The sequence below is a fragment of the Clostridium celatum genome (assembly GCF_021412605.1).
Lineage (GTDB): Bacteria > Bacillota > Clostridia > Clostridiales > Clostridiaceae > Clostridium > Clostridium celatum.
Map to the genome: position 1 here is coordinate 57,672 of NZ_JAJKGM010000005.1, position 57,671 is coordinate 115,342.

The 57,671-nt window shown below is 26.4% G+C and carries 53 protein-coding genes (2 of these 53 cut by a window edge); 47 read left to right on the plus strand and 6 right to left on the minus strand.

Features of this window, described 5'->3' with window-relative positions; translation table 11 throughout:
* The 10 genes in view from LPC13_RS03690 to LPC13_RS03735 are tightly spaced (at most 53 nt apart) and all read left to right on the plus strand, a layout consistent with a single transcriptional unit that may run on beyond the window.
* Positions 1-675: the 3' portion of a glycosyltransferase gene (locus LPC13_RS03690; protein ID WP_005210485.1), read on the plus strand. 243 nt of this gene lie to the left of the window's left edge; the window shows 675 of its 918 coding nt (coding positions 244-918); its start codon lies beyond the left edge, outside the window; the stop codon is at positions 673-675.
* A gap of 30 nt (positions 676-705) precedes the next feature.
* Entirely contained in the window at positions 706-1,845 is a 1,140-nt protein-coding gene (locus LPC13_RS03695) for a DegT/DnrJ/EryC1/StrS family aminotransferase (protein WP_005210483.1), read from the plus strand.
* Positions 1,846-1,898: 53 nt separating this feature from the next.
* On the plus strand, positions 1,899-2,879 hold the full coding sequence (locus LPC13_RS03700) for a glycosyltransferase (RefSeq protein ID WP_005210482.1): 981 nt from the start codon (positions 1,899-1,901) through the stop codon (positions 2,877-2,879).
* 34 nt (positions 2,880-2,913) lie between these two features.
* A complete protein-coding gene (locus LPC13_RS03705) occupies positions 2,914-3,978 on the plus strand; it encodes a polysaccharide pyruvyl transferase family protein (protein WP_234088598.1) in 1,065 nt (354 codons plus the stop codon).
* Between the two features lie 32 nt (positions 3,979-4,010).
* Positions 4,011-5,078, plus strand: a complete 1,068-nt coding sequence (locus LPC13_RS03710) for a polysaccharide pyruvyl transferase family protein (RefSeq protein ID WP_005210480.1) — start codon at positions 4,011-4,013, stop codon at positions 5,076-5,078.
* 23 nt (positions 5,079-5,101) lie between these two features.
* Entirely contained in the window at positions 5,102-6,649 is a 1,548-nt protein-coding gene (locus tag LPC13_RS03715) for an oligosaccharide flippase family protein (protein WP_005210479.1), read from the plus strand.
* A gap of 33 nt (positions 6,650-6,682) precedes the next feature.
* Entirely contained in the window at positions 6,683-7,303 is a 621-nt protein-coding gene (locus tag LPC13_RS03720) for a sugar transferase (RefSeq protein ID WP_005210474.1), read from the plus strand.
* Entirely contained in the window at positions 7,290-8,066 is a 777-nt protein-coding gene (locus tag LPC13_RS03725) for a GNAT family N-acetyltransferase (protein WP_040418522.1), read from the plus strand. The genes LPC13_RS03720 and LPC13_RS03725 overlap by 14 nt, the downstream gene beginning before the upstream one ends.
* Positions 8,067-8,112: 46 nt before the next feature.
* On the plus strand, positions 8,113-9,192 hold the full coding sequence (locus LPC13_RS03730) for a GNAT family N-acetyltransferase (RefSeq protein ID WP_005210471.1): 1,080 nt from the start codon (positions 8,113-8,115) through the stop codon (positions 9,190-9,192).
* A gap of 21 nt (positions 9,193-9,213) precedes the next feature.
* On the plus strand, positions 9,214-10,332 hold the full coding sequence (locus tag LPC13_RS03735) for a right-handed parallel beta-helix repeat-containing protein (RefSeq protein WP_234088599.1): 1,119 nt from the start codon (positions 9,214-9,216) through the stop codon (positions 10,330-10,332).
* 136 nt (positions 10,333-10,468) lie between these two features.
* Here the strand turns inward: LPC13_RS03735 and LPC13_RS03740 are convergent, their stop codons facing one another.
* On the minus strand, positions 10,469-11,506 hold the full coding sequence (locus LPC13_RS03740; RefSeq protein ID WP_195244539.1) for an acyltransferase family protein: 1,038 nt from the start codon (positions 11,504-11,506) through the stop codon (positions 10,469-10,471).
* 104 nt (positions 11,507-11,610) lie between these two features.
* Here LPC13_RS03740 and LPC13_RS03745 point away from each other — a divergent pair, with 104 nt between their 5' ends.
* Positions 11,611-12,699, plus strand: coding sequence for an acyltransferase (locus tag LPC13_RS03745; protein ID WP_040418521.1), 1,089 nt, complete (start codon positions 11,611-11,613; stop codon positions 12,697-12,699).
* 164 nt (positions 12,700-12,863) lie between these two features.
* Here LPC13_RS03745 and LPC13_RS03750 read toward each other — a convergent pair whose 3' ends face one another.
* Positions 12,864-13,028, minus strand: a complete 165-nt coding sequence (locus tag LPC13_RS03750; protein ID WP_005210462.1) for a hypothetical protein — start codon at positions 13,026-13,028, stop codon at positions 12,864-12,866.
* A 64-nt stretch (positions 13,029-13,092) separates the two neighbouring features.
* On the minus strand, positions 13,093-13,287 hold the full coding sequence (locus LPC13_RS03755; protein ID WP_005210461.1) for a hypothetical protein: 195 nt from the start codon (positions 13,285-13,287) through the stop codon (positions 13,093-13,095).
* 827 nt (positions 13,288-14,114) lie between these two features.
* Here LPC13_RS03755 and LPC13_RS03760 point away from each other — a divergent pair.
* From LPC13_RS03760 to LPC13_RS03790, 7 genes are all read left to right on the plus strand, one after another.
* Positions 14,115-14,720 carry an AAA family ATPase gene (locus LPC13_RS03760; RefSeq protein WP_005210458.1) on the plus strand — a complete coding sequence of 202 codons (606 nt, stop codon included), beginning with the start codon at positions 14,115-14,117 and terminating at the stop codon, positions 14,718-14,720.
* Positions 14,721-14,853: 133 nt separating this feature from the next.
* Positions 14,854-19,464 (plus strand): type VII secretion protein EssC, encoded by a 4,611-nt coding sequence (gene essC / locus LPC13_RS03765; protein ID WP_005210451.1) that lies wholly within the window; start codon positions 14,854-14,856, stop codon positions 19,462-19,464.
* A gap of 181 nt (positions 19,465-19,645) precedes the next feature.
* The gene (locus LPC13_RS03770; RefSeq protein WP_040418520.1) at positions 19,646-19,945 is read left to right on the plus strand and encodes a WXG100 family type VII secretion target; all 300 of its coding nucleotides are present in this window, start codon (positions 19,646-19,648) and stop codon (positions 19,943-19,945) included.
* Between the two features lie 18 nt (positions 19,946-19,963).
* Entirely contained in the window at positions 19,964-20,266 is a 303-nt protein-coding gene (locus LPC13_RS03775; protein ID WP_005210448.1) for a pore-forming ESAT-6 family protein, read from the plus strand.
* 144 nt (positions 20,267-20,410) lie between these two features.
* Positions 20,411-20,662: a DUF4176 domain-containing protein gene (locus LPC13_RS03780; RefSeq protein WP_005210446.1), complete on the plus strand. Its 252-nt coding sequence runs from the start codon at positions 20,411-20,413 to the stop codon at positions 20,660-20,662.
* 120 nt (positions 20,663-20,782) lie between these two features.
* Positions 20,783-21,061, plus strand: a complete 279-nt coding sequence (locus tag LPC13_RS03785; RefSeq protein ID WP_005210444.1) for a hypothetical protein — start codon at positions 20,783-20,785, stop codon at positions 21,059-21,061.
* A gap of 8 nt (positions 21,062-21,069) precedes the next feature.
* Positions 21,070-22,215 carry a hypothetical protein gene (locus LPC13_RS03790; protein ID WP_005210442.1) on the plus strand — a complete coding sequence of 382 codons (1,146 nt, stop codon included), beginning with the start codon at positions 21,070-21,072 and terminating at the stop codon, positions 22,213-22,215.
* Between the two features lie 256 nt (positions 22,216-22,471).
* On the opposite strand, the gene LPC13_RS17155 is transcribed toward LPC13_RS03790, so the two are convergent.
* Together LPC13_RS17155 and LPC13_RS03795 are read right to left on the minus strand one after the other, a co-directional pair.
* Positions 22,472-22,843 carry a YARHG domain-containing protein gene (locus LPC13_RS17155; RefSeq protein WP_083875360.1) on the minus strand — a complete coding sequence of 124 codons (372 nt, stop codon included), beginning with the start codon at positions 22,841-22,843 and terminating at the stop codon, positions 22,472-22,474.
* Between the two features lie 72 nt (positions 22,844-22,915).
* Positions 22,916-23,581, minus strand: a complete 666-nt coding sequence (locus LPC13_RS03795; RefSeq protein ID WP_234088600.1) for a zinc-ribbon domain-containing protein — start codon at positions 23,579-23,581, stop codon at positions 22,916-22,918.
* Positions 23,582-23,734: 153 nt separating this feature from the next.
* On the opposite strand from LPC13_RS03795, the gene LPC13_RS03800 reads away from it, so the two are divergent.
* The 6 genes from LPC13_RS03800 (at position 23,735) to LPC13_RS03825 (ending at position 29,576) form a co-directional block, all read left to right on the plus strand.
* Positions 23,735-23,986, plus strand: coding sequence for a hypothetical protein (locus LPC13_RS03800; protein WP_005210439.1), 252 nt, complete (start codon positions 23,735-23,737; stop codon positions 23,984-23,986).
* Between the two features lie 90 nt (positions 23,987-24,076).
* Positions 24,077-24,901, plus strand: a complete 825-nt coding sequence (locus LPC13_RS03805) for a zinc-ribbon domain-containing protein (RefSeq protein ID WP_005210438.1) — start codon at positions 24,077-24,079, stop codon at positions 24,899-24,901.
* Positions 24,902-25,037: 136 nt separating this feature from the next.
* The gene (locus tag LPC13_RS03810; RefSeq protein ID WP_169317565.1) at positions 25,038-25,709 is read left to right on the plus strand and encodes a transposase; all 672 of its coding nucleotides are present in this window, start codon (positions 25,038-25,040) and stop codon (positions 25,707-25,709) included.
* Between the two features lie 231 nt (positions 25,710-25,940).
* Positions 25,941-27,536: a peptide chain release factor 3 gene (locus LPC13_RS03815; RefSeq protein WP_005210434.1), complete on the plus strand. Its 1,596-nt coding sequence runs from the start codon at positions 25,941-25,943 to the stop codon at positions 27,534-27,536.
* A 480-nt stretch (positions 27,537-28,016) separates the two neighbouring features.
* On the plus strand, positions 28,017-28,586 hold the full coding sequence (locus tag LPC13_RS03820; RefSeq protein ID WP_005210431.1) for a thioester domain-containing protein: 570 nt from the start codon (positions 28,017-28,019) through the stop codon (positions 28,584-28,586).
* A 225-nt stretch (positions 28,587-28,811) separates the two neighbouring features.
* Positions 28,812-29,576 carry a tyrosine-protein phosphatase gene (locus LPC13_RS03825; protein WP_005210424.1) on the plus strand — a complete coding sequence of 255 codons (765 nt, stop codon included), beginning with the start codon at positions 28,812-28,814 and terminating at the stop codon, positions 29,574-29,576.
* 175 nt (positions 29,577-29,751) lie between these two features.
* On the opposite strand, the gene LPC13_RS03830 is transcribed toward LPC13_RS03825, so the two are convergent.
* On the minus strand, positions 29,752-30,342 hold the full coding sequence (locus tag LPC13_RS03830; protein WP_005210423.1) for a sigma-70 family RNA polymerase sigma factor: 591 nt from the start codon (positions 30,340-30,342) through the stop codon (positions 29,752-29,754).
* Between the two features lie 1,124 nt (positions 30,343-31,466).
* Between LPC13_RS03830 and LPC13_RS03835 the strand changes: the two genes are divergently transcribed.
* The 23 genes from LPC13_RS03835 to LPC13_RS03945 form a co-directional block, all read left to right on the plus strand.
* Positions 31,467-33,356 (plus strand): polysaccharide biosynthesis protein, encoded by a 1,890-nt coding sequence (locus tag LPC13_RS03835; protein ID WP_005210420.1) that lies wholly within the window; start codon positions 31,467-31,469, stop codon positions 33,354-33,356.
* 213 nt (positions 33,357-33,569) lie between these two features.
* On the plus strand, positions 33,570-34,676 hold the full coding sequence (locus LPC13_RS03840; protein WP_234088618.1) for a DegT/DnrJ/EryC1/StrS family aminotransferase: 1,107 nt from the start codon (positions 33,570-33,572) through the stop codon (positions 34,674-34,676).
* Between the two features lie 33 nt (positions 34,677-34,709).
* On the plus strand, positions 34,710-35,321 hold the full coding sequence (locus LPC13_RS03845; RefSeq protein ID WP_005210418.1) for a sugar transferase: 612 nt from the start codon (positions 34,710-34,712) through the stop codon (positions 35,319-35,321).
* 69 nt (positions 35,322-35,390) lie between these two features.
* Positions 35,391-36,107 carry a YveK family protein gene (locus tag LPC13_RS03850; protein WP_005210416.1) on the plus strand — a complete coding sequence of 239 codons (717 nt, stop codon included), beginning with the start codon at positions 35,391-35,393 and terminating at the stop codon, positions 36,105-36,107.
* An 11-nt stretch (positions 36,108-36,118) separates the two neighbouring features.
* Complete coding sequence (locus LPC13_RS03855) at positions 36,119-36,772, plus strand: CpsD/CapB family tyrosine-protein kinase (protein WP_005210413.1); 654 nt, start codon at positions 36,119-36,121, stop codon at positions 36,770-36,772.
* Between the two features lie 110 nt (positions 36,773-36,882).
* On the plus strand, positions 36,883-38,748 hold the full coding sequence (locus tag LPC13_RS03860; RefSeq protein WP_234088601.1) for a NeuD/PglB/VioB family sugar acetyltransferase: 1,866 nt from the start codon (positions 36,883-36,885) through the stop codon (positions 38,746-38,748).
* A gap of 9 nt (positions 38,749-38,757) precedes the next feature.
* Positions 38,758-39,582, plus strand: coding sequence for a glycosyltransferase family 2 protein (locus LPC13_RS03865; RefSeq protein ID WP_005210411.1), 825 nt, complete (start codon positions 38,758-38,760; stop codon positions 39,580-39,582).
* A gap of 5 nt (positions 39,583-39,587) precedes the next feature.
* The gene (locus LPC13_RS03870) at positions 39,588-40,649 is read left to right on the plus strand and encodes an EpsG family protein (protein WP_005210409.1); all 1,062 of its coding nucleotides are present in this window, start codon (positions 39,588-39,590) and stop codon (positions 40,647-40,649) included.
* Between the two features lie 21 nt (positions 40,650-40,670).
* Entirely contained in the window at positions 40,671-41,795 is a 1,125-nt protein-coding gene (locus tag LPC13_RS03875) for a glycosyltransferase family 1 protein (protein ID WP_234088602.1), read from the plus strand.
* Positions 41,796-41,805: 10 nt separating this feature from the next.
* Complete coding sequence (locus LPC13_RS03880; protein WP_040418511.1) at positions 41,806-42,996, plus strand: glycosyltransferase; 1,191 nt, start codon at positions 41,806-41,808, stop codon at positions 42,994-42,996.
* 26 nt (positions 42,997-43,022) lie between these two features.
* Positions 43,023-44,039 carry a glycosyltransferase family 2 protein gene (locus LPC13_RS03885; RefSeq protein WP_234088603.1) on the plus strand — a complete coding sequence of 339 codons (1,017 nt, stop codon included), beginning with the start codon at positions 43,023-43,025 and terminating at the stop codon, positions 44,037-44,039.
* A 21-nt stretch (positions 44,040-44,060) separates the two neighbouring features.
* Positions 44,061-45,053, plus strand: coding sequence for a glycosyltransferase (locus LPC13_RS03890; protein ID WP_005210400.1), 993 nt, complete (start codon positions 44,061-44,063; stop codon positions 45,051-45,053).
* A complete protein-coding gene (locus tag LPC13_RS03895; protein ID WP_005210398.1) occupies positions 45,054-46,094 on the plus strand; it encodes a glycosyltransferase family 2 protein in 1,041 nt (346 codons plus the stop codon).
* 1 nt (position 46,095) lies between these two features.
* Entirely contained in the window at positions 46,096-47,001 is a 906-nt protein-coding gene (locus LPC13_RS03900) for a glycosyltransferase family 2 protein (RefSeq protein WP_005210396.1), read from the plus strand.
* A gap of 10 nt (positions 47,002-47,011) precedes the next feature.
* Entirely contained in the window at positions 47,012-47,992 is a 981-nt protein-coding gene (locus tag LPC13_RS03905; protein ID WP_234088604.1) for a glycosyltransferase family 2 protein, read from the plus strand.
* A gap of 16 nt (positions 47,993-48,008) precedes the next feature.
* Entirely contained in the window at positions 48,009-49,193 is a 1,185-nt protein-coding gene (locus LPC13_RS03910; RefSeq protein WP_040418509.1) for a polysaccharide pyruvyl transferase family protein, read from the plus strand.
* A 15-nt stretch (positions 49,194-49,208) separates the two neighbouring features.
* Entirely contained in the window at positions 49,209-50,729 is a 1,521-nt protein-coding gene (locus LPC13_RS03915; protein WP_234088605.1) for a lipopolysaccharide biosynthesis protein, read from the plus strand.
* A gap of 179 nt (positions 50,730-50,908) precedes the next feature.
* Positions 50,909-51,892 (plus strand): glycosyltransferase family A protein, encoded by a 984-nt coding sequence (locus tag LPC13_RS03920; protein ID WP_005210390.1) that lies wholly within the window; start codon positions 50,909-50,911, stop codon positions 51,890-51,892.
* Entirely contained in the window at positions 51,885-53,024 is a 1,140-nt protein-coding gene (locus LPC13_RS03925) for a Coenzyme F420 hydrogenase/dehydrogenase, beta subunit C-terminal domain (protein WP_005210388.1), read from the plus strand. The genes LPC13_RS03920 and LPC13_RS03925 overlap by 8 nt, the downstream gene beginning before the upstream one ends.
* A gap of 329 nt (positions 53,025-53,353) precedes the next feature.
* Positions 53,354-54,430, plus strand: a complete 1,077-nt coding sequence (locus tag LPC13_RS03930) for an acyltransferase family protein (RefSeq protein WP_005210386.1) — start codon at positions 53,354-53,356, stop codon at positions 54,428-54,430.
* Positions 54,431-54,531: 101 nt separating this feature from the next.
* Positions 54,532-55,404 (plus strand): phosphodiester glycosidase family protein, encoded by an 873-nt coding sequence (locus LPC13_RS03935; RefSeq protein ID WP_051040646.1) that lies wholly within the window; start codon positions 54,532-54,534, stop codon positions 55,402-55,404.
* Between the two features lie 227 nt (positions 55,405-55,631).
* Complete coding sequence (srtB, locus tag LPC13_RS03940; protein ID WP_169317564.1) at positions 55,632-56,399, plus strand: class B sortase; 768 nt, start codon at positions 55,632-55,634, stop codon at positions 56,397-56,399.
* A gap of 469 nt (positions 56,400-56,868) precedes the next feature.
* Positions 56,869-57,671, plus strand: the 5' portion of a protein-coding gene (locus LPC13_RS03945; protein ID WP_234088606.1) for a YdcF family protein. The gene runs 553 nt beyond the window's last position; 803 of the gene's 1,356 nt are visible here — the first part of the coding sequence; its start codon is at positions 56,869-56,871; its stop codon lies beyond the right edge, outside the window.

Below are 57,671 nucleotides of genomic sequence, written 5' to 3' on the forward strand. Positions count from 1 at the left end.
AATAAGGGATTATCACTTTCAAATGGGAAATATATAAAATTTATAGATGGTGATGATGTATTCTTTAATAATAAATCGCTATCTGAATTGGTTAATTTCATGAAGGAAAATGACAGCCTAATAGTAACAGGAAATATGCTATTTTGTGATGAAAATATGAATCAGTTACCTATAGCTAATAAAAAAATAAAATATTTTAGAAGATATTTACCATTGGGAAAAAATCCAGAAATATTTTTTAAAAAATTAGCAATAGAAGATGTTATACCAAATCCAGCAGTTTTATTTAATAGAAAGGTTTTTGAGTTATATGGTGTATATGATGAAGATTATATGCATTTAGATGATTGGACTATGTTTTTAAAAGTAGTTAGATTAGGATGTAAAATAGATTATTTAGATACTATAACTATTAAATATAGATTTGGAAGGGGAGTAAGCATAAATAAGAAGCAAAATAATATATTCTTTAATGACACAATAAAATGTTATAAAAAAGAAATTATTCCTTATAAAAAGCAATTAGGATATTGGGCATATAAAAATGCAATGTGGAGATATGAAAGAGGATATAGGTTTGAAGAGTATTCATTAGTAGAGAAGCTTATATTTTTTATAAAAAATTTAGATACAATTATAATGAAAGTTCCTAAGAGGATGTTTGGGGTATTTTAAAAGATAGAATTAAAATTTAGGGGGGCTAATATGTATTATTTTAAAGAGCCAATTCAAGTTACAAAGGCATTTTTACCACCATTTAAAGAATATATAGAAAAGATACAAAGTATGTGGTCAACTAATTGGATAACTAATAATGGATGTCTACACAATGAACTAGAGAATAAAATAGCTAATTATTTAGGAGTAAATAATGCAACATTATTTACTAATGGACATCTATCATTAGATATAGCAATAAAAGCGCTAAATATTAAAGGTGAAGTAATAACAACACCATTTACATTTCCATCAACAACTCATGCAATTGTGTTGAACAACTTAAAACCTGTCTTTTGCGATATAAATAAAGAAGATTTCACTATTGATGTTGATAAAATTGAAGAATTAATCACAGATAAGACTTCGGCTATAATACCAGTTCATGTATTTGGATATCCTTGTGATGTAGAAAAAATAGAAAAAATAGCTAAGGATCATAACTTAAAAGTAATATATGATGCAGCTCATGTATTTGGAGTGGAAATAGGTGGAATAGGAATTGGTAACTTTGGGGACATTTCAATGTTTTCATTACATGCAACAAAAGTATATAACTCAATTGAGGGCGGAATATTAGCGTACAATAATAGTGATTTAGAAGAAAGGCTTAGAAGCTTGAAAAATTTTGGCTATATAAGCAATGATGAAGTAGAAGTAGTTGGATTAAATGCAAAAATGAATGAGTTTCAAGCTGCAATGGGATTATGTAATTTAAAGTATGTTGATGAGCAAATAAAAAATAGAAAAGAGGTAGCTAGAATATATAGAGAACAACTAGAAGAGGTTGAAGGGGTTTATTATTTGAATGACAAGGAAGGAATAAAGCATAATTATTCATACTTTCCTATATTAGTTGATGAGGAATGTACAGGAATAACAAGAGATGAATTACATGAATCTTTGAAAGAATATAATATTTATACTAGAAAGTATTTTTATCCAATGATACCGGAATTAGAATGTTATAAAGGAAAATATAATAGTAATAATTTAAATGTTGCTAAATATGTATCTGATAGAGTTTTAACTTTACCTATTTATGGTCAGTTAAATTTACAAGATGCTTACAATATTGCTAATAATATTAAGGAGATAATATTATCTAAAAAGAATAAAACTAAGTAAAAAAATTTTTAAAGATTAATGTAAAAAAAGTATTAAATTCAAAAAGGAGTAAAATGATAAAGCTAAGTTTTATAGTTCCAGTTTATGATGTTGAAGATTACGTAGAGCAATGTGTTAAATCTTTATGTAATCAAACTATTAATGATATAGAAATAATTATTGTAAATGATGGAACACAAGATAATAGTATAGAAAAAATTGAAAAAATAAATGATGATAGAATTAAGATTATTAATCAAGAAAATTCTGGATTATCATCAGCTAGAAATAATGGATTAAAAGTAGCTCAAGGAGACTATGTAGCATTTGTTGATAGTGATGATTATATAGCATTTGATACTGCCTATGAAGAAATGTATGATATGGCCATTAAAAATAATAGTGATATTGTTGAGGGAAATTGTATTTGGTATTACTCAGATGATAATAAATATCCTATGAAAAGAGAAAGCAGTGCATTAAATGGTAGCTCTATAGATGCAAGAGAATTTTTATTAAAATCATTACGGGAATTTAGAATGTACTCACCAGTATGGTTATATATTTTTAAAAGAAATTTATTAATAGATAATAAATTGTTTTTTAAAAAAGGTATATATCATGAAGATCAAGAATTTACCCCAAGAGTATTATTAAAAGCAAATAATGTATCAATTTATAAAAAAGATTTTTATGTATATAGACAAAGAAGTGGTTCAATAATGAATTCAGGGTTAAACACTAAAAGGGGTAATGATTTAATTAATATTTGTTTAGACTTGGATAAGGTTGCTAGTAAGATAGAAAATAAAGAGTTACAAGAAGAGTTAAAAAAATATATATCTAGAATGGCTATAAATACTATATATGATTATAAATTTACTAATATTGATAATGAGGTAAAAGAAATAATTAATGAAAATTCACTTTCAAAGGGATTAAAAATTAGAAGTAAATTAATTGATATTAATATACCTTTATATATAAAAATAGAATCAATATATAGAAAATTTAAGAGTATTGGTAGTATCTCTAATAATGTAAGTGAGGTTTAATATATATAAATATTTGATGAGGAGATATTTTATTTTGATAAAAATTAAGATTTTTATAGCAAATTTAATAGGTGGAGATAAAGTAAATGCAATAAAGTATCTTTTTAGTTTCAGACATTATAATAAATTTAAAAAATATAAGGACACTAAAAAAATAATATATGCATTAACACCATTGCATGGAAATATAGGAGATCAGGCCATTGCAGTTGCAACGATAAAGTTTTTAAAAGAAAATTTTATAGATTATGAAGTTATAGAAGTTAATAGTAACGATATATATACTTATGGAAAGGCAATAAATAAGGTATTAAACAAAGATGATTTAATAGTACTACATGGTGGTGGCAATATGGGAAATCTTTATATTGAGGAAGAAAAATCAAGAAGATTTATAATAAAAAATTTCCCTAAAAATAAAATTATATCAATGACACAAACTATGAGTTTTACTAATGATGATGAAGGGATAATGGAGTTAGAAAAAACAAAAAAAATATATAATTCACATCAAGATTTAACAATTATAGCGAGAGAAGAAACTTCATATAAAATTATGAAAGAGGAGCTACGGAATAATAAAATTTTATTAAACCCAGACATTGTCTTATATCTACATGATATATATAAGAATAATTGTCATAAGAGAAAAAATATAATGACATGCTTAAGAAAAGATAAAGAAAGCCTAATAGCACATAAGAGATATGAACTTATTGAAATGATTGATAAAAAATATAAACATACATTTCATTATGATACAGTTGTAAATAAATTAGTTACCAAAGAAATAAGAGAAAACGAGGTTAAGGACATGCTCAATAAATTTTTAAGTGCTAAGGTTGTTATAACAGACAGATTACATGGAATGGTTTTTGCTGTTATTACAAAAACTCCATGTATAATTACTAAATCATTAGATCATAAAGTTCCAGGAACTTATAAATGGATTAAAAATTTAAATTATATAAAGATGATTGATGATTTAGAATTTGAAAAAATAGAGAATATAATTGATAATTTTCTTAACCTAGAAAAAGTTAATGAAATAAATTTTAAAGAGATTTATTTTGAAAAATTAAAAGAGAATGTTATTTAAACTTTAATAAATGAAATACGAGGCGATTACTTATGCCAATGCTTTCAAAAAATATAATAGTTAATTTATGTGGAGAGAAATTTATTAATAGGATTAAGTATACTTTTAGCTTTATATATTATAAAAAATTTAAAAAATATAAAAATGAAAAAAAAATTATTCATGCTATTACACCTGTATATGGAAATATGGGAGATCAAGCTATTATATATGCAACTAATAAGCTGCTAAGAAAATATTTTAGTGAATATAAATTAATAGAAGTAAATAGCAATGAGTTTTATAAGTATGCAAAAGCATTGAAATATGAAATAAATGATGATGATTTAATAGTACTTATTGGTGGCGGGAATATGGGGAATATCTGGGTAAGTGAAGAGGTTGGAAGGCGTCTAGTAATAAAAACCTTTCATAATAATAAGATTATATCTATGCCACAAACAATAGATTTTACTAAGGATAAAAATGGAATACATGAATTGAAAAAGAGTAAAAGGATATATAACAATCATAAAAATTTAACCTTAATAGCGAGAGAAGAAAATTCTTATAAAATAATGAAAAAAGAATTTAACAATTGTAGAGTTTTAATAAATCCAGATATAGTTCTTTCTTTATATAACAATATAAAATTTAATGATTATGAAAGAACTAAGGTTATGTTGTGCTTAAGAAATGATAAAGAAAGTATTATAGATGTGGATAAAAGCAGATTATTTAATGAATTAGACAGAGCTTTTGAAAATGTATTTGCTTATGATACTGTAATAAACATAAGTATTACTGCTGACAATAGAGAAAATGAATTAAGAAAAATGCTTAATGAGTTTTTAAGGTGTAAGGTAGTTATAACAGATAGATTACATGGAATGTTATTTGCTGCAATAACCAAAACACCATGCATTGTTACAAAATCATTGGATTATAAAATTACAGGTACTTATGAATGGATTAAAGATTTAAATTATATTAAATTTGTTGAAAAATTAGATACTAACTTAATTAAGCAATTAGGTATGGAACTTATAAATTTAAATGAAAAGACAAATATAGACTTTGAAAGTATTTATTTTAAAAAGTTAATAAATAGTCTGTCTTAAGGAATGTATGAGTAGGTGAAGTTATGAAAAATAACATTAAATTGGCAACCATAATATCGTATATAACATTGATAGCTGGAAATGTTATATCACTTTTATATACTCCATTTATGCTAACTACATTAGGTACAGGAGAATATGGATTATTTACATTAGTAAATACAATAATTTCTTATATATATCTACTTGATATGGGAATAGGCAATGCAGTTATTAGATATAATTCTAAGTTTATAGCTAATAATGATGAAGAGAGCTTAGAAAAAATAAATGGAATGTTTTTGATTCTATATACAATAATTTCAGTGATTGGTTTAATAATTGGATTAATAGTTTACCTGAACCTAGGAAGTATCTTTGGTAAGGGATTAACATTAGAAGAAATAGCAAGGATAAAAGTAATGTTTTTTATGGCTTTGATAAATTTAGTTTTAGCATTTCCTTTAAATGTATTTAACGGAATAATAATGGCATATGAAAGATTTGTATATGTGAAATGTTTAGCATTTATAAGAACTATATTAAATCCAATAATAATGATATCAGTTTTACTATTAGGATATAAAGCTATAGGAATGATAATGGCATCAACAATTTTCAATGTAATTTTAGGTATTATTAATGTAATTTATTGTTTTAAAGTATTAAAAATAAAAATTAAATTTAGTGGATTTAATAAGGAGTTATATAAGGAAATATTTAAATATTCATTTTATGTATTTTTAGCTGTAGTTGCATATAGGATTTATTGGAGTACGGATCAATTTATTTTAGGTATGGTTGCAGGTTCAATTCCTATAGCAATATATTCTATAGGAATACAGTTTAATGATTATTTTACTTCATTTTCAGGAGTAATAAGTAATATGTTTTTACCTAAATTAACAAAGCTTACTGTTAATGAAGATAATAAAGAAGAGTTAATGAATATATTAATTAAGGTATCGAGAATACAATCGTATATAGCATTTTTTATTCTTTCTGGATTCATTCTTGTAGGACAAGAGTTTATTATGAGATGGGCTGGATATGAATATAAGGAATCATATTATATTGCTTTAATCGTTATGATTCCTCAAATTATATCAATAATACAAACATTATTTGCTACTATGCTAGAAGCAATGAATAAGCATAAAATTAAATCACTTATATATTTAGGAGTAGCTATAGTAAACTTAGTATTAACTTTAATTTTGGTAAAATATCTAGGGGTAATTGGATGTGCCTTAGGCACTGCAATTGGTATGATTATAAATGCTATATTAAATAATCTATATTATATGTTAAATATTAAGCTAGATATGAAGAGATATTGGAGAGAAATTATAAATGTAATGATACCTATTACTTTATCATTTATACTTGGATATTTAGTTAAAATAATTATAGTACCAAAATCATATTTTAAAATAGGATTATTTGTATGTATATTTACTAGTATTTATTTTATAACATGCTATAAAATTTCTTTTAACAAATATGAAAAAGAAGTTGCAAGTACAATAATAAAAAAGATAATTAACATTTTTAATAGAAAATATATAAGAAGAGTTAAGGTTGAAGATTAATTTGAAATTTTAGTATATAGGAGATTTTAAAATATGAGTTTAAAGAGATGCTTTGATCTTATTTTATCATTATTAGGAATTGTTATTTTAAGTCCTATTTTTATAATAATATATATTTTAATTTTAGTTACAATGAGAGAATCACCTATATTCACTCAAGTTAGAACTGGATATAAGGAAAAGCTATTTAAAATATATAAGTTTAAAACTATGGTAGATAAGTATGATGAGGAAGGAAAGCAATTACCAGATTCAGAACGCTTAACTAAAGTAGGAAGGGTATTAAGATTATTAAGCTTAGATGAAATTCCACAATTATTTAATGTATTAAAAGGTGATATGAGCTTAGTAGGACCTAGACCATTACTAGAAAGGTATTTACCTTATTATAAAGCTGAAGAAAGAAAGAGGTTTAATGTGAAACCAGGAATAACTGGATTATCACAAATTAACGGTAGAAACAGCATATCTTGGGAAGAAAGATTTTCATATGATATTTATTATGTTGATAATTATAGTTTTTTATTAGATATGAAAATTATATTAAAAACATTTATTAAGGTATTTAAGTTTAGTGATATAAAGGTTGCAACTAACTTAACATTAAATGATTTAGATGTTGAAAGAAGAGTTACCAATTATGAATATAATTAGAGAAGCCGAAAATAATGATATAAGCAGAATAATAGAAATAATGACACAACAAATTAATAATACGATATTAGAAAAAACTATATATGGAGCAAAAGGAATAGATAAATACTTAATTGATAATTTAAATAAAAAAGAAGAATATCAAGAGAAGATTAATATGGTTTATGAAATAGATGGATTAGTTGTTGGATATGTTGAGTTGCTATTGGAATCAGAAAATTTATTTATAAATTATATTGTTATTGATAAGAGGTACACAGGAAAAGGGATTGGGAAGGAGTTACTTAATAGTGCAATTGATAAATGCAGTTTAAATAGAAAGTTTAAATATATCTTTATTGATGTTTTTAATAAAAATATAAGAGCTAAAGAGTGGTATAAAAAGATTGGATTTAAAGAAGTTAGCAGGACTAAGTGGATAGAAATAAATATACAAAGTAACTATAAGTTTACTGATTACGATAATATAAAAATAACTAATTATGAAAAAGCTAAAAAGCAACATGATGAACTTGGATTTGCTATATATTTCATAGAGGATAATAAAAAGATATATAAAATAGGATTTATTAATGAAATACTAAAGCTTTATGATTATTCAATTATTGATAATGATAAATTAATTGCATTTATAAAAAGGGAGTTTAATTACAAGAAGGTTTGGGGAGCATTTAATAATTATTTAGGCAAGTGCGAAAGTAATTTGATTGATGAGTTAATACGCATGAGGATAAGTTATAGAGATTATTTAAAATATACTTAATATGATAATAGGTGTAGTTTGGTATATGGGGGATGAGTAAGAGAGTATGTATAGAGAGGTAAATTTTTCACAAAAAGATATATGGGATGAAATAGTAAATAGTTTTAATAATGTAGACATATATTTTAGGTGGGGATATATAAAACCATTTAGTGATAATAGAGATGGTGAGCCAATATTATTTTATTATGAAGATGATAATGGAAGAGTAGCAAACATATTTTTAAAAAGAGATATAGCTGATTGTAGGTATTTTAAAAATATTATAGATAAGGAAAAATATTTTGATATTACTTCTCCATACGGATATGGAGGGGTATTACATGAAGGAACAAACGAAAAGTTATTAGCAAAGGCATATGTTGAAGAATTTGAAAGATATTGTGCTGATAATAATATAATAAGCGAATTTATAAGATTTAATCCAATGATAAATAATTATAAATTTTTAGATGAATATTATGATATAACTTTTAATCGAAAAACTGTCTATATGAAGATAGATGAGAGTGAAGAAAAGATTTTAAGTGATATGGATGGGAAGTGTAGAGGGCGTGTACGAAAAGCTATAAAGAATGGGGTTATAGTTAAAAATGGAAATACTGATGATATGATTTGTAAATTTTCTGATTTATATCTTGGTACTATGGATAGAGATAATGCAGAAGAGTACTATTATTTTAATAAAGAGTTTTTCTTTGAAGTAATAAATGAATTAAAAGATAATTCAAAGATATTCACTGCAAATATTGACGAAAGGGTAATTTCAGCAGCATTAGTATTGTTTAATGAAAATTATGTTCATTGTCATTTCTTGGGCAATGATAAAGAGTATTTAAAGTTAGCGCCTAATAATTTATTATTTTTTGAAATTGCTAAATGGGGACATGAAAATGGAAAAAGTATATTCCATATAGGAGGAGGATATCAATCAGAGAATGATAACCTATTTAAATTCAAGAGTACTTTTTCTAAGAGTAATAGATTTGATTTTTATATTGGTAAAAAAATTTATAATAAGGAAATGTATGATTATTTAGTGAATATAAGGGGAAATAATTATAGTGATTCTAAATTTTTTCCTAAATATAGAGAAAAGGATAATGCATTAATATTGAATAATTAAATATAATATTAAGGTGTAAATATGAAAAATAATAAGAGATATTTATTAGGTGGTATTTTTATTGTTATGATATGCTTTGTAGTTTATACAAAGCATAATTTAATTATAGAAAAAAAAGATTTAAATAGCATATTAGAAGAAAACTATCAGAGTTTAAAGAGTATTGAGAATGAAAATGTAAAATATGTTACTCCATATGATTTTGGAGCAGTTGGTGACGGAGTTACAGATGATAGTGATGCCTTTAAGAAAATGTTTGAATATAACAATATATATATACCAGAAGGAACATTTCTATTAAAGTGTGATAATAAAGATCCAAGTTGGTTAGATGTTGGCGGTAACTTTATGACAAATGGTTATTTTAACATAAAGTCTAACACTACCATTATTTGTTCAGATAAATCTTTGATAAAGGTTAAAGCAAGTGATTATAAAGCATATAATGTCATAACTATAAAAGGTGTAGAAAATGTAAAAATATTAGGAATGAATATATTAGGGGATAGGGAAGAGCATATAGGAAATGATGGTGAATTTGGATTCGGAATTTTTATAGCGGATTCTAAAAATATATTGATTATGAATTCTAAGTTTTCTAACATGTGGGGCGATGGAATAAATATAAATACTGCTAATACTAATTATAAAAATAATGAAATATTCATTAAAGGATGTATATTTGAAAATAATAGAAGGCAAGGTATTAGTATAGAAAGTTGCGATGGAGCTATTATTGAGGATTGTGTGTTTAATAATACAAATGGAACTCTTCCAGAGTCTGGAGTTGATATAGAACCATCTCATAAATCTATGTATGTAAAAAATATAGTTTTTAATAATTGTGAATTTAATAATAACAGAATAGGTTTATTAATTGACGGACAGTTTGGAAAGGTAAGCGAAGTTGAGGTTAATAATTGTACATTTTATGAAAATAGAGAAAAAGCACAGATTTATATAACTAAAGCTAAAAATATAAAAGTTAATAATTATAATGGAATAGAAGACAGTATTACAGTTAATGAAGATGAGTCTAGTATTTTTGTTAATTCTAGTAGGAATATAGAAGTTAATGGTGAAAAGGTTAAGCTTAATATTATTTCAGATATAATTAAAAATATTATCAATAAATTTTAAAATTAGTATAATGTAAAGCCGAGTTAAAATAACTAGGCTTATATTATACTAATTTTTTTTGTTTATTTTTATTAGCGGTTCAGTAATTATATTTGTTTAACTATTGGTTATAATCAACAAATCATATATTACTATTTTAAGTTTTAGAAATATTATTTTTTCCTGAATAAAATAATATTTTATTCAAGAAAGTTGATTTTATAATAAAATAAAGAGCAATAGATAGAATTATAGTAAGAATAGTTATAATACATATATAAAATAACGGGTTAAACATATATAGTGGCTGTAAAACTTGAGATAAGGTTCTACAAATTATAGGATCATGAAATAAAAATATAAAAAATGAATATTTTCCTAGTGAGATAAGCAGTTTATTATTCTTGAATTTAAGGCTAAATGCATAATATCCCAATATACATAGAGGCCATAAAAAGTATGATTGAATTTTTCCATAATATGCTGGTAGAAGGTTAAAGGTAACAACTACAGTGGAGATTATATACACCAATAATATAGTAGTAGAATATTTAGTTATTTTATTTTTTAAGTTGTATTTTTGAAAAATAACACCTAATTCGAAAAATATATAATAATACAAAAAGTCAAATGGATGTCCAGAAATTAATATATTATTAGAGTTAATAGAAATTAATTTTTGAAAAATGACTATACATATTATAGTTATAAATCTAATTAAATCATTTTTAATAAATTTATATATAAAAGGATATGAAAAAATTAAAAACAAATACATGGGAATATACCATAGTTGATAAGCTATGTTATAACCTAATAATATTTTAATAAAATAAGTTATTATTTCGGTTATTTTAAAAGGTTCCTTAGATAACAATAGATTAAATAAATATAAAATAAAACTAATTATTATAAATGGTTTAAAAGTTGTTTTGAATTGTTTAAGAAAATAAATCTTATGATTATTTTGAGAATTAGTCAAAATGAATTTATATCCAGCACTAAAAATAAACATAGTTACAGCGCCATGACAAAAATTATCCAACAATCTAAGAATAAAGCTAGTATCGGTATAGGTGGTTAAATTTAAAATATCTTTAAGATAATATGAACTACTGTGTACAAATACAACGCATAATATTGCAATTCCATTAAACACATCTAATTCAGAAAGATGCTCTTTTTTATTATTCATTAATATTCCCCCTAAAAATCTAATTATTTATATAACGCAAGGTGTATATAAATATACTTATTAACATAAATTTAAAATAATGATAATTATTAGGAGGAATAGTGTTGCGAAAGTTAATAAATAATCATGAAATTATTAAATCAACAGAACGTATATTATATTATGATATATTAAAGGTAGTGGCTGCATTCATTGTTGTTTTTTATCATTTGAATATTTTAAAATTAGGATTTATAGAAGGCGAAGTATTTATACCTAATATCAATTCAATAATAATGAATATTTCTAGTATAGGTGTCCCAATATTTTTTATGGTTAATGGGGCATTAATGTTAAATAAAAAGGAATATTCGTTTAGACATATTTTAAAAAGAGCAGTAAAATTAATTTTATTATATTGTTTTTGGAGTATTGTAGTAGTTATAATATGTGCAATTATAAGAGGAAATTTATTTGATTATAATATTATACAATTGTTATTAAATAGAAAAACAGATATAGATTATTTATGGTTTTTTAGAACATTAGCTATTTTGACTTTATTAACACCTATTCTAAAAAGAATATACTTAAGTGAAAATAAGGTATTTTTATATATGGTCATGATAGGATTATTTATCTTTCCGTTTGTATACAATTATCTAGTGCTATTGTTTAATTTAATAGATTATGAGAGCCTTAAGCATATTCCTAGGACAGGCTTTTTTACACTGTATTCAGTTGAATACTTTTTAATTGGTGCAATAATTTCAAAAAATATAGAAAAGTATAGGAAAAAACATAAAAATATAAATATTATATCTATATTAATATTTTGCTTAGGATTATTATTAGTTACAATTGAAGTAACATTATGGACCAATATAAATAATGAAATATTCGATAGTGGAAATTCTGTATTTCCTACCATTGGAGCTTTATGCATGAGTTCAGCAATTTTTATACTTTTATCAAATTTTAAATCTATAAGAAATTTAAAAGTAAAAAAAATCATACAATATATAGGTGAAAATTCTATTGGGGTATATATTTTTCATATGCCGATTATTACATTCATGAAGTTCTATTTTATTAAGAGAAGTATGAATATTATCCTAGCAATAATTATTACTATAATAATAATTATATTATCATTGACCATTAATGAGATTTTAAAAAGAATACCTATATTGAAAAATATGTTGAAAATATAATAAGTACCATAGAGGACATATTATCATGCTCTCTATGGTACTTATTTCTATTAAAAAGAGACACTAATTATTTTGGTTAGTTTAATGTATTTTATACATAAATATTTAAGGAATATATATTCAAAATGAAAGCTACTACAGCAATTAAAGTAAAAAATTTTTAATTAAAATAAAGTGTTTTGTTTATTTTCTTTTTGAATAGTTTCTTTACTTTTATTATTTAAGCTTCCAAGAGGACTATTAAAGCTATTTAATGGGTCTGGAAGTTCTGTATTAGCGGATTGAGTAATTCCTCTAGTTCTATGTTGTTTATCATTAGATTTTGCCATTTAAAATTCCTCCTTATATGAGATATTAATTTAAATAAGCAAGTGTTGTATTACGGAGTAGTATTTATTCAGATTCATCAAAAGGATCTTCAGTATAATCAAATTCGCTATAAGCAATATTATTAACTACAATTGGATCTTCAACTGTATTAGCGAGTTTGGTATCAACTCCTTCTGGAGATTTGCTTATTAAGTATTCTTTATCTGGTTCATAATAAGATCTTACTCTAGGTAAATAGACATTAGATTTATCGTCCATAATCGTACTCCTTTCTCTCACTATATAAATAGTATTTGTAGATTAATAGAAAATATACAAGTCCTCTATAGAAGTAATAAAAGGTAATACGGTTATTTTATAGCCATTAATTAGTGGTAAGAGGAGAGATAAATATGTATCCAATAATACTTAAAGAACATTTACTTTCATAAAATTTGGGGTGGAAGAGATTTTGAAACTTTAACTTGTGTCGAAGGAAGTGGACTATAAAAAGTAATAATTTTTGCGAAAAAATTTAAAAAGGACATAGCTATTTAATTCTTGTAAATTTGGGAAAATACACAGTTAATGCTGAATTATAAATAATAAAAAGTTATTTAACCACAGATGAACAAAAAAGCCTGACTTAATGATAAGTCAGGCTTTTTAATTTGCCTCAGATGAAAAATTAATATAATCGGATGGTTTATATCTTTCCTTTTTATCATCAGTTATATAGATAGAGTTTAAATTATAATTTGTGAAGTTAGGAGAAATAGTAAAATTTTTTAGGGTGAAGTATATATTTAATATATTCAATATTTCACTTGAAGGTACATATAAAATAGTAGGGGAAAGGAGTTTGTTAGATATAATTTTTCTAAAGCTAGACTGTGCGTAGTTTTTAAATGCCTCAGTGGAAAAGGGAAAGGGTATATAAATGAGTATATAACTTAATTAGAAGATAATTACTTTGATTATTATGCCCATGAGGTAATATAGCAAAAATTGTCGTTGAAAAAAGTTAAAGTTATTGGTATAATTAAATTTCTCGTGGGCACGAACAAAATTTGAAAAATTTATATAAATATTTGGAGGGATTACCAATGCCAGTAAGAATTGCTATCCTTGGTGGGCCAAGATGTGGTAAAACAACATTAATACAACAATTATACGTAGACTTAAAAATTAGAGATATAAATGTAGGTGTTGCTACAGAATATAGCACAGATTATTTAAGAGATAAGGGTATGATTGAATCTATTTCAGAACAATATGGAATATACTTAGGTCAATTACATTTAGAAAAGAGCTTAGATTCTCATGATTATGCTGTAACTGACTATGCAACATTTGTACCGTACATATATGGAAGATTAATGCTTGGAGATAAGGTAAGAACTAAGAAGGAAATAGAAATCTTAAATGATTTATATAGCTTAGCAATAAGAGACCTACCACAATATGATCATATCTTCTTTGTTCCAAGAGAATTTGGATATAAGAAAGATGGTGTAAGATGGCAAGATGAGGAAGTCGCTCAAGCAGTGGACAAGGCTATCTTAGGATTCTTAGATGCTGAAAATGTTAAGTATTCAGTAATTACAGGATCAACAAAAGAAAGATCAGAGCAAATAATGAAGATTGTTGGAATTAACAAACCAATAGTACAACCTGTTAGAGAAAAAGAAGTAGAAGTTAAAAATAAATAGTTATAAGAAGCACCCGCGGGGCGAATCCAATTTTTGGATTCACCCCGCGGGTGTTTTATCTTTCATTACATAATAGTAATTTTTATTAATATAAATAAATATAAATATAAATGGTTAGAAGGAGGCGAGGAATTTGCTATTAACTTTAATTGATAAGAACAATAAGTTAGATTATGTATTGCCTAAAAAAACATCTGGAAAATATGTGATAAATACTAAAGATGATGATGAAAACATAATACCATTAATTACTGTAGAAGAGGAAGAAGGAAAATGGTTCATAAGGTCTAATAAAAATGCAAAATTAAAGGATGACGAAGATAATTTAGTATCAAAAGTACAATTACAACCATTCAATAAGTATAAGATTTTTAAGAGTGATTCAACGATTGCTTTATTATTTACTCAAAATCAATCTGAAGAAGCTCATAAGTTTAAAAAATATACAGTAAATAAAGAAGTAATAAAAATAGGTAAAAGTAAAGAAGCAAATATATGTTTTGAAAATAAATTAGTATCTCCAATTCATTGTCAGATAAAGTATGACAGTGGTAATTCAGAAGCTACAGTTATAGATTGTGATAGTTCAAATGGAACTTATGTAAATGGTAAAAAGATAGTAGAAAAAAAGCTGGTAGTTGGAGATGTCATTTATATAATGGGATTAAAAATAGTATATAACGGTAATATTTTAGCTATTAATAATCCTAATAATGCTGTTGTTATTGATGAAAGTTGTTTTAATTTATTAAAAAAGGCAGTTCCTAAAACTATAGTTACAGATAAATTAGAAGACCTTGAAGAGAAAAGTATAGAGAAAGAAATATTTTTTCGTTCACCAAGATTTAAGAAGGATATAGAAAGAAGAGAATTTAAAATAGATTCTCCTCCAGCACCAACAAAAGGTGAAGAAGTACCATTAATGTATATGCTAGGACCATCTATTACTATGGGAATGGCAAGTCTTCTTACTAGTATAGTTACAGTTGAAAATATCATAAGCAATGGGGGAGATTTAACTACAGCTTTACCAACAATTTTTATGGCTTTTAGCATGATACTTGGTACAGTTTTATGGCCTGTCTTAACTAAAAGATATGAAAAGAAAAGGATTTTGAAAAATGAGGAAATTAGAAAGTTAAAATATAAGAATTATATAGAAGAAGTAAGGTCTGATATTGCATTAGAATGTGAGAAGCAAAGAAGAATATTATATGCAAATAACACTTCAATTTATGAATGTGTTGAAATGATAGAAAATAGAGAAATAAACCTTTGGGAAAGAATTATTAGTCATAATGATTTTGCAAGGGTAAGACTAGGAGTAGGCAGTTTACCAATAGAAGCGGATTTTGGCTATGAGGAAAAGAAGTTTGAGTTAGAGGAAGATGAATTAAAAAATGATTTATATAAGCTTATTGATGAGCCTAAAATGATAAATCCTGCTCCAATTACAATATCATTATTTGATGAAAAGGCAACTGGAATAATTGGTGATAGAAAAAGTGCAAAATCTCTTATTAAATCAATAATATTTCAGTTAGCAGCACTTCAAGGCTATGATCAATTGAAGTTTATATTTTTGTATGATGAAAAAGATGAAGAAGAGTGGGGGTTTTCAAAATGGTTACCACATTCATGGAGTGAAGATAAAAGTATTAGATTTATCGGTACAAATGTAAAAGATGTAAAAGAAATATCTATGAACATGGAAAAAATAATAGTTGAAAGAAAAAACAATAGTAAGAAAGAAATAGAAGAGTTACTTCCTTATTATATAATATTTTCTATGAGTAAAACCTTAGAGGTAAAATCTGAATTTATTAAATCAATATTAAGGGAAAAGGAAAATTTGGGCTTTAGTATTGTTAGTTTATATGATGAAATAAAAAACTTGCCTAAGGAATGTTCAACTGTTATAGAAGTTACACTTGAAAGTGCTCAAATATATGATAAGGATGATATATCAGGAAAATATATAGAATTTAATATGGAGGCTCTAGCAGATGTAAACTGTGAAGATTTAGCTATTAAGCTATCTAATATTGTTCTTGATGATGAAAATAGTAAAAATTCATTGCCAGAAATGATAACTTTCTTAGAAATGTTTAAGGTAGGAAAAATAGAACATCTTAATATTTTAGAAAGATGGAATAAAAGTGATCCTACTAAAAGTATTGAAACTGAAGTTGGTGTAGATGCAATGGGTGATTTATTTAAATTAGATTTACATGAAAAGTTTCATGGCCCTCATGGATTAATAGCTGGAATGACAGGTTCAGGTAAAAGTGAATTTATAATTACATTTATACTTTCATTAGCTATTAATTATCATCCTGATGAAGTTGCTTTTATTTTAATTGACTATAAGGGTGGAGGAATGGCAAATGCATTTACAAATCTACCTCATGTTGCAGGTACAATAACAAATTTGGATGGTGCAGCAGTTAAACGTTCCCTAATATCTATACAAAGTGAGTTGAAACGTAGGCAAGCTATATTTTCTAAGGCAAGTAAACATATGCAAATAAGTAATATAGATATATATAAGTATCAAAAGTTATATAGAGAAGGAAAGGTTAGTGAGCCACTACAACATTTATTTATTATATCTGATGAGTTCGCGGAGCTTAAGGTTCAACAGCCAGAGTTTATGGAACAACTTATAAGTGCAGCAAGAATAGGTAGAAGTTTAGGTGTTCATTTAATACTTGCAACACAAAAGCCAGCAGGTGTTGTTGATGATCAAATATGGAGTAATTCTAGATTTAGGGTTTGTTTAAAGGTTCAAGAAAAGTCAGATAGTATGGATGTAATTAAAAGAGCAGATGCAGCTGAAATAGCTGAAACAGGTAGATTTTATTTACAAGTAGGCTTTAATGAATTGTTTGAAATTGGACAATCTGCATGGTCAGGAGCACCTTATTATCCATCCAATAGATTTGAAGTTAATAAAGATGAAAGTATTGCAGTTATAGATAATATAGGTAGGGTTTTAAGGAGTGCAAAAATAGATAAGAAAGCTAAGTTATCTAAGAATCCTCCAAAACAAATAGATGAAATAGTTAAATATATTATTAATATTTCAAAGGAAGAAAATATTAAAGTTAGACCAATATGGCTTGAACCAATATCTCCAATAATTTTTCTTGAGGATATTAGAAAGAAATATGATATTGAAGATATTAAATATAAATTGAATCCTGTAGTTGGTGAATATGACGATCCTACGACACAATCTCAACATCCATTGACTATTCCTATTTCTCAAGGGGGAAATACTATTGTTTATGGTTCTGCAGAAAGTGGTAAAACTACATTTATTACAACGCTTATTTATTCATTGATTAAGAGTCATACACCAGAAGAAGTGAATTTGTACGTATTAGATTTTAATACAGAAATTTTGAAGGTTTTTGAAAAAGCTCCTCATGTTGGGGAAGTATTATTCTCTTATGAAGCTGAAAAGATAAATAATTTATTTAAAATGTTATATGAAGAAATTGAAAAGAGAAAAAAGCTATTTGTTGATTTTGGTGGAGATTATAATTCATACATTAAAAATAGTGGATGTAGTATAGAGTCTTTAGTAATAGTAATTCATAATATTACAGCCTTCATTGAGATATATGAAGATAAGGAAGAGGACATAGCTTATTTAACAAGAGAGTGTACAAAGTATGGAATTTACTTTATTTTAACTGTATCAAATGTAAGTGGAATAAGATATAAATTGCTTCAAAACTTCAAAAATATATATTCTCTTCAACTTAATGATAGTAGTGAATATGTATCAGTTTTAGGACATACAGATGGGGTTATTCCATCAAAGTATAAAGGAAGAGGAATATTTAAAATTGATAGAGTTTATGAATTCCAAATAGCTCTTTCATTTAAAGAGGTAGACAATATTTTTGAATTAATTAAGTCTTATTGTAATAAATATAGTATTGAATGGGACAAAGCGTTTGCAAGGAAAATTCCTATATTACCACAAAATGTTGATTTATTATTCTTTGAAGATGAAATTAATCATAGTGATAAATTTAAAGGAGTTCCTATTGGTGTTGAAAAAGATACACTTAAAATTAAGCATTATGATTTTGATAAATTCTTTGTAAACATGGTTTTATCTCAAAATCAAAGTAATAATAGCTTTTCACAAGGTTTAGCAGAAGTTATGGCAGAATGTACTGATGAAGTAATAGTAATTGATGCTAAGAATTCTTTTATTGAAGATAAAAATAGAAAATATAGATATATTAATGATTCAGCAGAGTTTGATGCTATAGCAGTTGAGCTATTTAATACTTTAGTACAACGCCATAAAGAAGTTAAGAATTCAATAGGAAATAATATTGAAATTAAAAAGTATAAAAACATTAAATGTATTATTAATTCTTTTAATGAGTTTTTTAAATATTTATCAGAAGATAGTAAGGATAAAGTAAATGTCTTTATGTTAAATGGAAAATTATCATATAATATCAACTTTATCTTAGTTGAAGACATCAATAATTTAAGTTCTATAAGCTATGAAGAATGGTTTAGTAAGCAAGTTTCACTAAGTGATGGTATTTGGATAGGTAATGGAATTTCAGAACAATATCAATTAAAAATAAACAAAATTACTAAAGAGATGTATTCAGAAATAGGCGATGACTTTGGATATGCAATAAATGATGGAAAAGTTAAATTAATTAAGGTTCTTACTAGTGTAAATAAGGTACAAGAAGATGATTAAAGTATGGTTAAGGAAAATAGGAATTTGCAGAAGAATATTAAATAAATATCATTAAATTAAACTAATTAAATATCATTGCATTAATTAGGATGGGATTGATTTATGTAAAGTTTAATTAAAGCTTATTATGATATATCAAAAAAATATATATAAATTTTATAAGTACAAAGGGAGTGGTTATATGGCAAAAATTATGGTAGATCCAAGCAAGTTAGAAATGGCTGCAAATAAAATGGAGCAGCAAGCAGCAGATTATGCAAAATTATATAAGCAATTATTTACAGAAGTAGAAGCAATGGAAAAAGCATGGCAAGGTGCAGATAATATTGCTTATACAACCCAAATTCAAGGCTTTAGAGAGGATTTAAATCAAATAAAGAAGCTTCTAGATGATTATTCAACATTTTTGAAGCAAAGTGCAAAGATATATAAAAATACTCAAGAAGAAGTAGTAAATAAAGCTAAGACATTAACAAATTAGTGGTGGGGTGATATATAAATGAGTATAGAAGGAATTAATATTAATTTAGAGGAAGTTCGTGCAACTGCAAAAACTATAAAAGCATTAAATAGCCAATTAGCAACAAGGCTTGATGATATTAAAAAGGAAATGAATTCTTTAGAGTCAACTTGGCAAAGTCAGGCTTCAAGCACAATAAGAACAAACTTCAATAAATTAGAATCAAAATTCCAAGAATGTAGAAAGATTATTGATTCTTATGGGACATTTTTAGAAACTACAGTTGATTCATATACAAATGCTGAATCTAGCATAAATAGCAATGCAAGTGCATTTGAATAATAATTATTAGAGTACATCAGATTAAATAGTTGAATATGTTATTTAAATTAGGTATGTAAAGGAATATTACTGATTTTAATAATATATTTCAACTATATTTTTTTTTATAAATAAATTATATGGAGAATAAAGGAGATATGCTTAATGGATAAATATTTACCAATTGGATCAGTGGTTTTATTGAAAAATGGAACTAAAAGAGTGATGATTTATGGAAGAAAGCAAATTCATATAGAAACAGGGAAAGAATGGGATTATTTAGCTTGTTTATATCCTGAAGGAAATATAAATGAGGAATTTATGTACTTATTTAATCATGACCAAATAGACAAAGTTTATTATTTAGGATATAGAGATGATGAGGAAGTTAAATTTGTAGAAGAAAATTTGAAATAAATATATTAAGAGTTATTAGTTATATATAAATATTTTAATGAAGGTATAGGCCCTGGATGAATAAATAAATTTTAAAGGTTTAAGTATACATTAAGGGCTTAAAGGGAGTGATTGTTTATAATGTTTGATGCTTCAAAAAATATAAACAATGGAAGAAAAGTTTCAATATTAGGAAATGATATAAAAACTATAGGGAATAAGTGTGAGAATATAATTTATATAATGCCTAGCAAATATAGAAGTGTAGAAGTTTCAACTATATTAAAAGAAATTTATAGTATAAAACATGAGCTTAGTAGCATAGGAAATGAGCTTGAAAATTTGGGAGAAATTATAGTTAGTGTGTCTAAAGAGTTAGATAATAATTCTTCTAGGAAAAATGGCGGTTCTAGTTGGTAGGGAATGAGATGGAAATATTAATAGATACAAATACTGTGAGAAGTAATGCAGAACAGTTAAAAAGCTACATGAGGAATTTAGCCGATAAAAGAGAACGTTTGGAAAGTATACAAAAACAACTCGATTATGAAGTAAAGTATAAGAGAAATATAGTTGATTCAATGAATTCTCTTCAAATAAGGATATTGAAAGTTGAAGAGAGAATGGAAAAGATTCAATACCTGCTATTATTTGCATCTACTAATTATGAAAATGCAGAAAAAACAGTAGTGAAATTATTAAAGGTTCTTGATGAGAACTTAATGGGTGGTATTGAAAATTATAGTAACGATAACTCTAGTAAACCAAAGAAAAAGACTAAGAAAAAGAAGAAATTATTTGATAAAAATCTTATTAAGATAGCAGTTGGAGTAACTGTTATTGGAGTATCAATTATAGCAATACCAGTTACAGGAGGATCCTCAATAGCAATTGGTGCAGCTGTAGGAGCAACAGTTGTAGGGGGTTCAGCTGGAGTAGTTAGTGGTATCATAAGTGAAAAAAAAGGTGGAAATTTTATAGATGGATTTGCAAATGGATTGATGTTTGGATCTGCAGTTGGGGCAGTAGCCGGAGCAGCAGTTGGATTTGCAGTCAGTGGTTTAGCTAGTAGTGCAGGTGGAGGTGTAGCAAGTGAAGTAGGAGGAGGTATAGCAAACAAAACAGGTGCAGAGGTAGTGAAATCTGGAACAAAGGTTGTTTCTAAGAATTTATTTAGGGATGTAGCAAAGGAAAAAATAAAGAGTGTAGGTAAAAAAATAGCCAAAGGAGCTGCTAAAGCTGGATTTGAAAAAGCTCTTAAGAGTAAGGAGACTGGTATAGATCTTGTTTATGATGTTGGTGAAGGAGTTATAGAGAATGCTAAGAGTATAGCTGTTGATTCTGTTAAGGACGAATTAAAAGGTGCATTTAAGGATGAAATAATAGGAGATATAGTTGTTGACAGTGGAGAAGCAGCAGGAAAATATGTTGGGGAAGTTATTAAAGATGGAGAAGAAGTAACTGCTGAAGGTATGGCAAAATCAATAGTTAATGTAGTAAAAGAAAAAGGAACTGATTTATTAAAAGATGAGATTTCAGAATTAGTTCTAGGTGGTGATGATGATATAGGTTAAAACTATTAATACAAAGAAATTATTGATAATATAAAAGATAATAGTGTTGATAAAATTAATAGTAATAACAGTGGCGTAAGTAGTGCTAGAGATGGCATAATAGGAATTTCATAAGCTTATGGTCTGTTATTAAGTAGAGTAACTAGATGTATTGAGAGAGTAGCTAAATTTGTGTAAAATACAAATCTAGCTACTCTCTTTTAGTTATTATATAAATTATTTTATTGTCTAAAGAACATATTAAATAGTGATATAATTATTTACCTAAATCATGCATTAAAGCATCCTTAACTCTACTATCCTTTTCTTTTACTATGGTTTTTAGATTAGCATCTTCAATATCACTAAAAACTATATCATTTGATGGATTAGTGATATTAACATACCACGATTTACTATTAAAATGATCTTGTAGTTCAGATATTGAAAATCTATAGCCATATCTAGCATATATCTCATTTGTAGCAATAATAAGTTCCCAGTTATTAAGTGAAGAAACATCACTAGATGATAATAATACACTATTACTATTTGGGAAAACAAAATCAGAGCTTATAGGTGGATAGAAATTTGCAGATGCTCTTACAAACTCTAATGCTTTTATTAAATTACAATTATCTTCTTCAATTTGTGTATCGAATTCGAATTTAGAAAAATCTTGAGAGCTTGGAGAATACCAATCTTTACTTTCAAAAAAACTTTACAAATTGCTACCAGGAGCAAAAGTATAACCATATCTTGCAAACATTTCATTACGAGCAATAAAAAGTTCTTCTTCAGAAAGATGGTTTATAGCTGAATAAGTTAGTTCTACTTTATCGCTATCTTCAATTATAAAAGCTCTATTTGAATATTTTTTTATATAAACCTCTGCTGTATTTACTTGTGATGATTGATTATTAGTATTTGAGTTAGAGGATTGATTGTTATTATTTGTTTTTTCTTGATTACTTATTTCAACTTCACCATTGGACAATTTGTTTTCAGTATTAGAGGAAGTGGTTGTTCCAGTAGTATTGGTAGTTTTAGAATTAGTTTGGGATTTATCATATTCATTTGTATTTTTATTATTTACTATATTAGGAGTAGTATCTATATTAGAAAGCTTTATTGCCATTATAATTACAGATAAAATTAAAACAGATATCAATAGTACAGTAATTATTAATATAGGTTTTTTAACATGTTTTTTTTCATGAGTATCAGTAATATTTAGCCTAATGGTTTTCTCAATTTCATTTGTTTCTTCTTCATTATTAATAATATTATTTGTTTGGCTATTAGCTGAATCTATAGGAAAACCACATTTTGCACAATACCTTTGGTTATCCAGCACTTTAAAGCCACAATGAGAGCATACTTTCATTAATAATTCTCCTTTAATATAAATATATTTATTATATAAAATATTTTTTTAATTCTTAAAATATAACAAAATATATGAGGCTATAAAATGATGAAAGACCTACGGTAAATTAAGATAACTACTAGTATTAATGATATACAGGGGGAATAAGGTATGGATAAAATTTTAATAGATGTATTAGTACCAGCTGCTAATAGAAGTTTTGAAATTTATATTCCTTTGGATTTGAAATTCTATGAGATAACACTATTAGTTTCTAAAATAATAAGTGAATTATCCAATGGATTATTTATTTCAAATGATGATTCAATTTTATGTGAAAGGGCAACAGGTGATATATTAAATATTAATATGTCAGCAAGAGAGTTAGAGCTTAAAAATGGAGCTAAATTAATGTTATTGTAAATAAGTTAACTTATATATAGTTAATATAATGAGTATATTTTTAATTGTTATTTAGAAGCAATATATTTGTATAGAGGGAGAAAATATTTAATGAAGATATGTTCAAGTTGTGGATTTAAGGTATTAGATAATCAAAAATATTGTCCTAGATGTGGACTACCTATAAATTCCAAGCCACTTGCAAATACTCAAGAAAAGATTATTAGTGATGATAAAAAAACAAGCGTTGAAAATCAACGTAAGTTAAATATAGATAATAAGAAGAAAAACCATTCAAATAAGCCAATAATGATAATTGCTATAATAACTTTAGCAGGAGTTATTCTTTTTTCAGCTACTTTAAATAAAGAAAAGAAAAAAGAGAATGATGATGCAGAATTAAAGAATATAATAACATCTGTAAAGAATGAATTTGCTAATATTATGAAAAGTGAAGATATAGTATTTATTAGCTTTGATGAAAGTAATAATAGATATCTATTTGAAACTGTTTATGAATCTTCAGAAGAGCAATATTATTACTATCCAGAAACAAAGGAAATTACAGTGTGCGTTCCAGGAATGGAGGCAATAATAAATAAAAATTTTGAATTTAAAACAACATTTTATGATAATCCTACTGAGGTAGCAGAAAGTTATATGATTTATCTTCGTAGAAGAACAGAGAGTGAAGAGATTGTAAAAGTTAATGATTCAATAGGTAATATGGCTAAAGATATGTTTAAAGATATGCTAGACTATGCAATATCACCTGATGCACAATGTGAAATTGATGGAGTGGAACTTTATTTAGTAAGAGTGAATAAAGGACAACCTGATTATGAAGTTAATGAGTTCCTATTAGGAAGTGATGGGAACACTTATGATTATTGGGAAGCAATATCAAATAATAGATTAGTACAAGTTGAGAAATGAAATACCTGCAGATGAAATACCCGCAGATGAAATACCCGCGGGGTCAATCCAATTTTTGGATGGACCCCGCGGGTGTTTAATATTAACGCAATAAGGCAATACTCTAGATACTGTTATGGTAAAAGGAGGTGCTTTTTTGGTAACTAAGAGAAGAATCTGGATTCCAGGTGCTAGTTATCATATTACAAATAGGGGAAATCACAAAGAAGACATATTTTTGGAAGAGGTTGATTATTATATTTACTTATCGCTTATAAAAAATACATTGCATTTTTATAAGGAATATAATTATAAATTAATTTCATATTGTTTAATGAAAAATCATGTACATATGCTTTTAAAGACAGATAAGTATGATCCAAGTTATTTTATGAGAAGATTAAGTAGCATGTATGCAAAGTATTTTAATAATAAGTATGAGTGTGTAGGTCATTTATTTCAGGGAAGATATTATAGCAATACCATAACAAGTGTCATTGAATTATTAGAAGTTAGTAGATACATACATTTAAATCCAGTAAGAGCCAATATAACTAAATTGCCAGAGGAATATAGATGGTCTAGTTATAATAGGATACTAGATGATATAGATGCGAGGGCAAATATAAAGGATTATAAAAATAACAAATCAAAGAGAAATAAATATAAGATAGATGTTGCATCAGAAGAAATAATAGAGCTGTTGGATATATATTTATTAGTTGAAGAAAATAGTATTCAAAATATAAAAACAAGAGTGGAAAGAAAAATACAAAACTCTAAAGAAAAATATAAACAATACGTTGAAAGTAAGATAGAAACTATGTGATTGCCTGCGGGGTCAATCCAATTTTTGGATTGACCCCGCAGGTAATGAAGGTTTTGCAGGATAATGTATTTATATGTGGAGAAAATAGCATTAATGATGTATAATATTAATGAATTAAAATGAAACGTGTTTAAGAGTGTTGAAAAACGCTTGATATAGCGCGCCTGCGGGGCAAATCCATTTATTGGATTAGCCCCGCGGGCAGTATATATAATTTAGGAGGATACAAAATTGGCTGATTACATAAATGAGATTAAAAAGAGAAGAACCTTTGCAATTATTTCTCACCCTGATGCTGGTAAGACAACTTTAACTGAAAAGTTCTTATTATATGGAGGAGCTATTAGACTTGCAGGTTCTGTTAAAGCTAGAAAAGCATCTACACATGCTGTTTCTGACTGGATGGAAATAGAAAAGCAAAGAGGGATTTCTGTTACTTCATCAGTAATGCAATTTAACTATGCTGGACACTGTATAAACATACTTGATACTCCAGGGCACCAAGATTTCTCAGAGGATACATATAGAACTCTTATGGCTGCTGACTCTGCTGTAATGGTAGTTGACGCTGCTAAAGGGGTGGAAGATCAAACAAGAAAGTTATTCCATGTTTGTTCTTTAAGAGAAATGCCAATATTCACATTCATAAATAAGATGGATAGAGAAGCTCAAGATCCATTTGGTCTTTTAGAAGACATTGAATCAGAACTTGGTATTAAGACATATCCAATGAATTGGCCAATTGGTTCTGGTAAGGAATTTAAAGGGGTTTATGATAGAGTAAATCAAAGAATCATAGCATTCAATGGTGGAAATCACGGTTCTACAGAAGTTGAAGCTATTGAAGGTTCTGTTGATGATGAAAAGTTCAGAGAAATATTAGGTTCAGCTCTTCATGATAAGCTAATGGAAGATATTGAACTTCTTGATATAGCTGGAGATGAGCTTGATTTAGATAAAGTAAGCAAGGGTGAATTAACTCCTGTATTCTTTGGATCTGCGTTAACTAACTTTGGTGTTGAGCCATTCCTTGAAAACTTCTTAGAAATGACTTCATCACCACTTGCAAGAAACTCAAACATTGGGGAAATTGACCCATTTGATGAGAAGTTCTCTGCATTTGTATTTAAGATTCAAGCAAACATGAACAAGGCTCATAGAGATAGAATTGCTTTCATGAGAATATGTTCAGGTAAATTCACTAAGGGTGAAGATGTATTCCATATGCAAGGTGGAAAGAAGCTAAAATTAGCTCAACCACAACAATTCATGGCTGAAAACAGAGAAATAGTTGAAGAAGCATATGCAGGAGATATTATCGGGGTATTTGATCCAGGTATATTCTCAATTGGAGACACTTTATGTTCACCAAGCAAAAAGTTCAAGTTTGAAGGAATTCCAACATTCGCTCCAGAACATTTTGCAAGAGTTAGACCAGTTGACACTATGAAGAGAAAACAATTCGTAAAAGGTGTTACTCAAATAGCTCAAGAAGGGGCAATCCAAGTATTTAAAGAAAACCATGTTGGTATGGAAGAAATAATAGTTGGGGTTGTAGGGGTACTTCAATTTGAAGTTCTTGAATACAGACTTAAGAATGAATATAATGTTGAAATCAAGATGGATAGACTTCCATTCAGATATGTAAGATGGGTTGAAAGCTATGATGGAGACATTGATAGATTAAACTTAACTTCTGATGCTAAGAGAGTTAAAGACTTTAAAGATAGAGACCTAATAATATTCCAAAATGACTGGGGAATTAACTGGGCACTTGATCATAACAAGGGATTAGTTCTATCAGGCGTTGGTAAGAGCGAAGAGTAAAAATATTGATTTGCCCCAGGGGCAAAAACAATAGTAAGTTGTACGGTAAAAGTAGTCATGGCTTAGATGCTGCAAATCTAGGCTATGGCTACTTTTTAGCGTTATTAAAGAAGGTAAATGGAAATAATAGGGTGTGCCCCTGGGGCGATAATATGGGGCGATAATATGTAGTAAGTATAAAAGACACAACATTTAGTTGGATCGTAGCTAGATGCTGTATCTTTTATTTATTATTGTATATATTAAAGGAGGAAACAATGAAAAAAGCAATTACTTTAATTGTATAATAATTAATATATGTAGTTGATATTTAAAGGTTACTATAGTAATCAGAAAATTTTAAAAGGGTTGCAGTAAAGAGGTTTGAATTTTAAATTTTCAATTTTAAAATTTGAAGTTTAAAGTTTGAAATTTGTTTTGTATAGAATTATTGACTAGGATAATACTAATAGTAAGAAAAGTATTAGGGGTGATATATTAATGAAGTTTTGTAAATCTCTAAGTTTAGTTTTATTAGGTATTATATTTTTAATTATAGGGGGAAGTGCTACACGGGTAAATTGTTCTACAATTAAGGTTCCAAGTAGAGTTGGAGTTCCAGAAAGTTTAAAAATTGAAACTGATAGTAGTATTTTAGGTATATTAGAATATGAGGACTTTTATTTAGCTGTAAGAAGAATATTAACAAGGGTTGGAGCTGCATATTGTTTAGAGGATAATAAGGATTATCCAACTGGAGAAGTTTTTGAGGTTGAAGGCAAGGTTAATGAGGATATAGCAAGGGTTTTAGCTGTAGGATATCCATGCAAATCAGCTGAAGAACTTGGGCTTAAAAGTAATGATGATGCATATTTAGCAACTCAAATAGCTATTTGGAGTATTAATGAAGGATATAGTGTTTATGATTTTAGAGATGAGAATAAAGATGTTTTAAAAGCTATAATAAATATTTATGAAAACTCTAAGAGCGTTGATTTAAGTAAAGTTGAAGATGTTTTTATTGAATATTATTTAAATGATTCTCTTCAAAGAATTGTGGTTAAGATGTAGTCTGCATTTTTATGTAGACTATTTTTTTATTATGTCTTTAATGTGAATTTTTATATAAAAAGCTAAAAATCATTGAATAAGTTTTGAAAGCTTGTCTATAATTATATATATATGGAAGTGTAATAAAAAGAGTTTGGTTTAATAATATATAAAACTGTTATATAAGGATTTATTGGAGAAGTTTAATTGTAGTAGGTTTCAGTAGTTTTAGGAGGGGTAAAGAAGATGATAGATATACATTCACATATTATTAATAATGTAGATGATGGTGCAAAGAATTTGGATATGGCACTTAATATGCTTAGAAAATCTGAGGAAATTGGAATTAAGGGAATAGTTGCAACACCACATTATTTAAGAGGTATTTATAATTTTGAATATAGTGAAATTGAGGAATGTGCAGAGCAATTGAGAATAGAGGCTAAAAAGAATAATATTAATATTGAAATCTATACAGGACAAGAGGTTTATTATACTGAAAAAATTGTAGAGTATTTTACAGATGGTATTATTGGGACAATAAATAAATCTAGATATATGTTAATTGAATTTCCTATGAGGGATTTTGATATAGATGCAATTTTAAATGATATATATGAATTACAAATAAGAGGTATAGTAGCAATTATAGCCCATCCAGAAAGATATAAAGTGTTCTTGAAGAAACCATGGTTAATTAATAATTTTATAGAAGAAGGATTTTTATTTCAGCTTAATGCAGGTAGCTTAACTGGGTATTTTGGAAAAGATGTTAAGAAGCTTGCTATGAAGTATCTTGAAAATGGAGTTTATAGCTTTATAGGGTCAGATGCTCATAGAGATGAAAGCAGAAGCACAGATATGACAGAAGCTTTTGATTTAATAGATTCTATTGATAAAAAATATAAGGAAGATTTTAAGAAAAATTCTAATTTATTAGTTGAAGATGGAGAAATAGAGTTTAGTGGAAAGTTTATTAAGGAAAGAAAAAAGCTTTTAGGGATTTGGTAAAACTTAAAGATAGAGATTAGTAGTCATAGGTAATTTAATAATAAGCATGTTCAGTTTAAAAATGGCAACTTTTAAATAAAAAGCATGAGGACAGTAAGAGTCAGTGTAAATTTGATTTTAAATCAGAGTTATGCTGACTTTTGCTTTTTATTAATTTACATTTTGGGGTAAGATATTAACTTATAGATTCTTTTAGAAATTTGAGAATTGATTTTAGTTTTGTTCTAGTTTGATTATATGAAAGGTTATTTGATTTGCAATATTTTAATAAAGAGCCTTTTGGAGTTAGGTAAACTTCCTTTATTAGATTTTTTTCAAAGTTAGATAGGTGGGTTAGAGCTTCAGTTAATGTTTTTATAGAGTCCTTGTCTATAGCTAGATTTTCAATATTTATATTATCTTCAATTAAGTCGATAATTTCACTAACGTAATCACCAGTTTTAACAAGAATATTAAGACTAGATTCATTTGAATACTTAATGTTTTCTCTACCAAGATTTCTGTAAGCATTTTTTATGGAGTTAATCATATAGGAATCAATACAACGGTTACCTTTTTCTAGGTCAAATTTATTAATTGCATAAAGAACAGCCATATTTCCTATTTGAATTAAGTCATCAATATCATAGTTCTTTAAATGATAGGAATTTGAGTATTTTAAGATTAGTTTTTCATATTTATTTATGATACAAAGCTTGGCAGATTCATCACCAGCTTGGGCACTTTTTAAAATTTCTAGCTTTGGAGAGTTTGAGTATTCTTTCAATATAAATCACCTTCTTTAAAAATTTTAGTATATGAATTATTAGAAAAATTAAGATATGAAATACTGGGAGTGTAATCAGTGATAAAGAAGAGAATCAAGATTACATTTAAATAGAGTATAACAGGGGCAAGATATACGGGGATAAGATATGACAGATGTAAGAAGTAGTAGGAGTATGAAGAAGTTAATGTTATTAGATAAGTATTTAAGTAAATCTAAGTATTTAAATAAAGATAGATATATCTTTGGACAAAATATAACAGAGTAAGATATAGGATGGGAAATATATTATAGCGAGAAAAGATAAGAGAAAGTAGGATATAGAATAGATAGAATATTTACATTAATTGTGCTTTAGTAAAGGGTAATATTAAGGTTAGTTTGAAAATGTGATTTGATAGGATAATTTGGAAGAGTGGTTTGAGGAATCAGAAAGGAATTTTGAGATAACATTCATAAAAATATTATACCATAATATGTAAAATAAATATATAGATATTAAGATTTATGTATTAGTAATTATAAATAAAATTATAATAAGAATTCAAAAATAACAACGAAAAGGTAATTGCTATAAAAATAAAGATAAGTACAAATTAAAATATGGATAAATACAGTTAATAATTAATAAAATTTAAATATATTTATATATGAAAAACTAAAAACTATAAATTTATAAAGATTATAAGAAAAACATAAGAAAAACATGAGGAGAATATAAGAAAAGCAGAAGAAAAATAAAAAGATATAAAAAATATAAAAAAATTAATCGTCAGTATTCGACAAAAATTATTTTTTAATATATAAAGTTTAATTGATAAAAAACAGTCTTACTCAAATAAAGTTAGAAAAAATAGAAGGATACAGTAAAAAAAATGAATTGTGTAGAACAGCTAATAAAAATAAAGGAATGCAAGGAATTTATTAGAGAAAAACAAACGTTTTCAGTGGAAGATTATTATAAAATTATAAATTTTATTAAAATAGTAAAGCGTGTTATAATTAAATTGATATTATGAGGAGAAAAATATCATTAAATGTAGTTGGTTTTAAACAACACTAATGGTATATCTTAGAATTAAGTTAACGTTAACAATGTTTAAAATTTAACATACAAAGGGGGGATGATGATGAAGGATATCTTAAGTAATAGAAAGATTAAGATGACAACTTTAGTTATTACTGATTTTGTTTTAATACTACTATCTTATTTTTTAGGGTTTATATTTAGATTCTATTTAAGTGATAGCACTTTAATTCAAATCATAGCAAGTTTTGGTAGTCATTTTGGAAAAGTGATTTTAAGTGCAATTATTTATATTTTAATTTTTTACATATTTAAACAATACAAAAGTATATGGACATTAGCTGGGATTAATGAAATTGTTAATGGAGTTATAGCAGTTACTTTGGGGGGAGTAGTATCTGTTTTAATTTCACTAATTAGTAAAGAAAGAATTCCTTTAATGGTCACTTTACTTGCTGGGATTATGATTTTAATTCTTTGTAATGGAGTTAGAGTTGCATGGAGAATTTTAAGAAGAGCTATTATGTATAATGAAGCTAGTAATCCAGAGGATTTAAAAAGAGTACTTATTATAGGAGCAGGTTCTGGGGGAGCACTTGTTTCAAATGAATATAAGAAATTTCCACAACTTAAGAGAAAAGTAGTAGCTTTTATTGATGATGACAGACAAAAGTTAGGGACATATGTAAATGGGGTTAAAGTTTACGGAAATAGAGAAGACATCATAAGAGTTGCTAAAGAAAAAAAAGTAGATGAAATTATAATTGCTATTGCTTCTATTAAAGATCAAGTTTTAAAAGAGCTTATAGAAAAATGCACAGAAGCAAAAATTGCAGTTAAAATTATGCCTGGTGTAGCTGAAATGATAGATGGTAAGTTTTCTATTAATAAAATAAGGGATGTAGATGTAGAAGACTTATTAGGAAGGGAAACTATCAAATTAGATCACGATGGTATAGCAGATTATTTAGAAGGAAAAACTGTATTAGTTACTGGTGGTGGGGGATCTATCGGTTCTGAACTTTGCAGACAAATTTCTAAATTTAAACCAAAACAACTTATAATTTTTGATATTTATGAAAATAATGCCTACGATATTCAAAATGAACTTAAAAGAACATATCCAGATTTAAACTTAGTTACTCTTATAGGTTCAGTTAGAGATAGGCAAAGATTAAGACAGATTTATACAAGATATAATCCAAATGTAGTGTTCCATGCAGCAGCTCATAAGCATGTTCCACTAATGGAGATTAGCCCAGAAGAAGCTATTAAAAATAATGTTGTTGGTACTTTCAATACAGCAGAATTTGCAAATAGCTATGGAGTGGAAAAATTTGTTCTTATTTCAACAGATAAAGCGGTAAATCCTACAAATATAATGGGTGCAACTAAGAGAATGTGTGAAATGATAGTACAAGCATTTAACAAAGTAAGTGATACAGAATTTGTTGCAGTTAGATTTGGTAATGTACTTGGAAGTAATGGTTCAGTAATTCCATTATTCAAAAAGCAAATAGCAGCAGGTGGGCCAGTTACTTTAACTCATAAGGAGATAACAAGATACTTTATGACAATACCAGAAGCATCACAATTGGTACTTCAAGCTGGAGCTTATGCAGAAGGTGGAGAAATATTTGTACTTGATATGGGTAAACCAGTTAAAATATACGATTTAGCAGAAAATCTTATAAAGCTAAGTGGATATGAGCCACATAGAGATATAAAGATAGAAGTTACTGGACTTAGACCAGGAGAAAAGCTATATGAAGAACTTCTTATGAATGAAGAAGGGTTAACAGAAACAAAGCATGAGAAGATATTTATAGGAAAACCAGGAGATTTTGAAATTGATGATATCGCTCAAAAGACAGAAGAACTTTTAAAATATGCAACTAAAGGAAGTAAGATTAGACTTAAGAAACAATTAAAGATGGTTGTTGATACATTTAAAGAACCAGAAGAAATAAATAGTAAGGTTATTTAGAAAGGTTAATATTAAATATTCACTTCAATATTATATAAATTTTGTAAATAATTTTTAAGTGTTTTATCATAGGAGTAATTTTATTAAGTTGATCTAGAAGTAAGTCATGAAAGAGCAATATGAAGTAATGGGGGAGAAGCAAATTCCCCTAAATAAAAAAGATTGGGGGAATAGAACGTGGAAAATAAGAGAATATATTTAGCATCTCCTCATATGGGTGGAATGGAGCAGGACTTTGTTAAGGAAGCTTTTGATACTAACTGGGTTGCACCTCTTGGACCAAATGTCAATAATTTTGAAAAGGAAGTTGCAGAGTATGTTGGGGCTAAGGATGCAGCAGCTTTAGTTTCAGGAACATCAGCAATTCATTTAGCTTTAAAGGCAATTGGAATGAAAAAGGGAGATAGGGTTTTCTGTACAAGTTTAACTTTTGCAGCAAGTTGTAATCCAATAATGTATGAGCATGGAGAGCCAGTATTTATAGATTCAGAACCAGAAAGCTGGAATATGTCACCTTTAGCTTTAGAAAAAGCTTTTATTAAAGCTAAGGAAGAAAACAAAATGCCTAGAGCTGTTATAGTAGTTCATCTTTATGGACAATCAGCTGATATGGATAAAATCATGGAAATTTGTAATAGATACAACACTCCAATAATTGAAGATGCAGCAGAATCACTTGGAGCGACATATAAAGGAAAACAAACAGGTACCTTTGGTGAGTTTGGAGTATTTTCATTTAATGGAAATAAAATAATCACTACTTCAGGTGGTGGAATGTTAGTTTCAGATGATGTTGAAAAAATAGCAAAGGCTAGATTTTGGTCAACTCAATCTAGAGATAATGCAAGACATTACGAACATACAGAGCTTGGCTACAACTACAGAATGTCAAATATAACAGCAGGTATTGGTAGAGGACAACTTAGAGTTTTAAACGAAAGAATAGCTCAAAAGAAGCATATCTTTGAAAGATATACAGAAGCATTTAAAGATATTGAAGATATAGCAATGATGCCAATTTGTGAATATGGTGAGCCAAACTACTGGTTATCTTGTATGACTTTAAAGGAAGAAAGCAAGGTTAAGCCACTTGATATTATATTAGCTTTAGAAGAAAAGAACATTGAAAGTAGACCAATATGGAAGCCAATGCATATGCAACCATACTATAGTGAATTTGAATTCTTCAATCATAATGAATATGGAATAAGCGTAGGAGAAGAAATATTCAATAGGGGATTATGCTTACCATCAGATACAAAAATGACTGAAGAAGAAATAGATAAAGTTATAAATATAGTAAAAAGTGTATTTATATAAAATTGTAGTGAAGTAGTTTTAGGGGATTATTTAATGAATAGATTTAGTTTAGTAATAAAAAGAGTGTTTGATATACTTTGTGCTCTTGGGGGGCTTATAGTATTATCACCAGTTTTACTTATATGTGCAATACTTATAAGAACAAAGCTTGGTAGTCCAATATTCTTTAGACAAAAGAGAATTGGAAAGGGCAATAAAGAGTTTGAGATGATTAAGTTTAGAACTATGAAGGATGCTGTTGATAAGAATGGGGATCAGCTTCCAGATGAGCTTAGAATGACTAAGCTTGGTAAAACTTTAAGAAGCTTAAGCTTAGATGAATTACCAGAGCTTATAAATATATTAAAAGGAGATATGAGTTTAATTGGGCCAAGACCATTACTTGTTCAATATCTTCCTTTATATAACGAAAGACAAATAAAAAGACATGATGTAACACCAGGACTTACTGGATGGGCTCAAATTAATGGAAGAAACTCATTAACTTGGAATGAAAAGTTTGAGCTTGATGTTTGGTATGTTGAAAACTGGAGTTTATGGCTTGATATAAAAATATTCTTTATGACTTTTTATAAAGTCTCTAAGAGAGAAGGAATAAGCCAAGAAGGTCAAGCTACAGCAGAATTCTTTAATGGAAATAATTAATGGATGACCCGCGGGGTCAATCCAATTTTTGGATTGGCCCCGCGGGTAGTTACTGATTAGGAGGAAAAAATGGACGAAAAGACTTTAAATATTGATGAGCTTTTATATGTTTTAAAGAAAAGATTTAAATTAATAGTAATTTGTGCATTAGCATTTACATTATTAGCTGGTATTTTTGCTACATTTAAAATGAAGTCAAGCTATACAGCAACAGTTAAGATATTTGCAGGGAAAAATGAAAATATTCAAGGTGATTATAGCAGTAGTGAATTAAGTAGTTATGCTAGTTTAATAAATTCATACATAGAAATAATCAAAACAGATGACTTTATGAAAAAAGTTATAGACAAAGGAAACTTAAATATGACTCCAGGTCAGCTTATGGGTGGATTAAGCTTTACTGCATCGCAAAATGCACCAATACTTACTATAGGATATACTTCGGATAACCCAACAACAGCAGAAAAGGTAGTAAGTACATTATCTAGTGAGTTTGAAGTTGGAGTAAAAGAAATAGTTTTAAATACATATACAAAGGTTATTGAAAGTGTAAAGGTAGTTGAAAAAGTACCAGCAAAGGCTAAGGTAGTTTTAGTAGGGCTTATTGCAGGTTTATTAATGGGAATTGGATTAGTATTTGTTTTAGATTATTTAGATGATACTTTAGCAAGAAGAGAAGATTTAGAAAAATTATTACCAATACCAGTATTAGGGGAATTACCTTTAGAAGATGATGAAATAAGCAGAAGCAAGAAAAATAAAAGAAATAACAAAAAGGCAAGTTAGGAGGGCATAATATGTTAACTGTTAAAGAAAATCCAAAATCTTTATTAGCAGAAGCTTATAGAGGACTAAGAACAAGTTTAGAATACTCATCTGTTGATAAGAAGTTAAAAACATTAGTTGTTACTAGTAGTAATCCAGGAGAAGGAAAGTCTACTGTTTCTGGTAATTTAGCTTTTGTTTTAGCTCAAGGTGGAAAAAAAGTTATTATTGTTGATGCTGACTTAAGAAAGCCTACAATACATAAAAAATTTAGAGTAGCAAATACTGCAGGATTAACAGATTGCCTTATTGGTAAGAAAAAGGTTAATGAGGTTGTTAATAAGATAGAAGATAATGTACATATTATTACAGCAGGTCAAAAAACACCAAATCCAGCAGAAATGGTTTCTTCAAAAGCAATGGAAGATTTAATAGCAGCTTTAAAGGATGTTTATGATTATGTAATTATTGATACACCTCCAGTTAGAAATATAAATGATGGGGTTGTACTATCAGCAAAGGTTGATGGAACTATTTTAGTTGTAAGAGCTGGAGTAACAAAGAGTGTTGATATAGTTAAAGGATATAAGGAACTAGAAAAAGTTAAATCTAATGTTGTTGGAACAGTACTAAATGCCGTAGAAAACAAAAAGGATAGTTATTATTACTATTATTATGAAGATTAAAATATTAATATGAAACATTTATTTCAGCATTGTATAAATATTACATATTAAAATTAATGTCTAACTATAATAACATTATTAAAAATCACATTGTAGAGGGAGGTAGGAAAATGGATATTATAATTATCGGTGCTGGTGGAGTTGGTAGAGAAGTTGCTTTGATTATTGAGCAGATAAATGCTAGGACTCCAAAGTGGAACATACTAGGGATTGTTGATGATAATGAATCTATGTGGGGAAAAGTTGTTAATGGATATGTTGTTTTAGGTGGTTTAAGCTATTTAGATAGATATAGAAATAATGGTGACATAACTTATATTAATAAACCTAATATTGTTGTTGCTATAGCTAATTATAGAGTTAAGAAAAATATTGTAGATAAGCTAAAGGATGATTTTGACTTTGCTACTATAATTCATCCAGATGTTTTTATTAATGAAAGCATTAGCATTGGTGCTGGGACTATAATTTATCCAGGTGTAATTATGACTACTAATATTACTATAGGCGATCATGTTATTGTAAGTCCAAAATGTGGTATTGGTCATGATTCTATCATAAAAGATTATGCCTCACTTCTTTGGAATGTTAATATTTCTGGAAATGATCTTATAGAAGAAGGAGTGCTTATTGGATCTGGAGCTACTGTAATTCAAGGTAAAACTGTTGGACAAGGTTCAATTATTGGAGCTGGTGCAGTTGTAGTTAAGGATGTTTTAAGCAATACAACTAATGTTGGAGTTCCAAGTAAGATTATTAAAAAGAAAGAAATAAATGATGCTAGCATAGTAAAGCTAGAAGAAAATAATGAAAAAGATAAGAGTAAAGAAAATATGAAAAAAGTTTTATATATAACTACAGTTAGTAGAACTGTTAATGCTTTTTTAATTCCTCATATAGAGATGCTTTTAGAAAATGGATATAGCGTTGATATTGCATGTTCTATTGATAAGGAAATTGATAAAGGTTTAATTGAAAAGGGAGTTAGAGTTTTTGAGGTTCCATTTAGCAGAAGTCCTTTAAGTATTGGAAACTTTAAAGCTTTTAAGGAGCTTATAAAAATTCAAAAGGAAAATCAGTATGGAATAGTTCATGTTCATACACCTATAGCTTCTATATTTGGTAGATTACTTAAGGTTAAATTCCCTAAGCTAAAAACTATTTATACAGCTCATGGGTATCATTTCTTAAAAGGTGGATCAAAGGCAGGGTGGCTTTTATATTATCCAATTGAGAAGGTTATGGCAAAATTTACTGATGTTACTATCAATATAAATAGTGAAGATTATGAAATTACAAAGTCAAAGCTTAAGCCTAAAAAAAGCTATTTAGTTAAAGGTGTTGGATTAGACTTAAATTCATATAAAACATTAAGTTATGAAGAACAAAAAAGAAAGAAACAAGAGCTTAATATTAAAGATGAGGATTTTGTTGTAATAATGATTGCAGAGCTTAATGAAAATAAAAACCAAATACAGCTTATAAAAGCAATTGAATTATTAAAAGAAGATTGTCCAAGACTTAAAGTAATGTTTGTTGGTGAGGGTGATAAGCTTAATGAATTAAAGCAAGAAGCCTTAGCTAGAGGGGTTAGGGATAAGGTTTTATTCTTAGGCTTTAGAAATGATGTTAATGAACTTATCAATATAAGTGATATAGGAACATTACTTTCATATAGAGAAGGGCTTCCAAGAAATATTATGGAGCTTATGGCAAATGGAAAGAAAGTTATTGCTACAGATATTAGAGGATGTAGAGATTTAGTTTGCAATGAAAATGTTGGACAGTTAGTTAAAGTTGGAGACTTTCAAGCAACAGCAAGAACAATTAAAGAATATTACTATATGAAAGAAATAATGCTAGAAGTTGCTGCTACTTATGAAAGTAGTGATGAAGAAATAGTTAGAGAAATTGAACCTTATGATGTTGTTAATGTTAATAAGGAGTTAATGGACATATACAAAAGTTTGAATTAGGAGGAGCATATGAATCCAAAAGTTTCTGTAATAATGGGGATATATAACTGTGAAAGTACTTTAAGAGAAAGTATAGATTCTATATTAGGACAAACATATGATAATTGGGAGCTTATTATGTGTGATGATTGTTCTAAAGATAAAACTTTAGATATAGCTAAAGAATATGCTAATAAATATCCAGATAAAATAAAGATTATTACAAATGAAAATAATATAACATTAGCTCCTACACTTAATAGATGCCTTGAGATCGCATCTGGGGATTATATAGCAAGACAAGATGGTGATGATATATCTTTAAATGATAGATTAGAAAAACAGGTTAAGTTTTTAAGTGAGAATGAAGAATATGATTTAGTTGGAACAAAAATGGTTTCATTCGATGAAAATGGAATAAATGGAATAAGGGGCATAGAAGAGAATATACCTAATAAATTTACAATGATAAAAGGAACAGCTTTTTGTCATGCTACTATATTAGCTAAGAGAGAAGTTTATGAAAAATTAAATGGATATAGAGTAACTAAGTATACAACTCGTTGTGAAGATATGGATTTATGGTTTAGATTTTTTGAAGAAGGTTTTAAAGGATATAACTTAGACGATGCATTATATAAAGTAAGAGATGATAATGATGCTTATAAGAGAAGAACATTTAGAAATTATTTTAATGTATTTGTAATAAGTTGTAGAGGATATAAAAGGTTAAGTATTCCATTGAAATATTATTTATACTTGTTAAAACCATTAGTTACTATGTTTATACCAATAGCTTTAATTAGAAGATATCATAATAATGTAAGTATATCAGAAGTTAATATAGAGGGGTAGAAAGTGTGGATATTTTTTATTTTACATTGATAATTACATTTGTTTTAGCAATATTAGCAGTAATTTTTAAAGATAAAAATGGTAATGCAAATTTATTAATTACTATAGTAATAATTAGTATATTTACTTTAGTATCAGGATTAAGAAGTGGAATAGGGGACACATATTATTATGTACATTCATATAATTCAATTACTCCTAATTATGATATTGCTAATTCAGCTTATGAGCCAGGATTTACAATATTTCTTATGATATTAAAAAGTATATCTGAAGATCCACAATTTATGATTTTAATAACTTCATTAATAATAAATGTATGCAATATATGGGTCATCAGAAAATATTCAAAGGATAATTTTGAATTAGGTGTATTTTTATATATGGTCTCATATTATATAGTTACAATGAATGGAATTAGACAATCGTTAGTTGCATCAATAATATTTTTATGTACTCCACTGATTATTAATAGAAAGTTTAAAACATATTGTCTTATTATGATAGCACTGTCTACTTTTCATATATCCGCACTGGTTATGATTCCAATATATTTAGTTGCGATACAGAAGGAATGGTCTAAACAGATATGGGTTGCAATTATAGCTTTTATTGTAGTGATGATATTTTATGAGCCAGCAATAAGTTTAATATACAAAATATTAGGAAATTCGAAATATGCAGGATATGAAGATTTTAATGAAGGTGGAGCAAATATTATTAGAGTAATAGTTTATTTTGTGCCAGTAATGTTGTCATATATAAAGAGAGAAAGTTTGAAACAATGGGAAAATGGTAACATATTTATAAATATGACTTTGATTAATTTTCTTATAATGGCTATATCCTATTATAATTGGATATTTGCAAGATTTACTATATATACTCAGTTATATGTACTTATAACATTACCTTTTATAATAAAAAAATCTTTTAATAATATTAAAGAGAAAAGAGTTATATATTATTTCTTAATTTTATGTTATATCGTATTTTTTGTAGTAGATTCTAAGATGAGTGGAATAAATTATACAAGTAAATTTAATATAATTAATTTCTTTTATTAAGTATAGAAAGTTGAGATTAATATGAATAAAAAAGAAAAAGTATTACATGTAGTAGGTGGAATGGATATAGGTGGAACGGAAACTATGCTTATGAATTTATATAGGCAAATTCATAAAGATATTAGATTCGACTTTATATCTTATTATGATAGAGATGGATATTATGATAAGGAAATTATTGAGCTAGGTGGAAAGATTATTAGCACAAAATCTCCTGCTGAAATAGGGCAATTAAAGGCTATTAAGAATTTATATAAAATTATAAAAGAAGGAAGATATGATATAGTTCATGCTCATACTTTGTTTAATTGTGGAATAGCTATGATAGCAGCAAAATTAGCAGGAACTAAAATAAGAATATCACATTCACATACTAATTTAGATATGGGAAATAGTATTATAAAAAAGATTTATTTTACTATTATGAGAATTTTAATAATATTATTTTCGACTAATTATATTGCATGTAGTAATAGTGCAGGAGAATACTTATTTGGAAAAAATATAATTAAGAATAATAAATATAAGGTATTACCTAATTATGTGGATTATACTAAGTTTTTAAATTTTAATAATAATATTAACTTAATAAAAAAATTAAAATTAAATGATGATGATATTATTACTGGACATATTGGAAGATTTGTAGATGCTAAAAATCATAACTTTTTAATAGAAGTAGCAAATAAAATGATAAATAAAGATAATAGGATAAAGCTGATTTTAGTTGGAGATGGACCATTAAAGGAAGAGATAGAAAAAAAGGTAATCAAATTAGGAATTAGTGATAATGTTTTTTTCCTAGGGTTAAGGAAAGATGTAGATTTAATATTGAATAGCTGTGATATATTTCTTTTCCCTTCTATATATGAGGGGTTAGGATTGGTTATGTTAGAGGCACAAGCAAGTGGATTGCCTTGTTTAGTATCAGAGGCTATACAGCCAGAAGCAGATTTAGGAATAGGACTTGTAAAGCAAATTAAGCTAGATGATGGAATAGATAAATGGGCAGATGAAGCATTAAAGCTTATAGGCAAAAAAAATAATAATAAAGAAGCTATAGAAGAAGCCTTTAAAGCTAAAGGATATGAAATAGAAGATATAGTTAATACTTTATTAGATGTTTATAAAATCGATATAAACTAGGAGTGAAATTATGAGGAAGATATTAATATCATCTTTTGATATGGAAGTTGGTGGAGTTGAAAGAAGTTTAATAAGTATGTTAAATAATTTCGATTATGAGAATAATGAAGTTGACTTAATGTTATATAGACATACCGGTGATTTTATGAATCTTTTAACTGATAAAGTTAATTTATTAGAAGAACACAAATCATATTCAACTTTTAGAAAAGGTATAGGACAAACTATAAAAGAAGGAAAAGTATTTTTAGGAGCATCTAGATTATTAGCAAAATTAATTGGAGAACTATCAAAAAAAGATAATAAGAATAATACTGAAAGTGTAGTTCAAATGCAGCTTATGTGGAAATATGCATTACCTTTTTTACCTAAGCTAGATAAAGAATATGATGTAGCAATAAGCTATCTTTGGCCTCATTATTTCGTTGCAGAAAAGGTTAAAGCTAAAACTAAAATAGCTTGGATACATACAGATTATTCAACAATAGAAACTGATATAAAAATGGACTTAAAAATGTGGAATAAGTTTGATTATATAATGGCAGTATCAGAAGAATGTAAAAATGCTTTCTTAAAAAAGTATCCTAGTTTACATAATAAAGTTAAGGTAATGGAAAATATAACTTCACCTGATTTTATAAGAAGAATGTCGGAAGAAAAGGTAGATGATGACATTAGTAAAGATAATAGCTTTAAGTTGCTTTCAGTAGCAAGACTTTCACATGCTAAAGGCATTGATAATGCTGTTAGGGCTTTAAGAGTATTACATGACAGAGGATTTACAAATATTAAATGGTATGTTGTTGGATATGGTGGAGATGAAGCTATTATAAAAGAACTAATAGAAGAAAATAACTTAAAAGATAGCTTTATATTATTAGGTAAAAAAACTAATCCTTATCCATATATGAAAGTATGTGATATTTATGTACAACCTTCTAGATATGAAGGAAAAGCTGTTACTGTAGGTGAGGCTCAAATACTTGGAAAGCCTGTTATTATAACAAATTATACGACAGCAAAAAGTCAAGTTAGAGAAAATATTGATGGATATATATGTGAGTTATCAATTGATGGCATTGCTAATGGAGTAGAAAAGCTATATAGAAATAAAGAGTTAAAAGAAAAGTTAGCTAATAATTCAAGAAACACGGATTATAGTAACAAATATGAGTTAAAAAAATTATATGAAATGTTTTAAATAGTATTAATAAAAGGAGTACAAGTATGGTATTCGATAGTTTACCTATTATAAGTGTAATTGTTCCAGTATATAATGTTGAAAAATATTTAAAAAGATGTGTAGATAGTATATTAAATCAAGAGATGAAAGAGATTGAAGTAATATTAGTGAATGATGGATCTACAGATTCAAGCGCGAGTATTTGTGATGAATACGTAAGAAGAGATAGTAGAATAAAGGTTATACATAAAAAAAACTCTCGTGTAGCAGCTGCTAGAAATGATGGAATTAGGTTAGCAAGTGGTAAATATATAAGCTTTATAGATTCAGATGATTGGATTGAATCTAATATGTATAAGAGTATGTATGAAAAGGCAGAGGAATTTAATGTGGATTTTATAATGTGTGATTTTTCTAAAAAGGGAGTAGATAAATCATACAATGTATCTCAACCAATATCGAGTGGATTTTATGATAAGGATAGAATAAAAAAGGAAGTATTCCCGTGTTTAATTATGTTTGAAAATATAGAATTTCCACCTACAATATCAAATTGTACATGTCTATTTAAAAGGGAATTTTTAATTAAAAATAATATATTTTATGATGAAGATATTCATTATTGTGAGGATTCTATATTTGGATCTAAATCTATGTATAATGCTAATAGATTTTATTATATGAAAAATAAATACTTTTATAATTATTTTTATAATCCCAATTCTACGACATCAACTTACAATAAAAATAAATGGGATTCATATATAAAAATAAATGAACGAATGGAAAAATATTTTAACAAGAGTGACTTTGATTTTTCAAGACAAATAAAGATTAATATGTTGTATTTTACATTAAATATGCTATCAGAAAATGGAAAATCAAATCTCGTATTTATAGAAAAGAGCAAAAATTGCAAAGAAATAATGTGTAATGATAGAGTAAGAAAAATATTTAAAGAGTTTAAAATACCACAAGTGTCTAAGGGATTAAAAATAGTAACTATATTAATAAAATATAAATTAAGTTGGATATACTCTTTATTATTTTATACTAGATAATTGAAAGGGCGGAGATTTTAATTGGCATTAATAAGTATTATTATACCGGTATATAATGTACAAAAGTATTTAAATAAGTGCATAGAAAGTGCAATTAATCAAACAATGAAAGATATAGAGATATTATTAATAAATGATGGTTCAACAGATAAAAGTGGAGAAATTTGTGATTATTATGCTAAGAGTGATAGTAGAATAAGAGTTATTCATAAAGAAAATGAAGGTGTATCTTCTGCTAGAAATATAGGTTTAGATTTGGCAACTGGGCAATGGATAGCTTTTTTAGATAGTGACGATTGGATAGAAGAAAATATGTATGAAATTTTATATGAAAATGCTATTAAACAAAAAGTAGATATATGTGCTTGTAATTTTGAATATTTTACAAAAGATAATATTTCTTTATATAACAAAGATTTAATGAATGGTTTAGAGGGAATATATACGAGTAAAGAGTTCATGGATTTTATTTATGAAGGTCAGCATAAAAATGCTTTGTGTGTATGCATTTGGAATAAAATTTATAAAAAGAGTATATTTAATAATCTAAGATTTATAAACTCTATTCATGAAGATGAGCAGATTTGTACGCAAATATATAGTAAAAAGTTAAATATATATCTATTAGGACAACCATTATATAAATATATTCAAGTTGCTCAGTCTATAACTAACAAAAAGTTTTCTAAAGAGAATCTTGTTAATTTAGATATTTTATATGAAAGATGTAGCTTGTTTAAGAGTGTAGGATATGTTGACTTATTTATAAAAAGTTTAAAAGAATATTGTGATGTAAATATTGGTTATTATTTTAAAATAAAAGAATTGGATAATGAAATTGACTATAAGAGGTATTTTGAACAGTATAATAAGATTTTATTGGAAATTATAAATAAAAAAATATTATTAAAAGACAAGATAAGATTTATTATATTTTATATAAATCCAATATTATATAAGAAATTAATTAGTATGAAAGAAAATTATAAATATATATTTAGGGTGGGAAATTAGATGACTCAAATAAGTATAATTATGCCTGTGTATAATAAGATGAATTATTTAAATAGATCTATAAATTCCATACTTAATCAAACATTTAAGGATTTTGAATTAATAATAGTAGATGATGGGTCTAGTGATGATTCTTTAAAAATATGTAATGAATTTTTTAGAAAAGATAATAGAATTCAGATAATAAGCATAAATAATTCAGGAGTTTCTAATGCAAGAAATATAGGATTAGAACATGCAAAAGGTAAATATATTCAATTTATTGATGGCGATGATTATATTGATTTAGATATGTTTAAAGAATTAAAAAAGATAATTGATAAATATACTCCAGATATAATTTTAACTGGATTAACAAAAGTTGATAAAGATTATAATAGTATAAGTAAAATAATACCTTCATTAAACGGATTAAAAAACAAACAAGATTTAATGGATAATTTTGTAGAAGAACAGTTTAGCACAGGACTATATGGGTGTGTTAGTAATAAATTGATAAAGAGAAGTTTAATAGAAAAAATAAGACTGAAATTTGATAAAAATATTAAATTAGCAGAGGATTTAGATTTTTATTTAACGTTATATGATTATATTAATGATATATATTTTTGTAATGAATCATATTACTATTATTTACAAAATGCTGAAAATTCGTCTACTAGCATAAATTTTAAAAATGATTATTTTACTCAGATACTTATTAATTTAAAGGCTAAAAATATGCTTAGTAAAAATAATTCGTTAAATATTAATAATGAAAATATTATTAATAAAGTTATAACTAGTTTTACATTATGTTATTTATATGAGGAGTTTGATTATTCTTTTAGTAAAAATAAAAAAGTAATTAATAGAATTTATGGTGATCAAAGAATTGTAATGAGTTTAACTAGTGATAATCAAAATTTATTTAAAAGGATAATTATACTTTTAATAAAAAGCAAGAGCAGTTTTGTATTATTGATATTGCTGTATATAAGGAAAAGAATAGAAGTTATTTATAGAAAAATTAGATATGGAGTTTTAAAGGGGAAAATTTAAGATGGATAACATATTAATAACAGTTTTTACTCCTACTTATAATAGAGGATATATTATTGAAAAATTATATAAGTCACTAAAAGCTCAAAGTTCATTTAATTTTGAGTGGCTTGTTATAGATGATGGATCTAGTGATAACACAGAAGATTTATTTAATACTTGGTGTAAAAGTGATAATAAATTTAATATAAGGTATTATAAATTTGAGAATGGTGGAAAGCCACGAGCTATAAATAAGGGAGTAGAACTAGCTAAAGGAAAGTATTTTTTTATGGTTGATTCGGATGATTATTTACTAGAAGATGCAATAAAAAAATTAGAAATATGGATAAAAGAAGTAGATGAAGTAGAGGATATAGTTGCAGTAGGCGCAGCTAGAGCATTTCCTAATATGAAATATATTAAAGGAATCGAACCTAATATTGATGAAAGTATAGGTTATTTAGATGCGACTAATATAGATAGAAGTAAATATAATTTAGATGCAGATATGTGTGAGGCATATAAAATAAAAATATTAAAAAATTTTCCGTTTGAGGTTTGGAATGGAGAGAAATTTTCACCTGAAGAGATAGTTTTAAATGAAATGTCATTAAGTGGATATAAAGTAAGATGGCATAAAGATATCATATATATATGTGATTATTTAGAGGATGGTTTGACAAGAGGAAATTGGAATTTATTAAAAAATAATCCAATGGGATATGCTATGTTATATAATCATAAATTAAAATTTACTAAAGGATTTAAAGATAGATTTAATTATGCATGTCAGCATATAGCTTTATCTATTATAGGTAAAGAATGTAGTTATATATTTAAAAGTAATGCAAAGTTGTTAACACTAATAGCATTACCTTTTGGATATATTTTATCACTAAGAAGAAAGAGGCAATTCGCCAATTAAGGTAAATAATATGGTTAAAATTAGTGTTATAGTTCCAGTATATAATGGAGAAAAATATATAAAAAGTTGTTTAAAAAACTTACAAAAACAAACTTTAAAGGAATTTGAGATAATAGTAGTAAATGATGGTTCAAGTGATAACAGTGGACAAGTATGTGAGGAATTAGCCAAGAAGGATCAAAGAATAAATGTAATACATCAAAATAATTCTGGAGTAAGTAATGCAAGAAATATAGGAATTAATAGTGCAGTAGGAGAATATATATGCTTTATTGATTGTGATGATTATATTGATTCGAATTATTTGAAGGTTTTATATGATGAATGTGTAAATAATAATGTAAAAATGAGTATATGTGGAATACGATCTGTAAAGGAAGATGGTACTTTAATTTCAATGAAGGAAATGAAGAATGGAATCTATTCTTCTACTAAAGCTTTAAAGGAATTATTTGAATTTAAAAATTTAAATGGTGGACCTTGTGGTAAATTAATACACAAATCTTTATTTGAAAATGATTTGTATTTTCCAGAATTAAAAGTATATGAAGATTTAATTTTTAGTTATAAAGCTATATACAAAGCTGGTAATGTTGTATTTACAACTAGATGTAGATATTATTACTTACATAGAGAGGGCATAGGTGCTATGGCTAAGTTTATTAAAGAGCCAAGTAGAGATAGTATAAAAGCTGCCTATGATATTTTAGAATTTATAAAGTTAAAAATTCCAAGTATATGGGATACTTCATTTTACGGAGTAATTTCTCAAGTTATTATGTATATTTCTGATATAAAACAAATAGATAGTAAGTGGAAGAAAAAGAGTAGTGTTTTATATATGAATGAAACGAAAAAATTATTAGCTAGATATAGAAGAGAGTTAATAATTAATAAAAGTATTAATAGTAATGAGAAAATAGTATTTATAGTATTATCCTATTCATGCAATATATATAAATTTATTATGAATAAAAAATTTGGTAAATAGAAATTTGGAGGTAAGTATGAGTAAAAATAGATTCTTTTTATATGGACATAATGGAAGTGGAAATCATGGATGTGAGGCAATAGTAAGATCAACAGCTAAAATATTAAGAAATAAATATGATAATGCAATTGTTACATTAGCATCAGGTGGAAGAAATGAGGATAAAAAGTATAACTTAGATAAGGTTGTTAATGTTGTTGATGAAAAAAATAGAGTTAGTAAATTAACATTAGCATATGCTAATGCGTATTTAAATATAAAGTTATTTAATAATAGACTAAAATCAGAAGAGTTAGAATATAGAGATACATTTTATGGACAAGATAAAAGTACAATAGCATTATCAATTGGGGGAGATAACTATTGTTATCCAGGATACCAAAGATTTACTATGTTACATAATATGCTAAGAAAAAAAGGTATAAAAACTGTTTTATGGGGATGCTCAGTCGAACCAAGTAAAATAGATGAAGAAATGGCAGAAGATTTAAGAAACTATGATTTGATTATTACTAGAGAAACATTAACATTAAGTGCGTTAGAAGATATAGGTGCAAATGTGAAATTATATCCAGATCCTGCTTTTCAACTAAATAAGATTAATAAGGACTTACCAAAGGGATTTATAGAAGGTAATACAGTAGGTATAAATATAAGCCCTATGATAATGAAAAATGAAAAAATAAGTGGAATTACTATGAAAAATTATGAAGTATTAATAGAAGATATAATTAAAAATACTGATATGAATATTGCACTTATTCCACATGTAATTTGGGAAGATAATAATGATGATAGGATTCCATCTATGGAATTATATAATAAATTTAAACATACTGGTAGGGTGATAGTAATAGAAGATGATAATTGTGAAGTTTTAAAGGGATATATATCAAGATGTAGAATGTTTATTGGAGCAAGAACACACTCTACAATAGCAGCTTATGCTACAGGTGTTCCAACTTTAGTAGTAGGATATTCAATAAAAGCAAAAGGAATAGCTAAGGATATATTTGGAGAATATGAGAATTATGTTATACCAGTACAAGCACTAGAAAGTGAAAAAGATTTAACAAGAGCATTTGAATGGATGAAGTGTAATGAAGATAAAATAAAAGGACATTTGGATAAATTTATGTCTTCATATAAAGAAAAATCATTGGATGCAGCAAAAGAATTAAAAATTTTAATGAATGAATAAAAAAAGGAAGATAAAATGAGGGTACAAAAGTCTATAAAAAACATTTTTTTTGCACTATCAAACAATATTATCATAAGCATTTTAGGATTTATATCCAGAACAGTTTTTATATATACATTAGGGGCTACGTATTTAGGAATATCAGGATTATTACAAAATATATTTGGATTATTGTCTATTTCTGAATTAGGAATAAGTACTGCTATAGGATTTAGTTTATATAAGCCTATAGCTAATAATGATACTAAACTTATTAGTTCATTAATGAGTTTATATAGAAAGGCTTATAGAGTAATAGGGATAGTAATATTAGTAATAGGAACAATATTATATAATTATTTAGATTTTTTCGTTGATCCAAGTCAGCAACCACCAGAAATAGGCTATATTTATTTTATGTATTTAATAAATATAGTTGTTGGATATTTTCTATCATATAAAACGACTTTAATTTCATCAGACCAAAATGCATATAAAATAGTTCCAATTCAATTAAAAATTAATACAACAACTGTAATTTTACAAATTATATATTTATTAATATTCAAAAATTATATAGGATATTTATTTTTACAAATAGCTTCATCTATATTACTTAATTATTTACAAAATAGATTTATTACTAATGAATATAAGGATATTAATTTTAACTCAAAAGATAAAATCCCAGAAAATGAAAGTAAAATAATTAAGAAAAATATATTCGGATTAATATCAGCTAAAATAGGTGATTTTTGTGTAAATTCAACGGATAATCTTATAATTTCTAAATTTATAAGCTTGGTATCAGTAGGTATTTACTCTAATTATATCATGTTAAGAAATCTAGTTAATGGATATATTGGAATATTATTTGGAGCAATAACATCTGGTTTTGGAAATCTAGTGGCTAAAGAAAATGAAGATAAGTGTTTAGAAATATTTGATGTATTGTTTTTTATTTCATTTGTATTGTATAGTTTTGAAGCGGTATGCTTTATATGTTTATTTAATCCTTTTATAAAAATTTGGATAGGAGAATCATATTTATTTTCTTTTCCTGTAGTAGCTGTTATTGTAATAAATAATTTCTTAACAGGATTAAGAATGCCTATAATAACAATGAAGAGTGCTGCAGGTATTTACACAGAGGATATATGGGTTCCATTTGGATTTTCAATTATAAACTTAGCTTCATCAGTAGTTTTAGCAAAATATTTTGGCGTGTTTGGAGTAGTTCTTGGAAGTATAATTGGAAGTCTTTTAACTGCAGATTGGTATAGGCCGTTGGTAATCTTCAAAAAAGTTTTTAAAAAATCAGTTTTTCATTATTTTAAAAAATATTTTATCTATGTATTCATGGGAATCTTACACATGATTATTTCTTATTATATATGTGAGCTGATAAATATAGTAAATCCTTTTGTAAATATTGCGATTAAGGCAATTATATGTATTATTTTACCTAATTTTATTAATTTTATTATATTTAGTAGAAGTAAAGAATTTAAATATGTTTTAGATATAGTCATAAATTTAATAAAAAGTAGACAGTAATGAAATAAAAAGTAGCTTTTGATTTTCAATTATGAAATATTTGAGAAAAACAAGTGTTACGAATTATTAAGTTAGATGAGTTTTATAAAATAATAAAAATATTATTAGAAAATTAGCTTATAAAGTTTTATAAGCTAATAGTAAATGAAATAAGTAATAGTGTAATTAGGAGAAAAAATATGGTTAGCATAGTAATACCTTGCTTTAATGGAGAAAAATTTATTAATAGATGTTTTAATAGTATTTTAAACCAAAGTTATAATAATATTGAAGTTATTTTAGTTAATGATGGATCAGTAGATAAATCAGAAGAAATAATTAAATTAGAAAGGTTAAAGTTTAAGGAAAAAAATATTAAATTTAAATATATATATCAGCAAAATAAAGGAGCAGGAGGGGCTATAAATAGTGGCCTTAAGCATGTTACAGGAAAATATCTTACATTATTGGATATAGATGATTATCTTATGCCTAATTCAATTGAAGAAAAGGTAAGGTTTTTAGAAGATAATAAAGAGTATGATATTGTAAGAACAAATGGATATTATGTTAGCGAAGAAAACTTAAATAATGAAACAAACCTATTTGTTGTTAATGATGATGAAAAAAATAATATATATATATTTGATGATTTAATTGAAGCAAAAACTAATAATTGGGCGGGAAGTTATATGCTAAGAAGCTCAAAACTATTTGAATTCTATAAGGATAGAAATATTTATGAATCTAAATATGGTCAAAATTTGCAATTATTGCTTCCGTTAGCTTATAAGGGGAAATCTGGATTTATAGATAAACCACTTATGAAATATATAAGACAAGAAAATTCATTATCACAACTAAAAGGAGATTTTAATCTTGAAGTTAAAAATTTATTAGGATATAAGCAGATAAGAAAACATATGCTTAATATTATTTTATCAGATGATGAACTTAATAAATATTTAGAGAGACTTGAAATTGTATATGCTAAGTATTTAATGAATTTAGCTTTTTATAAAAAGGATATTAAATTATTAAAAGAAAATTATATAATGCTAAAGAAATATAAAGCTAATGATATAGAATATAAAATATTATATTATAATGCGACCAATAAAATATTATGTTTATTCTTTAGAGTTATGAGAAAGGTTGCTTTAGTAGGAGAACGATATGATTAATATATTAGAAAAAAAAGATTGCACAGGATGTTATGGATGTGCAAATGTTTGTCCTAAAAATTGTATTAATATGATTGAAGACGATGAGGGATTTAAATATCCTAAAATTAATAACGATATTTGTATAAAGTGTAATTTATGTGATAAAGTATGTCCTATTTTAAACAATAGAAATATGGATAACAATCCTATAGCATTAGCAGCCTATAATAAGGATGAGCGAATAAGAAAAGAGAGTTCTTCAGGTGGAGTATTCACATTAATTGCAGAGTCAATAATTAAAAGTGGTGGTATTGTATTTGGAGCAAAATTTAATAATGAGTTTGAGGTAGTTCATGATTATACTGATAATATATATGGAATAGCTCAATTTAGGGGAGCAAAATATGTTCAGAGCAATATAGGAGAAACTTATAGTCTTGCTAAGATGTTTTTAGAAAAGGGGAGAAAAGTACTTTTTTCTGGAACACCTTGTCAGATTGGTGGTTTGAAAAGATATTTACAAAAAGAGCATGAGAATTTAATATGTGTAGACTTGATATGTCATGGAGTACCATCACCTATTAGTTGGAGAAAATATAAGCAGAGATTTGAAAAAAACAACAATATAAAGGGTATAAATTTTAGAGATAAGACTTATGGATGGAAATCATATTCTTTTAAGGTTGAGTTTGAAGATAGTAGTGATATCTTAATTAAAAGAAATGAAAATTCATATATGGATGGATTTATAGGAGATATTTATTTAAGACCATCTTGTCATAATTGTAAATTTAAATCTATCAATAGAGAAAGTGATATAACATTAGCTGATTTTTGGGGAATAGAAAATGTTAGAAGAGATATGAATGATGATAAGGGAATTTCTCTTATTTTAATCAATTCAGAAAAAGGAAAAAAAAATTTTAGAAATATATCTGATTCCATTGAAAAAGCTGAAGTTGATATTGATGAAGCTATAAAGTATAATTCTTCAGCAATTAAATCTTCATATTGTAATCCTAGAAGAGATTATTTCTTTAAAAGAATTAATAAAACTCCATTTGATAAATTAGTTATAAAAAGTTTAAAAGATCCCTTAAGTATTAGATTAAAGATTAAAATTTATAATATGATAAAAAGAGTTAGATAGTTTAAGCTTTGAAATAAATATAGTATTTTAATATATAATATTGAGTTCGATTATAGTATTTATATTCGGTATATTGAAATAAACTTGAACTCAATAGAATAAAAGGGGTTCAGCTATTTTATTTTAGTAAGTTTTTTATAATTTATGGCTTTAAAAGTATTATTATAATACACATAATAGCCCTTACTATAGAAGTTATTAGAACAGGGGCAATTAAAGGTATATCTGAAAAATGAAGAATATATTTACCAATATAGATTTGAAACTAAATGAAATAGTATATAAGAATTTATATTCATTAAATGAAAGAAATTTGGTGAAAAGTAATAATGGAATTAACAAAAAATCAGATAAAAATAACTAAAGGCATAGCAATAAGTTTTATGCTATTATTACATTTATTTTGTACAAAAACATATGAAGGTTTATATACTCCATTAATATTTATAGGAGATATACCATTAGTTTATTATTTAGCACTATTTGGAGATTGTTGTGTTGCTATTTATTGTTTTTGTAGTGGATATGGGTTATTTATTAGTTATAAAAATAATAAAGAAAAGTATATTAAAAATAATCTAATAAGAATATTGAAGTTGTATGTTAATTACTGGATAATACTTTTTATGTTTGTAGTATTATTAGGATTTATAAGCGGACAAGTAAATAAATATCCGGGTGATTTAAAAACATTTTTATTAACTTTTACAGCAATATCTCCAGCATATAATGGAGCTTGGTGGTTTGTAACAACATATATAATTTTAGTATTGCTATCACCAATTATAAATAAAATTATTGTTAAATATAACAGTATAATTATTATGACAATATCCTTTGTATTTTATGTAGTAGCATATGTGCAAAGAATAAAAGGTATTATAGTGTTTGATAATGAAGTATTAAATTGGAGTATTAGACAGGTTGCTCTTTTTGGAACATCCCAGCTACCATTTATAGTTGGAGCAATATTTGCACATAAGAAAATATATAGTAAATTGTATAATATAGCTAATAACATAAAGTATAAAAATATATTAGGTGTTATATTAATAGCTTTAATGATTATAGCTCATGGTTTTGTTGAAACTTTATTTGTTGCAGTATTCACAGGAATAGCATTTATATGTATATTTAATTTGATGGATAAACCTAAATGGTTAAATAAATTATTAGATTATTTAGGAAATCATTCAACTAATATGTGGCTTACACATATGTTTTTCTATATGATTTATTTTAAGAAATTAGTGTTTGCTCCTAAATATAGTTTTTTAATATTTCCGTGGTTAGTTATATTATGCTTAGTATCATCTTATTTAATTAATCTAATATATAATCCTATAATTAAATTGTTAAATAAAAAAATATTAGTAAATAAAGAAAATAAAATATTGTATAATTAAGTAATAACCTATTCTAATAAAAATTGGAATAGGTTATTGTTTTAATAAATGAGATAACTATGATAAAAATTAATATAGAATAAATTTAAGTGAGGGTTAATATGGTCAATAAGATAATAAAGTGTTTAAGTATTATATTATTAATAATGGTAGTTGGAGTAGGATATAAAATAGTAAATAATATTTATTCAAAGTCAAAGATAAAAGAAGCAAATACAGTTTTTAATGAATCAAATGAAATATATATAAATAGAAATGGTGAAACTGGAGTAATTGAGTATAAGTCAGATACTTTAAATATAAACATAACTCCAATAAAGAAAAGTAATCCTAATTTGGAGATGTGGGAAGTAAATGTAAATATAGGTGATGGTTCTCAGATTAAATCAGCTTTTGCAGGAGATAAATTTTCTTTAATAAATAGGGAAAGGACTTCTGATATGGCAATGAGGCATAATGCAATATTAGCTATTAATGGGGCTGCTACTGGGTTTAACAAAAGTAGTTATGTAATAAGAGATGGAGTAGTTTATAGAGATACATGGTTAGATTGTGATCCACTTGTTATTCAAAATGATGGTGATTTTAGAATATATGATGAGCTATTAACAGGAGATGAGTTAGTTGAAAAGGGTGCAATGCATACATATGATTTTGGACCTGATTTAATAAGACATGGTGAAATTGTAGACTATGGAGATACATGGTATAAGGAAGGTTTAGCTCCAAGAACAGTTATTGGTCAAAAAGGACCTTTAGAATATGTAATATTAGTTATAGATGGAAGAAGTGAAGCATCTGTTGGAATTAGTCTTTATGATGCAGCAGTGGAACTTAAAAATAGGGGATGCTACTGGGGATATAACCTAGATGGTGGAGGTTCTACAACGTTGTATTTTAATGGGGAAGTATTAAATAATCCATCAGATGGAAAGGAAAGAAAGATAACAGATATAATGTATTTTATAGAATAAAAAAATTACCAATATTAATGAAGCACAAAGTAAAAAAACTAATAAAGGTAGACATGAAAAAGAATAAAGTAGTACCCGTGGGGTCAATCCAATATTTGGGTTGACCCCGCGGGTACTATTATATATCACTAATATATAATGGTAAAATATAACTTTTAAAATTGGTATAAAATGTTATAATTTTATTATGAAAATAATAAAGAGGGTAATTTGGGGGGGAGATGGATGTGAAAAAAATAGCTATTACTATATTATGCATTCTTGTAATGGGAGGAATAGGTTTTGGAGGATATAAGCTAGGTGAAAAGAAGGGAAGAGAAGAAATTCCTAATGAAATTATAGTTATAAATTCTCCTAGAGTAGAGGATGAGATAGTAGAAGAGGAAACAAAGGCTGAGAGAGTAGTTAATGAAGAGCTATTAGCAAGTGAGAATACTTTAAAGTCAAAAAATAATGAATATAAAATGTGGATACAAATGCCTAATACCAATATTAATTATCCAGTAATGCAAGGCCCAGATAATGATATATATTTATCTACGGATTTTAATGGAGACTATTATTATCCAGGAAGTATTTTTATTGATTATAGAAATGATATAGAAAATGATGAAAACATATGGATATATGGACATCACATGAAGGATGAAAGTATGTTTCATGATTTAGTAAATCTTAAGGATGAAACTTACTTCAATGAAAATCCATATATAACTATACTTAAAAATGGGATAAGCTATCAGTATGAAATATTTTCAATATTTGTTGTAAAAGATGATGCGGCTAATATTGTTTTTGATTTTGAAAATGAAGATGATATGAATAAATACATGGAAGAAATAAAAGGTAACTCAATATTTTATAGGGATGTAAATGCTGAAGATATAGTTGATGAAGATGGAATCAGTAGTCTAATAACTTTGGTAACATGTAGCTTTGAATATGATGGTGCAAGAACAGTAGTAACAGCAAGACTTTTAGAGCCAATAAGGTAAGTGCTATTATAGAGTATATAGTATATAATTAATAATATTTCCTTTTATAACTGTTAATGCGAGAAATGAAGGTTTTATTTAGGATTCTTCTACATTTAGATTTATAGTTACTATTAGTTGCATATTTTTTGAGGGAAAATTTCAGTTAATTTATGTATGCTTTTATTTGGAGCAAGCATTTAAGAAACTGGATTTTACATAGTAAATAATTAAAAAATAAGAATAAAAAATAGCAATAACAAAATATATATTATATAAAATAATGTAGAATAATGTAGAATAATGTAGAAAAATAAATGAAAATGTATACAGAAAAAGTTGGAAATTTGAAAAAAACTATGATATTATTTATAATGCGATGTAAAACCTTTACATAAAACGCTAAAAATGAGTATTAGAGAGAAAGGAATATATTAAAAGTCATTTATGATTAGTATAATATTATTCCGATTTTGAGGAGGAAAAATTAATGAATAAAAAATGTAAATTTATTTGTAGTATGGTTGTAGCGACAAGTATATCAGTTGGTTTTTCAATGCCAGTTTTTGCTTCAACTATTACAAATGAGCAAGTAATGACTGTAGAAAAAAGTGTAGAGGAGCTAAAAGCAGAGTTAATTTATTATTACAAAACTGGACAATCTACTGATATATTAAGAACATTTGATTCTATTAAGTCAGTTTCTGAAAAGGAGTATAACAGATTAAAACAAGTAATAGATTTCTGGGATTATACAGAAAATTCAATGGTAGAAAGTATAGGGGTAGCTCCAGATGGACTTCCAGATACAAACAAGCATGCTTTTGTTGTTTTAGGATATGCCCTAAATAGTGATGGAAGTATGCAAGACGAGTTAAAGGGTCGTTGCCAAGTTGCATATGAAAGTGCTATGAAATATCCTAATGCATATGTTGTATTAGCAGGTGGTGGTACTGCAGCAGATAATAAAGAGGTTACTGAAGCAGGACAAATGAGAGATTACATGGTAAATGAGTTAAACTTTGATGAAAGTAGACTTATTATAGAAGATAAGTCTATGACAACAGTTCAAAATGCTCAAAATACATTTAATATTTTATATAATCAATATGATATTTCAACAATCTCAATGATTAGTAGTCAATATCACTTAAAGAGAGCTTCATTATTATATTACACTCAATCATTAATTGCAGCTGAAGCTTTAGGAAAGACTCCAATTGAATTAGTTGGTAATGCAGGATGGTTAAGAGAAGATAAAACTTATGAACCGCTTGACTTAAAAGCTTTAAC

What these genes read in the sequence shown, in the direction of transcription:
- LPC13_RS03695 (WP_005210483.1), top strand. Translation starts at nt 706, where the DNA reads ATGTATTATTTTAAAGAGCCAATTCAAGTTACAAAGGCATTTTTACCA.
- LPC13_RS03700 (WP_005210482.1), top strand. Translation starts at nt 1,899, where the DNA reads ATGATAAAGCTAAGTTTTATAGTTCCAGTTTATGATGTTGAAGATTAC.
- LPC13_RS03710 (WP_005210480.1), top strand. Translation starts at nt 4,011, where the DNA reads ATGCCAATGCTTTCAAAAAATATAATAGTTAATTTATGTGGAGAGAAA.
- LPC13_RS03715 (WP_005210479.1), top strand. Translation starts at nt 5,102, where the DNA reads ATGAAAAATAACATTAAATTGGCAACCATAATATCGTATATAACATTG.
- LPC13_RS03720 (WP_005210474.1), top strand. Translation starts at nt 6,683, where the DNA reads ATGAGTTTAAAGAGATGCTTTGATCTTATTTTATCATTATTAGGAATT.
- LPC13_RS03725 (WP_040418522.1), top strand. Translation starts at nt 7,290, where the DNA reads ATGAATATAATTAGAGAAGCCGAAAATAATGATATAAGCAGAATAATA.
- LPC13_RS03730 (WP_005210471.1), top strand. Translation starts at nt 8,113, where the DNA reads ATGTATAGAGAGGTAAATTTTTCACAAAAAGATATATGGGATGAAATA.
- LPC13_RS03735 (WP_234088599.1), top strand. Translation starts at nt 9,214, where the DNA reads ATGAAAAATAATAAGAGATATTTATTAGGTGGTATTTTTATTGTTATG.
- LPC13_RS03740 (WP_195244539.1), bottom strand. Translation starts at nt 11,506, where the DNA reads ATGAATAATAAAAAAGAGCATCTTTCTGAATTAGATGTGTTTAATGGA.
- LPC13_RS03750 (WP_005210462.1), bottom strand. Translation starts at nt 13,028, where the DNA reads ATGGCAAAATCTAATGATAAACAACATAGAACTAGAGGAATTACTCAA.
- LPC13_RS03755 (WP_005210461.1), bottom strand. Translation starts at nt 13,287, where the DNA reads ATGGACGATAAATCTAATGTCTATTTACCTAGAGTAAGATCTTATTAT.
- LPC13_RS03760 (WP_005210458.1), top strand. Translation starts at nt 14,115, where the DNA reads ATGCCAGTAAGAATTGCTATCCTTGGTGGGCCAAGATGTGGTAAAACA.
- LPC13_RS03770 (WP_040418520.1), top strand. Translation starts at nt 19,646, where the DNA reads ATGGCAAAAATTATGGTAGATCCAAGCAAGTTAGAAATGGCTGCAAAT.
- LPC13_RS03775 (WP_005210448.1), top strand. Translation starts at nt 19,964, where the DNA reads ATGAGTATAGAAGGAATTAATATTAATTTAGAGGAAGTTCGTGCAACT.
- LPC13_RS03780 (WP_005210446.1), top strand. Translation starts at nt 20,411, where the DNA reads ATGGATAAATATTTACCAATTGGATCAGTGGTTTTATTGAAAAATGGA.
- LPC13_RS03785 (WP_005210444.1), top strand. Translation starts at nt 20,783, where the DNA reads ATGTTTGATGCTTCAAAAAATATAAACAATGGAAGAAAAGTTTCAATA.
- LPC13_RS03790 (WP_005210442.1), top strand. Translation starts at nt 21,070, where the DNA reads ATGGAAATATTAATAGATACAAATACTGTGAGAAGTAATGCAGAACAG.
- LPC13_RS03795 (WP_234088600.1), bottom strand. Translation starts at nt 23,581, where the DNA reads ATGAAAGTATGCTCTCATTGTGGCTTTAAAGTGCTGGATAACCAAAGG.
- LPC13_RS03800 (WP_005210439.1), top strand. Translation starts at nt 23,735, where the DNA reads ATGGATAAAATTTTAATAGATGTATTAGTACCAGCTGCTAATAGAAGT.
- LPC13_RS03805 (WP_005210438.1), top strand. Translation starts at nt 24,077, where the DNA reads ATGAAGATATGTTCAAGTTGTGGATTTAAGGTATTAGATAATCAAAAA.
- LPC13_RS03820 (WP_005210431.1), top strand. Translation starts at nt 28,017, where the DNA reads ATGAAGTTTTGTAAATCTCTAAGTTTAGTTTTATTAGGTATTATATTT.
- LPC13_RS03825 (WP_005210424.1), top strand. Translation starts at nt 28,812, where the DNA reads ATGATAGATATACATTCACATATTATTAATAATGTAGATGATGGTGCA.
- LPC13_RS03835 (WP_005210420.1), top strand. Translation starts at nt 31,467, where the DNA reads ATGATGATGAAGGATATCTTAAGTAATAGAAAGATTAAGATGACAACT.
- LPC13_RS03840 (WP_234088618.1), top strand. Translation starts at nt 33,570, where the DNA reads ATGGGTGGAATGGAGCAGGACTTTGTTAAGGAAGCTTTTGATACTAAC.
- LPC13_RS03845 (WP_005210418.1), top strand. Translation starts at nt 34,710, where the DNA reads ATGAATAGATTTAGTTTAGTAATAAAAAGAGTGTTTGATATACTTTGT.
- LPC13_RS03850 (WP_005210416.1), top strand. Translation starts at nt 35,391, where the DNA reads ATGGACGAAAAGACTTTAAATATTGATGAGCTTTTATATGTTTTAAAG.
- LPC13_RS03855 (WP_005210413.1), top strand. Translation starts at nt 36,119, where the DNA reads ATGTTAACTGTTAAAGAAAATCCAAAATCTTTATTAGCAGAAGCTTAT.
- LPC13_RS03860 (WP_234088601.1), top strand. Translation starts at nt 36,883, where the DNA reads ATGGATATTATAATTATCGGTGCTGGTGGAGTTGGTAGAGAAGTTGCT.
- LPC13_RS03865 (WP_005210411.1), top strand. Translation starts at nt 38,758, where the DNA reads ATGAATCCAAAAGTTTCTGTAATAATGGGGATATATAACTGTGAAAGT.
- LPC13_RS03875 (WP_234088602.1), top strand. Translation starts at nt 40,671, where the DNA reads ATGAATAAAAAAGAAAAAGTATTACATGTAGTAGGTGGAATGGATATA.
- LPC13_RS03880 (WP_040418511.1), top strand. Translation starts at nt 41,806, where the DNA reads ATGAGGAAGATATTAATATCATCTTTTGATATGGAAGTTGGTGGAGTT.
- LPC13_RS03885 (WP_234088603.1), top strand. Translation starts at nt 43,023, where the DNA reads ATGGTATTCGATAGTTTACCTATTATAAGTGTAATTGTTCCAGTATAT.
- LPC13_RS03895 (WP_005210398.1), top strand. Translation starts at nt 45,054, where the DNA reads ATGACTCAAATAAGTATAATTATGCCTGTGTATAATAAGATGAATTAT.
- LPC13_RS03900 (WP_005210396.1), top strand. Translation starts at nt 46,096, where the DNA reads ATGGATAACATATTAATAACAGTTTTTACTCCTACTTATAATAGAGGA.
- LPC13_RS03905 (WP_234088604.1), top strand. Translation starts at nt 47,012, where the DNA reads ATGGTTAAAATTAGTGTTATAGTTCCAGTATATAATGGAGAAAAATAT.
- LPC13_RS03910 (WP_040418509.1), top strand. Translation starts at nt 48,009, where the DNA reads ATGAGTAAAAATAGATTCTTTTTATATGGACATAATGGAAGTGGAAAT.
- LPC13_RS03915 (WP_234088605.1), top strand. Translation starts at nt 49,209, where the DNA reads ATGAGGGTACAAAAGTCTATAAAAAACATTTTTTTTGCACTATCAAAC.
- LPC13_RS03920 (WP_005210390.1), top strand. Translation starts at nt 50,909, where the DNA reads ATGGTTAGCATAGTAATACCTTGCTTTAATGGAGAAAAATTTATTAAT.
- LPC13_RS03925 (WP_005210388.1), top strand. Translation starts at nt 51,885, where the DNA reads ATGATTAATATATTAGAAAAAAAAGATTGCACAGGATGTTATGGATGT.
- LPC13_RS03930 (WP_005210386.1), top strand. Translation starts at nt 53,354, where the DNA reads ATGGAATTAACAAAAAATCAGATAAAAATAACTAAAGGCATAGCAATA.
- LPC13_RS03935 (WP_051040646.1), top strand. Translation starts at nt 54,532, where the DNA reads ATGGTCAATAAGATAATAAAGTGTTTAAGTATTATATTATTAATAATG.